The 42,324-nt window shown below is 38.1% G+C and carries 62 protein-coding genes, 1 tRNA gene and 1 pseudogene; 6 read left to right on the top strand and 58 right to left on the bottom strand.

All coding sequences use genetic code 11. The features are described from left to right. Nucleotides 1-225: 225 nt before the first annotated feature. From IV50_RS06005 to IV50_RS05770, 52 genes and pseudogenes are all read right to left on the bottom strand, one after another. The gene (locus IV50_RS06005) at nucleotides 226-1,056 is read right to left on the bottom strand and encodes a DUF3037 domain-containing protein (RefSeq protein WP_057746533.1); all 831 of its coding nucleotides are present in this window, start codon (nucleotides 1,054-1,056) and stop codon (nucleotides 226-228) included. 15 nt (nucleotides 1,057-1,071) lie between these two features. Then, the gene (locus IV50_RS06000; RefSeq protein WP_057746530.1) at nucleotides 1,072-1,875 is read right to left on the bottom strand and encodes a HipA family kinase; all 804 of its coding nucleotides are present in this window, start codon (nucleotides 1,873-1,875) and stop codon (nucleotides 1,072-1,074) included. Between the two features lie 223 nt (nucleotides 1,876-2,098). Beyond that, complete coding sequence (locus IV50_RS05995; protein ID WP_057746527.1) at nucleotides 2,099-3,199, bottom strand: glycoside hydrolase family 25 protein; 1,101 nt, start codon at nucleotides 3,197-3,199, stop codon at nucleotides 2,099-2,101. After that, nucleotides 3,180-3,458, bottom strand: coding sequence for a holin (locus IV50_RS05990; protein WP_057746524.1), 279 nt, complete (start codon nucleotides 3,456-3,458; stop codon nucleotides 3,180-3,182). The genes IV50_RS05995 and IV50_RS05990 overlap by 20 nt, the downstream gene beginning before the upstream one ends. 1 nt (nucleotide 3,459) lies before the next feature. Further along, a complete protein-coding gene (locus IV50_RS05985) occupies nucleotides 3,460-3,669 on the bottom strand; it encodes a hypothetical protein (RefSeq protein WP_057746520.1) in 210 nt (69 codons plus the stop codon). A 45-nt stretch (nucleotides 3,670-3,714) separates the two neighbouring features. Continuing rightward, on the bottom strand, nucleotides 3,715-3,900 hold the full coding sequence (locus tag IV50_RS05980) for a hypothetical protein (protein WP_057746517.1): 186 nt from the start codon (nucleotides 3,898-3,900) through the stop codon (nucleotides 3,715-3,717). Then, a complete protein-coding gene (locus tag IV50_RS05975) occupies nucleotides 3,893-4,294 on the bottom strand; it encodes a hypothetical protein (protein WP_057746514.1) in 402 nt (133 codons plus the stop codon). The genes IV50_RS05980 and IV50_RS05975 overlap by 8 nt, the downstream gene beginning before the upstream one ends. 9 nt (nucleotides 4,295-4,303) lie before the next feature. Next, on the bottom strand, nucleotides 4,304-5,671 hold the full coding sequence (locus IV50_RS05970; protein WP_057746511.1) for a BppU family phage baseplate upper protein: 1,368 nt from the start codon (nucleotides 5,669-5,671) through the stop codon (nucleotides 4,304-4,306). Then, on the bottom strand, nucleotides 5,672-6,046 hold the full coding sequence (locus IV50_RS05965) for a hypothetical protein (protein WP_057746507.1): 375 nt from the start codon (nucleotides 6,044-6,046) through the stop codon (nucleotides 5,672-5,674). Further along, entirely contained in the window at nucleotides 6,043-6,408 is a 366-nt protein-coding gene (locus IV50_RS05960; protein ID WP_057746504.1) for a hypothetical protein, read from the bottom strand. Before IV50_RS05960 ends, IV50_RS05965 begins: the two co-directional genes overlap by 4 nt. Beyond that, nucleotides 6,401-7,498, bottom strand: coding sequence for a prophage endopeptidase tail family protein (locus IV50_RS05955; RefSeq protein ID WP_269079380.1), 1,098 nt, complete (start codon nucleotides 7,496-7,498; stop codon nucleotides 6,401-6,403). The genes IV50_RS05960 and IV50_RS05955 overlap by 8 nt, the downstream gene beginning before the upstream one ends. 8 nt (nucleotides 7,499-7,506) lie before the next feature. Further along, nucleotides 7,507-8,322, bottom strand: a complete 816-nt coding sequence (locus IV50_RS05950; protein ID WP_057746498.1) for a phage tail domain-containing protein — start codon at nucleotides 8,320-8,322, stop codon at nucleotides 7,507-7,509. A gap of 14 nt (nucleotides 8,323-8,336) precedes the next feature. Beyond that, entirely contained in the window at nucleotides 8,337-13,442 is a 5,106-nt protein-coding gene (locus IV50_RS05945; RefSeq protein ID WP_057746495.1) for a phage tail tape measure protein, read from the bottom strand. Nucleotides 13,443-13,444: 2 nt separating this feature from the next. Further along, nucleotides 13,445-13,645, bottom strand: a complete 201-nt coding sequence (locus tag IV50_RS07865) for a hypothetical protein (RefSeq protein ID WP_143696181.1) — start codon at nucleotides 13,643-13,645, stop codon at nucleotides 13,445-13,447. A 38-nt stretch (nucleotides 13,646-13,683) separates the two neighbouring features. Next, nucleotides 13,684-14,253 (bottom strand): hypothetical protein, encoded by a 570-nt coding sequence (locus tag IV50_RS05940; RefSeq protein WP_057746492.1) that lies wholly within the window; start codon nucleotides 14,251-14,253, stop codon nucleotides 13,684-13,686. Nucleotides 14,254-14,340: 87 nt separating this feature from the next. Then, the gene (locus IV50_RS05935; protein WP_057746490.1) at nucleotides 14,341-14,994 is read right to left on the bottom strand and encodes a major tail protein; all 654 of its coding nucleotides are present in this window, start codon (nucleotides 14,992-14,994) and stop codon (nucleotides 14,341-14,343) included. After that, complete coding sequence (locus IV50_RS05930) at nucleotides 14,995-15,363, bottom strand: DUF806 family protein (protein ID WP_057746487.1); 369 nt, start codon at nucleotides 15,361-15,363, stop codon at nucleotides 14,995-14,997. It abuts the gene before it with no gap. Beyond that, on the bottom strand, nucleotides 15,360-15,809 hold the full coding sequence (locus tag IV50_RS05925; RefSeq protein WP_069201677.1) for an HK97-gp10 family putative phage morphogenesis protein: 450 nt from the start codon (nucleotides 15,807-15,809) through the stop codon (nucleotides 15,360-15,362). Before IV50_RS05925 ends, IV50_RS05930 begins: the two co-directional genes overlap by 4 nt. Beyond that, a complete protein-coding gene (locus IV50_RS05920) occupies nucleotides 15,775-16,137 on the bottom strand; it encodes a phage head closure protein (protein ID WP_057746481.1) in 363 nt (120 codons plus the stop codon). Before IV50_RS05920 ends, IV50_RS05925 begins: the two co-directional genes overlap by 35 nt. 1 nt (nucleotide 16,138) lies before the next feature. Next, nucleotides 16,139-16,483 (bottom strand): head-tail connector protein, encoded by a 345-nt coding sequence (locus IV50_RS05915; protein ID WP_057746478.1) that lies wholly within the window; start codon nucleotides 16,481-16,483, stop codon nucleotides 16,139-16,141. 60 nt (nucleotides 16,484-16,543) lie between these two features. Further along, nucleotides 16,544-17,781, bottom strand: a pseudogene (locus IV50_RS05910) (phage major capsid protein). After that, the gene (locus IV50_RS05905) at nucleotides 17,781-18,512 is read right to left on the bottom strand and encodes a head maturation protease, ClpP-related (protein ID WP_057746475.1); all 732 of its coding nucleotides are present in this window, start codon (nucleotides 18,510-18,512) and stop codon (nucleotides 17,781-17,783) included. Before IV50_RS05905 ends, IV50_RS05910 begins: the two are co-directional and overlap by 1 nt. After that, on the bottom strand, nucleotides 18,496-19,692 hold the full coding sequence (locus IV50_RS05900) for a phage portal protein (RefSeq protein ID WP_057746473.1): 1,197 nt from the start codon (nucleotides 19,690-19,692) through the stop codon (nucleotides 18,496-18,498). Before IV50_RS05900 ends, IV50_RS05905 begins: the two co-directional genes overlap by 17 nt. Then, nucleotides 19,692-19,886 (bottom strand): DUF1056 family protein, encoded by a 195-nt coding sequence (locus IV50_RS05895; RefSeq protein ID WP_057746469.1) that lies wholly within the window; start codon nucleotides 19,884-19,886, stop codon nucleotides 19,692-19,694. Before IV50_RS05895 ends, IV50_RS05900 begins: the two co-directional genes overlap by 1 nt. After that, entirely contained in the window at nucleotides 19,876-21,813 is a 1,938-nt protein-coding gene (locus IV50_RS05890) for a terminase large subunit (RefSeq protein ID WP_057746466.1), read from the bottom strand. The genes IV50_RS05895 and IV50_RS05890 overlap by 11 nt, the downstream gene beginning before the upstream one ends. Nucleotides 21,814-21,816: 3 nt before the next feature. Continuing rightward, the gene (locus IV50_RS05885; protein WP_057746463.1) at nucleotides 21,817-22,218 is read right to left on the bottom strand and encodes a phage terminase small subunit P27 family; all 402 of its coding nucleotides are present in this window, start codon (nucleotides 22,216-22,218) and stop codon (nucleotides 21,817-21,819) included. Between the two features lie 170 nt (nucleotides 22,219-22,388). Further along, nucleotides 22,389-22,877 carry an HNH endonuclease gene (locus IV50_RS05880; RefSeq protein ID WP_057746460.1) on the bottom strand — a complete coding sequence of 163 codons (489 nt, stop codon included), beginning with the start codon at nucleotides 22,875-22,877 and terminating at the stop codon, nucleotides 22,389-22,391. Then, entirely contained in the window at nucleotides 22,864-23,232 is a 369-nt protein-coding gene (locus tag IV50_RS05875) for a hypothetical protein (RefSeq protein WP_057746457.1), read from the bottom strand. Before IV50_RS05875 ends, IV50_RS05880 begins: the two co-directional genes overlap by 14 nt. 198 nt (nucleotides 23,233-23,430) lie before the next feature. After that, nucleotides 23,431-24,576 carry a restriction endonuclease subunit S gene (locus IV50_RS05870; protein WP_057746455.1) on the bottom strand — a complete coding sequence of 382 codons (1,146 nt, stop codon included), beginning with the start codon at nucleotides 24,574-24,576 and terminating at the stop codon, nucleotides 23,431-23,433. Between the two features lie 2 nt (nucleotides 24,577-24,578). Continuing rightward, nucleotides 24,579-26,591 (bottom strand): HsdM family class I SAM-dependent methyltransferase, encoded by a 2,013-nt coding sequence (locus IV50_RS05865; RefSeq protein WP_057746453.1) that lies wholly within the window; start codon nucleotides 26,589-26,591, stop codon nucleotides 24,579-24,581. A 73-nt stretch (nucleotides 26,592-26,664) separates the two neighbouring features. After that, nucleotides 26,665-26,737 (bottom strand) — tRNA-Asn (locus IV50_RS05860). 234 nt (nucleotides 26,738-26,971) lie between these two features. Continuing rightward, nucleotides 26,972-27,112 carry a hypothetical protein gene (locus tag IV50_RS07935; protein ID WP_169790320.1) on the bottom strand — a complete coding sequence of 47 codons (141 nt, stop codon included), beginning with the start codon at nucleotides 27,110-27,112 and terminating at the stop codon, nucleotides 26,972-26,974. Between the two features lie 27 nt (nucleotides 27,113-27,139). Next, nucleotides 27,140-27,598 carry an Asp23/Gls24 family envelope stress response protein gene (locus IV50_RS05850; protein WP_057746450.1) on the bottom strand — a complete coding sequence of 153 codons (459 nt, stop codon included), beginning with the start codon at nucleotides 27,596-27,598 and terminating at the stop codon, nucleotides 27,140-27,142. A gap of 340 nt (nucleotides 27,599-27,938) precedes the next feature. Continuing rightward, nucleotides 27,939-28,352, bottom strand: a complete 414-nt coding sequence (locus tag IV50_RS05845; RefSeq protein WP_057746447.1) for an ArpU family phage packaging/lysis transcriptional regulator — start codon at nucleotides 28,350-28,352, stop codon at nucleotides 27,939-27,941. A gap of 219 nt (nucleotides 28,353-28,571) precedes the next feature. Further along, complete coding sequence (locus IV50_RS05840) at nucleotides 28,572-28,796, bottom strand: hypothetical protein (RefSeq protein WP_057746444.1); 225 nt, start codon at nucleotides 28,794-28,796, stop codon at nucleotides 28,572-28,574. 44 nt (nucleotides 28,797-28,840) lie between these two features. Continuing rightward, complete coding sequence (locus IV50_RS05835) at nucleotides 28,841-29,221, bottom strand: hypothetical protein (protein WP_057746440.1); 381 nt, start codon at nucleotides 29,219-29,221, stop codon at nucleotides 28,841-28,843. A 109-nt stretch (nucleotides 29,222-29,330) separates the two neighbouring features. Then, entirely contained in the window at nucleotides 29,331-29,747 is a 417-nt protein-coding gene (locus IV50_RS05830; protein WP_057746437.1) for a hypothetical protein, read from the bottom strand. Continuing rightward, nucleotides 29,747-30,076: a DUF7446 family protein gene (locus IV50_RS05825; RefSeq protein WP_057746434.1), complete on the bottom strand. Its 330-nt coding sequence runs from the start codon at nucleotides 30,074-30,076 to the stop codon at nucleotides 29,747-29,749. The genes IV50_RS05830 and IV50_RS05825 overlap by 1 nt, the downstream gene beginning before the upstream one ends. Next, nucleotides 30,076-30,453 (bottom strand): YopX family protein, encoded by a 378-nt coding sequence (locus tag IV50_RS05820; RefSeq protein ID WP_057746431.1) that lies wholly within the window; start codon nucleotides 30,451-30,453, stop codon nucleotides 30,076-30,078. Before IV50_RS05820 ends, IV50_RS05825 begins: the two co-directional genes overlap by 1 nt. A 2-nt stretch (nucleotides 30,454-30,455) precedes the next feature. Continuing rightward, nucleotides 30,456-30,602: a hypothetical protein gene (locus IV50_RS07860; RefSeq protein WP_156405017.1), complete on the bottom strand. Its 147-nt coding sequence runs from the start codon at nucleotides 30,600-30,602 to the stop codon at nucleotides 30,456-30,458. Nucleotide 30,603: 1 nt separating this feature from the next. Further along, nucleotides 30,604-30,822: a hypothetical protein gene (locus tag IV50_RS05815; protein ID WP_057746428.1), complete on the bottom strand. Its 219-nt coding sequence runs from the start codon at nucleotides 30,820-30,822 to the stop codon at nucleotides 30,604-30,606. Then, on the bottom strand, nucleotides 30,815-31,081 hold the full coding sequence (locus IV50_RS05810) for a hypothetical protein (protein WP_057746425.1): 267 nt from the start codon (nucleotides 31,079-31,081) through the stop codon (nucleotides 30,815-30,817). The genes IV50_RS05815 and IV50_RS05810 overlap by 8 nt, the downstream gene beginning before the upstream one ends. Before the next feature lie 51 nt (nucleotides 31,082-31,132). Then, nucleotides 31,133-31,258 carry a hypothetical protein gene (locus IV50_RS08030; RefSeq protein ID WP_269079379.1) on the bottom strand — a complete coding sequence of 42 codons (126 nt, stop codon included), beginning with the start codon at nucleotides 31,256-31,258 and terminating at the stop codon, nucleotides 31,133-31,135. Further along, complete coding sequence (locus IV50_RS05805; protein WP_057746422.1) at nucleotides 31,246-31,638, bottom strand: RusA family crossover junction endodeoxyribonuclease; 393 nt, start codon at nucleotides 31,636-31,638, stop codon at nucleotides 31,246-31,248. The genes IV50_RS08030 and IV50_RS05805 overlap by 13 nt, the downstream gene beginning before the upstream one ends. A 250-nt stretch (nucleotides 31,639-31,888) precedes the next feature. Further along, on the bottom strand, nucleotides 31,889-33,283 hold the full coding sequence (locus IV50_RS05800; protein WP_057746419.1) for a DUF5906 domain-containing protein: 1,395 nt from the start codon (nucleotides 33,281-33,283) through the stop codon (nucleotides 31,889-31,891). Nucleotides 33,284-33,295: 12 nt separating this feature from the next. Further along, nucleotides 33,296-34,174: a hypothetical protein gene (locus IV50_RS05795; RefSeq protein ID WP_057746416.1), complete on the bottom strand. Its 879-nt coding sequence runs from the start codon at nucleotides 34,172-34,174 to the stop codon at nucleotides 33,296-33,298. Then, entirely contained in the window at nucleotides 34,174-34,731 is a 558-nt protein-coding gene (locus tag IV50_RS05790; RefSeq protein ID WP_057746413.1) for a DUF669 domain-containing protein, read from the bottom strand. The genes IV50_RS05795 and IV50_RS05790 overlap by 1 nt, the downstream gene beginning before the upstream one ends. Nucleotides 34,732-34,733: 2 nt before the next feature. After that, on the bottom strand, nucleotides 34,734-35,429 hold the full coding sequence (locus tag IV50_RS05785) for an AAA family ATPase (protein ID WP_057746410.1): 696 nt from the start codon (nucleotides 35,427-35,429) through the stop codon (nucleotides 34,734-34,736). Nucleotides 35,430-35,433: 4 nt separating this feature from the next. Continuing rightward, nucleotides 35,434-35,604: a hypothetical protein gene (locus IV50_RS07855; protein ID WP_156405016.1), complete on the bottom strand. Its 171-nt coding sequence runs from the start codon at nucleotides 35,602-35,604 to the stop codon at nucleotides 35,434-35,436. Continuing rightward, nucleotides 35,604-35,810 (bottom strand): hypothetical protein, encoded by a 207-nt coding sequence (locus tag IV50_RS05780; protein ID WP_057746407.1) that lies wholly within the window; start codon nucleotides 35,808-35,810, stop codon nucleotides 35,604-35,606. Before IV50_RS05780 ends, IV50_RS07855 begins: the two co-directional genes overlap by 1 nt. 11 nt (nucleotides 35,811-35,821) lie before the next feature. Beyond that, a complete protein-coding gene (locus IV50_RS05775; protein WP_057746405.1) occupies nucleotides 35,822-36,028 on the bottom strand; it encodes a hypothetical protein in 207 nt (68 codons plus the stop codon). Between the two features lie 5 nt (nucleotides 36,029-36,033). Then, nucleotides 36,034-36,240 (bottom strand): hypothetical protein, encoded by a 207-nt coding sequence (locus IV50_RS05770; protein WP_057746402.1) that lies wholly within the window; start codon nucleotides 36,238-36,240, stop codon nucleotides 36,034-36,036. A gap of 43 nt (nucleotides 36,241-36,283) precedes the next feature. On the opposite strand from IV50_RS05770, the gene IV50_RS05765 reads away from it, so the two are divergent. Next, nucleotides 36,284-36,532 carry a hypothetical protein gene (locus IV50_RS05765; RefSeq protein WP_057746399.1) on the top strand — a complete coding sequence of 83 codons (249 nt, stop codon included), beginning with the start codon at nucleotides 36,284-36,286 and terminating at the stop codon, nucleotides 36,530-36,532. 157 nt (nucleotides 36,533-36,689) lie between these two features. Here IV50_RS05765 and IV50_RS05760 read toward each other — a convergent pair whose 3' ends face one another. From IV50_RS05760 to IV50_RS05750, 3 genes are read right to left on the bottom strand one after another with little or no spacing between them, the layout of a single operon-like run. Further along, nucleotides 36,690-36,869, bottom strand: a complete 180-nt coding sequence (locus IV50_RS05760) for a helix-turn-helix domain-containing protein (RefSeq protein WP_057746397.1) — start codon at nucleotides 36,867-36,869, stop codon at nucleotides 36,690-36,692. A 14-nt stretch (nucleotides 36,870-36,883) separates the two neighbouring features. Next, nucleotides 36,884-37,102, bottom strand: a complete 219-nt coding sequence (locus IV50_RS07850) for a hypothetical protein (RefSeq protein ID WP_057746394.1) — start codon at nucleotides 37,100-37,102, stop codon at nucleotides 36,884-36,886. Between the two features lie 16 nt (nucleotides 37,103-37,118). Next, nucleotides 37,119-37,313 carry a hypothetical protein gene (locus tag IV50_RS05750; RefSeq protein WP_057746391.1) on the bottom strand — a complete coding sequence of 65 codons (195 nt, stop codon included), beginning with the start codon at nucleotides 37,311-37,313 and terminating at the stop codon, nucleotides 37,119-37,121. Nucleotides 37,314-37,391: 78 nt separating this feature from the next. Here IV50_RS05750 and IV50_RS05745 point away from each other — a divergent pair, with 78 nt between their 5' ends. Then, a complete protein-coding gene (locus tag IV50_RS05745) occupies nucleotides 37,392-37,775 on the top strand; it encodes a DUF2513 domain-containing protein (RefSeq protein ID WP_057746388.1) in 384 nt (127 codons plus the stop codon). An 8-nt stretch (nucleotides 37,776-37,783) separates the two neighbouring features. Here the strand turns inward: IV50_RS05745 and IV50_RS05740 are convergent, their stop codons facing one another. The 3 genes from IV50_RS05740 to IV50_RS05730 all read right to left on the bottom strand — a co-directional run bounded on the left by IV50_RS05740 (nucleotide 37,784) and on the right by IV50_RS05730 (nucleotide 39,243). Then, nucleotides 37,784-37,996 carry a hypothetical protein gene (locus IV50_RS05740; RefSeq protein WP_057746385.1) on the bottom strand — a complete coding sequence of 71 codons (213 nt, stop codon included), beginning with the start codon at nucleotides 37,994-37,996 and terminating at the stop codon, nucleotides 37,784-37,786. 245 nt (nucleotides 37,997-38,241) lie between these two features. After that, entirely contained in the window at nucleotides 38,242-38,970 is a 729-nt protein-coding gene (locus IV50_RS05735) for a phage antirepressor KilAC domain-containing protein (RefSeq protein ID WP_057746383.1), read from the bottom strand. A gap of 12 nt (nucleotides 38,971-38,982) precedes the next feature. Then, a complete protein-coding gene (locus IV50_RS05730) occupies nucleotides 38,983-39,243 on the bottom strand; it encodes a helix-turn-helix domain-containing protein (RefSeq protein WP_057746380.1) in 261 nt (86 codons plus the stop codon). Between the two features lie 260 nt (nucleotides 39,244-39,503). Between IV50_RS05730 and IV50_RS05725 the strand changes: the two genes are divergently transcribed. The 4 genes from IV50_RS05725 to IV50_RS05710 all read left to right on the top strand — a co-directional run bounded on the left by IV50_RS05725 (nucleotide 39,504) and on the right by IV50_RS05710 (nucleotide 42,201). Further along, nucleotides 39,504-39,857: a helix-turn-helix domain-containing protein gene (locus IV50_RS05725; protein WP_057746377.1), complete on the top strand. Its 354-nt coding sequence runs from the start codon at nucleotides 39,504-39,506 to the stop codon at nucleotides 39,855-39,857. A gap of 3 nt (nucleotides 39,858-39,860) precedes the next feature. Beyond that, nucleotides 39,861-40,271, top strand: a complete 411-nt coding sequence (locus tag IV50_RS05720; protein ID WP_057746375.1) for a hypothetical protein — start codon at nucleotides 39,861-39,863, stop codon at nucleotides 40,269-40,271. 75 nt (nucleotides 40,272-40,346) lie between these two features. Beyond that, nucleotides 40,347-40,928, top strand: a complete 582-nt coding sequence (locus IV50_RS05715) for a DUF4352 domain-containing protein (protein ID WP_057746372.1) — start codon at nucleotides 40,347-40,349, stop codon at nucleotides 40,926-40,928. Between the two features lie 211 nt (nucleotides 40,929-41,139). Continuing rightward, nucleotides 41,140-42,201 carry a site-specific integrase gene (locus IV50_RS05710; protein WP_057746369.1) on the top strand — a complete coding sequence of 354 codons (1,062 nt, stop codon included), beginning with the start codon at nucleotides 41,140-41,142 and terminating at the stop codon, nucleotides 42,199-42,201. Nucleotides 42,202-42,324 lie beyond the last annotated feature (123 nt).

Here is a 42,324-nt window from a genome sequence, read left to right as displayed (position 1 = left end):
ATATCAACGGTTTATTGTTTTATTCTTCATATTCGAATTGGAAATATTCAAACGTTATCATACCAACGCCTAAACAGTTCAATTTCAGAATTTTTTCAGAATAAATCAACCAAACAAGTGAAAGGATCCGAGCTATATCTATCTATCACTTTACTACACTTTCATCTGATTACAAATAAGAAAGCCCTAGCAAGTACCTCAATTAAGAGTTACACACTAGGGCTTTTAATCATTAAATTTCGATACTTTAACAATCTCAACATTCAATTTTTTTTCTTTCGAAATTTGACTTATGTTATTTTCAAATTTTTCATATGTCGGAGAATCAGAAGCTAAATCATCAACTACTATTTTAATATCACTAACATCTTCATTTAAGTTTTCTAAGTCATATAATCGTCTTTTTAATTCCTTAGACAAAAATGCGCCTTGCTTGTACTCAAACCCGATGGTTAGAATATATTTACCATCTATTTTATAGTCAAATATTTTAGTCAATCCAAATTCATCCATCACATCTGGGTCTTTTTTTACATTTTCAAATTTTGATGCCGTAATTTGCTTGCCTAATAGTCTTTTAACTTCGGCAGTTGTAATTCGATCACTTTTAGGCCGGTCATAATACAAATATGTCTTCTGATAATCTTTCTCATAATCCCCAACTTCATTTTCCGGTATATTTACATGTTCAACCGGCTTAAATTGGAATTGATTATTATAATACTTTGTTCTACTTGATAAAAAATTCATTTCTCCAACATCGTCATACTCTTTATTATAATCTTGGTATTCTAATGTAATTTCATCAGTCTTTGGAAAAGTAAATTGATCTTCTATTTGCTCAATTACGAATTTATAAAATTCAACATGTTCATCATCAAATGCTCGAACTCGTTGAAGGTTTTTTGTTTTCACAAATTTAACAGTTTCTTCAGAAGGAATATGAAATGCAATTCCAACATTAATTTTTTCACCACGAATAACACTTGGTATATATTCTAAAACAGAAAAATACAATTCGATGGATTCGCTACTAGTATTTTCTAGATTTGGCATTTCATTCCCTCCTTCCTACATTAAATTAAATTTATTTTTCAACGAATTAATTATATCATCAGAATGCAGCTTCTGAAATTCCAAAAAATCTACAACAGCTTGCTTGTCGTCAGATGTTATATCCCAAGTGGGAGGTATACTTTGCACATAATGATTAAAATCAATATTGGTTAATTTTCGCTGTATATCTAAAAAGCAAGTTCTACTTGAATCAATTTTATCTGCTAGATACTGATACTCTATATCATCCATTGATTCGACTAATTTAGGCGGATTGTCTTTTAAGTGCTGTAATGTAAAACAATTCCATTGTTCAATGCCGCCTAATATTTGTGTGAAATCAAAAGCTCTTAATTGGAAGTTCACATCAAAGAACCAATTCCCCCTATTATAGCCTCTATCTATATTTAAAAGAAACTGATCATAAAATAACAAACTCCCAAAATCTTTTTTATTATTTATTTTTTCTAACGTCTTAGGTGAAATTATAGCTGTTTGTCCGTCTACATATTTTGTGCCATAACAAATTCCAGGTTCAGCGCCTAATCGAATTAACTCATTACTTGTATTAATTACACTTTGTGGTAAATTAAAAAATTCTCCCTGCATAACTGGCAATCCTAGGTCTTTACCTAGCTTAGTTCCTAAATACTCATTAAATAAAATTTTACCTGAAACTTCTTCATTTACTGCATTTTGCATAAATTTTATAACAAAAAGTTCTGGTATATCTGTTGAAACATCGCTTTGCGTAGCGGTCACAAGATAGGGCTTTGTAGTACCTGGTTGTGCTTTTATTATATCGTTTACAACATACATCCCAGCCCTACCTCCTTTTTTACCTACAATACTATAAAATACACTATTTTATCTCACTTTGCAAAAATTCAGATAAATCCATAACTACACATAAAATAAAAAAGCCCTAGTAAGTAACCAGTTATGATTACCTACTAGGGCTTTTGCTTTATTCCGAGGGTAGACGGAATATGAGCATTTCTGTGTGTTTAGAAATATCACAGAAATAAAACTATACCACACTCTATTTAATTTTTACAAACTCACTTTTCAACCAGACTGGTTCCCCACCAATTTCAAGCTTGATGTTGTCACCGTCTTGAGCTAGCACTTTATACTTGCCATTCAAAGTAAAGAACTCCATCTTTCCGTTATTACCTTGGCCAAGTTGATTTTTCAACTTATGACCGTAACGATCTGTCAAAGTAACAGGTCCTGCTGGGATCCAATTATTGTAGTCTTCAATTGGAATACTAAAGTCGTTGTTTGTCACATACCACTTGTTATTCCATTTAATCCACTTATTCACGACATAGACGTTATTAAACGTCGCATATTTTTGAGTAGCTGGCTTTGGTTTTGGCTTTTGTGCCGGTGGAGTCGTCTTAGGCACTGGATTACTTGGCGTGTACTTATGTCCCGTCAAATTTTTCCAGTCTCCATATTGCATGTTACGGTCAAAACCGCCACCATCTCCGTATTGCCACATATCTACAGTTTTAAACCATGGAATTTGTGCAAACTTTTGATTAGCCCAGGCTTGCCCGTAATATTGGGTGTTGTTTGCACTAGGATATAAGGCTAACCACAATTTGGCGTCCTTGATATCTGACCATTCAAAACGGCCGTGCATACCTGTCGCCATTTCAAAGTTCATATACACATTAACCTTCTTACCAGATAAGCGATAAAACGCATCCATAAAGCGCTTTGGTTCATCACCACGGAAGTGGTTACCGTCCCAAGCATTTTCTTCAACGTCCACAAATACTGGAATATCTTTATTCCGAGCATCTTCTGGTCCTAAAATATTGTAGAACTGACGTGCTTGTTGTTCAGGACTTAAATGGCTAGTTAAGTAGTAGTAGAATCCATGTTGAATGCCTTCTCGTCGTGCTTCTGCTTGTTGTGCACCAACATATGGATTCACATAGTTACCTGTTGTACCCTCGCCACCACCGGCTTTAATGATGACACCATTAAATCCATTAGACTTGTAGTTCATGACGCCCTGATAGCTAGATACATCTGTCACGTAACTATCTGCATGACCGTCTGAAACACCTAAACCGGTGCCAAATAAAAAGGCTGCCACCAGGACAGCCTTACTTAAATTTTTGTTCATCTGTTTCTCCCTTAAATGTTTGTTTTACAAATTGATCTAACCATGTTGCATTAGCTCCTCCGAAGGCTCCTAATGTGACATTCATCATTAAGTGTGCTGGGTCTACAAAGTACCCAACAAATAGACCTGTCAATAGACCAATCAATAAACTTAATAGGGGCAACCACCGATTATTCAGTGGCGTTTTACTAATCGCTTGCGTGATAGCCCAAGTTAAAACAGGCGTCATAAGCGATGTGGTTGTAATTAATTGATTCACTTTAAAGACCTCTCCCTTCTTTTTCAAGAAACATTATACGGCGTTCATGATCTTCTAAACGTGCGTCTGTATCATCTTTCATTTTTTCAAATTGTGTTGTTAAGCGATCAAGTGGTTCTTTGACATAAATGTTCAATATCCAGCCTAGCGCCCCAAGACTAGGCACAATAACCGCAAGCCAACCGATTGCATCATGTGGCCAAAAATTCAATATCGTATTCCTCCGTGTTTCATTTAAATTAAAGAGGCTACATCATTAAGATTGTGTCGGTGCCTTAGCTTCTTCAGTAGTCTTAGCTTCTTCGTCAGTCCAAGATTTCCCTGTGATCTTTTCATAATCTAATGGTGTCAAACCAAACGCTGGTAAATATATCACCATATCTTTAATGTCGCTTGCCTTCATTAGACCGTACTTGTACAGATTGTTATATAAATCAAACATGCTGTGCTTCCTCCTTTGCCGCTGTGAGTTGCTTTGCCTCTGTTAGTTGCTTTAATTGTGTTTGTAATTCTGTGACCGAACGTGTCGTCAACGCGAGCTGGGTTGACGCGCTAAGCACGGACTTAGATAGACTTAACAGTTGCTCCGTTACCATTGCTTTGAATTGCTCATCATTATCCGGTAGACGTGTCATCTTCTTTGCTAAGTAGTTCTCCCATTGTTCCGCAGTATAAGAACGCCACATTTGAATACTTTCATCAAAGGCGTAAGTGATTCCCTGACCAACTTCGCCTGGTAAAGGAACTTCCGTATTCCCAAAATTAGAGTCTTGCGTAGGGAAATCACTTTCGTTCACCCAAAATCCAAGTTTTTTATTGTAAATTTGAAATGTCATTATTCTCCCCTAATTTTCTAAACTAAATACGCCACTCATCCCAATATAACCGCCTTCATTAATCGGCACTAGTTGGCCTCCAGATGAATATTTTTGCATCTCCATGTGTTTCCCCGATGTAAATAACGCAAAGGTAGTCAAACCTGAACCGACTTGAATGCGGACTTGCGCATTAGCAAAATCAAAAGGCAAATTGTCAAACATTGTATAGGCTGTCGTAACATCCTTATTAGGCAATGTTTTAGCTGGTGTTAAATCGCCTTTAATATGCACCAAATTACCGTCAATGCGATACATAGGTGCGACATTGCCTACTGTGAACTGCTTATCTAAGTAAGGCACTAACGTACGCCAAGGAGTCCACTTTGCCGTTGTATACCAATTACCAAATACAGGCTGAGAAGTCATAGCTTGAACTGTTCGCGTTTTAGTCTCACCATCAACCAAATTCATATTGGTAATGGTTTGAAAAGCCGTGTCCCTAGTGATTTTTCGGGTTTCAACCGCAAAGTAATTACTACCCATAGGATTATTCAATGTGCCGTTATTTGAATAATAATCAACGGTAGTTGTTGCTTCCGGTAAATTACGCAGCTTATTAATATCATTAACGTCCTGGTTAGGGTCATTTACTGTATAAATTTTATTTGTAATCCCTGTCATAAAACCACTAACTGGATATGTGAAGCTATTATTTTTACCGGTGAACTGATTATCACCATTCAACAAAGCGACTGACTTATCTGCAATATTTTGAGTCCATGTTGCGAGTAATTGCTTTAATGCGTCGGCGTTATTCTTGGCAATTGAAACTTGTGCAATGAGATCACCAAATTTTTGATTTAGCTTGTCAATTTCATCAGCAGTGGCTGCTTCAAGTTTGAGCTTTAATTTATCAAACTCATCAACATACATCTCACTCTCGCCTGTGGTCATGTGGGCATGATTATTATAGACTTCAAAGCCTACTCGAACAGATGAAACTTTTGTATTACCTTGCTTTTCATAAATCTCAAATTCAGCATTTTGGTATGCTCCAACCGCTTGATATAAAGCACGTGGCAAAGTCATTTCCACTAAACCGGCAGTTGCATCAACGATTTTTGTCGCCAAACCCACACTCTTAAAAACGCCCTGGGCATCATGCCCAACTAAACGTACATCACGTCCGGTCATGTTCATTGGGACAAGCGGTGCTTTTGGATCATTACTAGCAGCTCTGGCTTTAATCGCTAAATAAACTGTTCGACCAGCATCTCCCAAATCGCCACTCATTTCGTCAAACCACATTGTATCGTCAGACGTGAGTGTGGTATTTAAAATGCCATAAACCCCCTGCTTAACTAGCGGAATGACTGCTTCTTCTTTAGTTGCCATTTATTCCTCCTTCTGTACACCATAATCGTTGTACATTGCTTGTATCTCGTTTAACTTTTGCTCCATTTTTTGGAAAGTTTGCTGTGCTATTAGGTCATCATCTAAAAATTTAAGCGAGCTTAATTTAATGGGTTGCATCGTCATAAGTCCTAATCCTGTTTGAAAATTCACCCACCCCTGTGACTGTGTGTTTAAAACTAATTCGTTAATTTTACCAATGACAAAATTAAAAGCCTGTTCCATTTCTAGAAAGGCTTTCAAATCATTTTCACTTGTAATTTTAACTTCTGGGTACGCTTCACTATCATTTAGTTGTAAATGGACTACGCGTTTAACAACCTCATTCAACTTTTTATTGTAGTTAACTATGTTCATACTGGTTCTTCCACCTTCTCAGTGCCTAATTCTCCCGTATTGCTAACTTTCAACCGATACTTTTGTCCATTCGGACTACTTAGACACAAACTATTTCCTTTTAAATCGAAAATACTTTCATCATCAATTGTTAGCAGCTGGTTGCTTGTAATGGAGAGCTGATGGGTAACACCTTGATCATCAATAAAATTAATGGCTGGCAAAGATATATCGCTAAAATCTTCTGGCATCAAATGTACGCCATCAGGTTGAACCATATTCCTTTGTACTCCATTAATACGCCCCCACACTCCATAATATGGATCTACTCCAAATTGTGAACCTGATGGTGTCACAGTCATACGACTCGGTATCTTATTCATTTCCCCTCCAGTCCCATGCCAATCCCTGATTGAGCGTGTTTTTAATTTGTTGATTAATTTGTTGACTATCATATGCAACAACTTTCTGCTGCTTACGTTGCACATTAAAGTAGTCCAGAATTGTTTTTCTCAAGCTGTTCAACGTTACCTTGGTCGTTTGACTGGGGTCGTATGGAAAACAGCTAAACCCCACAACTTCAACATCAGTTACATAACCAGACTCAATAATTTCAAACCGCTTTAACTCGTTCAAAGTTGGCTGTTCATGTCCCTTATAATCTACTGTGATATTAAGTGGGGGATCCAGTATAAAATGACTTCTCGCATAATCATCTATCTCCTGCGCATTATGGAAGCGGTCATCAGAAAGTATTCCACCGGGCCATTCACCATATTTAGCAATAGAAGCTTCATCTTTCACCAAATGCGCCGGAAAATAAGGCTTATCTTTATCATTTCGTCCACCCTCTACATAATACGAATTAATCATTTGCGAGATATCTGTGCTTAGTGAAATATTGTCTGAATTATGGCCATAGCTCAATCGGTTACCGCGGTGCTTGACCTTTTGGGAATGCTGATACACAACGATTTTCTTATTATCGTGGTCTATTACTGCATCTGGCCAAGTGCTCACAATCTTAGCCAACCCTTCAAAGGCTGAATTGCCACCTAATCCTTCAATTTGTTTCTTAGGAAAATCACCAACCACTTGAGTAGTAAATCCTAATCGATTACCTGAAAAATAAAAATTCAAAACGTCTTGAACACTGTACGTCTTAACTCCTGAATTTTGTTCATATTTAATGATTCGATTACTGTCTGTATAAATGTGTAGTGCCGTCACACTAACAGTTGCATATCCATTCACATAACCTCGGTTAATTTGCTCAATAATATAATCCTGCCCGTCAAATTCAACTAAGTTATTTTCTTGAATCAAACGATAAGCCAAGCTATGGTCATCACTGGCCACAAAACTAATTTGCCGTTGCGTGTTAACTTGCACATCATACTCAAAAGAATTAAAAATTAAGCAAGACATGGGCTCGATTTGGGTGCCGTTCCGTGCCTTAACTTTTGGTATCATGTTATTCATCAACTCAAATACAAAAATGGAAAACTGAATGTGATTTCATGGATTGTCGCTGCACCCGAAACAACAATATCATTTTCACCTGTCTCTAGTTTGATAAACCCAAAATCAGTGTTTACACTATCCTGTTTACCCTCTTTGTAAGTTACTAGCCCATCAAGGACCACTTTTGTTTTTCCCGACAAATTGCCCTTATACGACCAATGTGTGCCGTTCGTTTTATTCGTTATCGTAATTGATTCATCAATAGCCATGCTGATTTTCAAATCATGGCGCTGATAATATGGGTCAATCTGAATATCACTTGCATTATAGATTGTAAACTCACGCTCATTGTGTGCATAACTGGGTGATATGTCCACTAGATTCATACCAAATGACTCATCAGATATCTGGTCGCTTCGTCGCACGGAGTACATAAAGCCACTTGGCACTTCAAAAGTCACTTGAATCTTAAAATCGTTATTCCCATCTGCCAATGAATCTAACGGAAAATTAACTGGTCGACCATAAAAACACTTATCTGGATCATCGCTTGTCCGTACACGTAACAATGGTCTTTGAGCAAATTGCCGATAAAATTCATGTCGCATGAGTTGATGCTCATGATAATCAGTCGCCGGCATAAAAAAGTTAGCAACGAAAGTGGCTTTACCGAATGCGACTGATGTCAGTTGACTCCCATCAGTTCCTACGTTCTCCTGATAGGTATTCGTGAAATTAGGTGTAAACAAACCATCTAAATAAATTAATGAAGGTAATCGCTGTGTCAGGTCAATTTCTTCCTGACCAACTTGTTTAATGTAAAAATGACTCACAAATAAACTCCTCTCTATGTGAAATTAAGATTTTGACGTTCAAACAACTGCTTATCTGAACTTTGCTTTTGCCATAGTTCATTACGATCAACATAGGTCCTTGAAACAGATTCCTTACCCGTGTTCTCAGCAATTGAACTTAAATAATTTAGCATCTTATCAAACTTGTTATTCAAAGCATTAACTGCTGCATCACTTGAAACGTTTGACATCCCCATTTGGTCTCTAGCTGCAAACATTGTCACTGCTTGACCAAGTAGTTCATAACCACGACTCCCTTTGACCTTTGCCATTGGAATCGTTATTTCAGGTTGATTGTTCTCACTAATCTCAACCATTTGGTGCTTGGTTGTAAGACCACCATTTTCTAAACGGCGATGTCCCGTGGGACCCCAACCACCAGGCATTCGAATATCACTCGCCCAATTAGAGTCATTGAACATGGCCATAAGTTGATCATATCCACTTAAGATATTCGTATGCCCTGACACAGCCCAAGATCTAAAAGTAGGCGGAATATACTGCAATAGTCCTTGTGCAGGATTCCCATTAGCTGTATTAATGTCGTAGATTTGTTGCTTAATGTTTTGTCGACCACCCGACTCTTTATTAATACGCGCCATAATGGCTTGCATATCTCCTGAGCCTAGTGTTACATGGGCTTCTTTAGCAGCTTTCTCAATTTGAGAGCGCCAGTTCCCACCAGCACCAATGTCTTTAGCATTAATTTCTTGTTGTGCCTTGTCAAATATTCCTTTAATCCGTTTCAATAACGCATTTGTAACAGTAGATACACCACCACGCGCAAATCCCAATAAGCCAGAACCAGCTTGACTAAACTGATTAATAAACCCTTTGACGCCAACCTTATCTTCAACCATATCTAATGCCTTTTTGGGTCCTTTATTAAGGATTGACTCAGCGTCTTTAAACATGTTTTTAGCCCAGCTAAAGGCATCACCAATAAATCCACCCACACCATCTTTGTGGGCCGGTAGGCCTTGAGTCATCGCCATAAATTGCTTAGATAAGTCATGCGGCAAAATTGAAGTGCCCGCATCAAGCGGACGAACTTCGGGTCCATTAACGCCTAAAGCAAACAACCCTTTTTGTGGATGGTGAGCTAGTTCGAATCCTTCTTCACCAACCAACGCAATTTCATCAATTGGCAACCCTTGATGACCAAGTGCATGAGCTCCATACGCCTTATTGCGTATCTTAGATGAAACATAATTACCTGGTGTCCATTTAGGAATATGCAACGGATGGTCTTTATCGATCACCTTTAGTAGTCCATTAATACCACCAGTAATCCCGTTGACGACATCAGCTAATCCACTCGACATTTGACTCCAACCATCTAGAACATTTCCTGTTTCATCATCAACAGCGTTTTTATGCTCATGGGCTTGTTTAGTGGCTTGATCAACAACCTTATTATGCTGTTCAGTAGCGTGTCCGATAGACTCGTTCTTCTGTTTTTTGGCAGCATCTACAGAATTGTGATAAGTGTCGTTAGCCTTTCCAACAATATCATCACGTTGCTTTTTAGAAATACTACCATTCTCATAATATTCTTTATCAGCTGCACGAATCGTTTCATCACGCTTCTTTTTTGCACTATCAGTAGATTTTCGGTAAGTTTCATTAGCATCTTTAATGAGCACATTCTTTTGTTTGTTAGACTTCGCAATAGAATCCCTCATTTCCGATTGTGAAATTTTACTTTTTTTCTTCTGCAAGTCGTGAAGAATATCTAACTGTTTCGTATTGGCTGAACGAACAATCTTATTAATGTTTTTCTGGAACTTATCATTATCTTTTACTAAACGATCTTGATAGTTTTTATTAGCTTTTTGCTCCAACTTCCGCTGTTCATCCTTATATCGCTTAGAACTCTTACCGTACTTCTTTTCGATATCCTGAAGCTTTTTATCCTGGCCACTATGAATCTTTTGCAATTGAGCATAATAATTCGTGGTGTCCTTTTTCATACCATTAAGTAAGTCTTTTTTTGCTTTTTGCTCTTTGGTATCGTTCTTTTTACTTCGCTCGTAATATTTATCAGCTTCCTTTTGGCTCATTGCACCATTTTTCACCAAAACTTGTAAATCTTTTCGCGATTGCGCCTCTTTGTTTTGGTAGAACTTATTGATAGCTGACTCCATACGCTTGTATGAATTTAATACACTATTTTCTTGGGTCTTTAAGTCTTTTGTACTAATAGTTGGGTTAAGTTGAGTATTCTTACTTAGGTTCCCAATGAAACTATTGTATTGCTTCTCAAGTCTTTTCATGTTGCTATTTTGGGAATGGAGACTAATCTTTGGCGTTATAGGCTTTTTATTTAAGCTCTTCTGAACTTCATTACCCCACAGCTCTCCAGCTTTTTGGCCAATCGTTCCACCAAGCATAGCGCCCCCTGGACCACCAAAAAAGGCACCAATACCAGTTCCGATACCTGCACCGATTGTGCCGCCCACTTTTTCATGGATTGGCTTTTTACTTGTTGCTTCCATCAGACCTGATATAACACCACCACCTACGCCAGTTGCGGTAGCTCTCAACAATACTTTCCCTAAAGCCGGCGCAGCTTTAGCTGCAACACTTGTAACTGCCTCAGCTTCACTTGCACCAGCCGTTGCTGCCCCAATAGAACTTGCGCCTTTGGTTGCAGTCGTTGCGACTTGGGTCCCTTTAGCGACTTTTCCAATCTTACCAATTGAGCCACCACCAATGAAATCCATAGCCGTACTAACAGCCTTTAATTCAAGTAGAGCCGTCTTCGCGTCCTTGACCAAGATAATAAATTGTCCAACTTTTTTAAGGCCCCACATTGCACCAAGTACTGCACCGAATGCTTCCACTTCATGCGTATGTGATCCTAAAAATCCGACAAAATCAGCTGTTGATTTTGCCAAGAAACCAACACCATGTGCCAATGTTCTTAGCCCCTTTTGTCCCTCTTTAGAATCAAAAGTCTTAACCAGTTGAACAGAAGCCTCACGTAAGACTGGCAACATTTCCTTACCAATCATGATCAAGGCTGCATTACCAGCTTCTTTGAACTGAGCTAACTCGTTTTTAACTGAACCCATGTTCTTTTTAGCTAGGTCTGCTACATATCCCTGCCCTTTAGCGGACTCTTCAACTTTCTTGTTCAACTCGCCCAGGTCTTTGGCATTCGAAGATAGTATGGCTCCAGCCTGTTCTCCAGTAGCACCAAATAATGCATGGAAGAGTTGACCTTTTTGGAACTTAGATAGTTTTTCAGTATGTTGATTTAACATACCGAAAATTTCTGTCATAGACTTCATCTTTCCACTTTTATCTACAAAATCTTTCGTGGAAAGCCCAATACCGTTCAACGCTTCGGTTGCATTCTTGGTTGGAGATTGCAATGATGAAATTGCCTTACGCAATCCTGTACCAGCTTTATCGGCTTCCAAACCGTTGTTTGACAAAACACCGATAGCCGAGGCAGTTTCAGACAAGCTTAAACCAGATTGATGAGCCGTTGCACCGGTATATTCCATAGCAATACCCATGCTCTTAAAATCCGTGGCAGTCGCATCAGCAGCAAATGCCATTTGATTAACCACAACCTTGGTATTCTTAGCCATTCCTGTAACTGAATCCGTCTTCTTTCCAAATGATTCTAACGCTGCAGTTGAATTGTGCACAACGTCTGTAAAGTCATCTCCAGACGCCCTGGCACCTTGTAGCATAGTCTTCATTGACCCAAGTGCTTGCTCAGAAGAATATCCACGTTTAACTAGTTCTTGATACCCGTCTGCAATTTTACTCTGCGCCACTCCGTATTCAACGGACATGCGCTTGCCTTCCGACTGCATCTTATTCACATTTTTCTGTGCTTCAGCAGCCTTTTTTCCACCCGTTACAAGTAGATTAAAGGTCGTTTTGTATTGGTTCTCGAGTTCAGAGGCCATTTGAGCACCCTTAATAGACGCAGCGCCAACGACACCAATTCCAAGTGCTGCATTCATGGCACCATTACGAACGCTTTGGAAGCCACGATGCATTGAATCAAATGTCTTGTTTGATGTTTGGTAGAGTGCGTTCATTCCTTGTCCCATTTTTGAGAACCCGAATGGATTTAAATGGTCCACTTCACGTTGAACCGTCTTGATCTCTTTACCATAACCAGCCAGTTTAGCCTCTGACTTAGCCACTTCTGCCCGTTGCTTAGCCAAAGATTCGTTACTTCTATCTTGCGCTGATTCAAGTCGCTTAAGTTGTTCACGTTGTTCGCTAAGCTCTTTGTTCTGAGTAGCATAAGCGTTTTTAGTTCTTGCCAACTTTGTTTGTAACGAAGCGTTATGACGTCCCTGCAACTCTAAACGATCGGCATTCGCTTTATACAACTCATTATTGTGGGTTAATGCAGTGTTCAACTCTTTTAGCTTTTGTTCACCACCAGCTAGTCCCGATTGATAATACTTCAATTCAGCTCTAGTTTCAGCAAGGCTTTTCTTTGTCTCTTCTACTCGCATAGCTTGCTTATGGTATTCTTCTGATGTCTTACCGCTTTGACTCGCCACTCTATTCAATTCTCTCTCTTGAATTTTCAAGATACCCGAGAGACTTTCCTGAGAGTTTTTCAAACCATCTACATGAGTTTTAGCAGCAGCCTCTTCACGTCCTTGTGCTTGCAGTCGTTGTTCACGGATATGCATTATATCTGTGTTCCGTTGTAACTTTTGAGTCAAACTTGCTAATCCCGACTGATAATATCTATCCGTTTCGCTTGCTCGCTTCAATTGTCCATCATATGACCCCAATTGGCGTTCTGCTTTTTCTAACTCCTTTTGCAAATAGTTATATAAAGAAGTTCCAGCCTTGGTTTCCCGATTAACGCCTTGCAACCCTTGTTGCAAAATCTCAATTTTTTGTTTTTGGTTAGCAATCGTATTCCCCAACCCATTCATTCGAGCTGAAGCTGCTCCCGCTTGATCTCCTGCGGCAGATAATTGGCTAGACATTGATTTCCATTCACGCGTAGTGGCTGTTGATTCACGTTGCAAGTCTCGTAATGCCCCTTGGGCGTGCGATGTATCAAGCGTCACACGAGATACCATCTCACTCGTTAAAATATTCATCACTATCCTCCTTTCTTTTTGAGTTGGTCATTAGCTTGATCAAGATTAATTTGATGGTGTGCCACGTACTCATGTCCACTCATTGGACGATCATTCCGTGATTCAGCAGCCAAAACTTCCATCATACGCTCATACGGTTGTTCTTCGTATTCAGTAGGTGGTATGTGCAGCGTATATAAAGCCTGTTGCTCTGCATAATCCAAGTCTTTTAAGAGGTTATCCCAAAATTGATAGTTATGAACTAGTTGTTTAAACCCGACTTATCGTCCTCTTCTTGTTCCCGGTCTGCTTCTGACTTTTTTGTACCAGTATCATCCTCTTCTTCAATACCCAAAATCAAACCAGCGACGCGACGAGCAAGGTCAATCGTGTCTGTACCGTTTGCTTCATCGATGGTGTCACGTTGCTTTTCTGATAAGAAAGCATCAATCACATCATGTAAATAATTAACGGCTGCGTCCAGTGCGTCAATATCCCGATCAACTGACCGTAAAACATATTCACCATCTGCTGCTGGGTTTTGTTTTGTATCCAAGATACGTTGTAACTCTTCAATTTTTTCAAACTTCTTGTCGTCGTCGAGTGTACTTAGGCGAATATCTTCAATCATATTGGTCAATTGTTCAACGTCAGTCCAATATTTTTGAATTTGTTGTTGTAACTTGACATCTTCTAAGCTTTGTTTCGTCAAATCACGATTGTATTGAACAGTCCGGCGGTACATCTTTTGTGTGGCCACAAAACTTAATTGCTTGCCTTCTTTGAATCCAAAATATTCGTTTGATTCCTTTAGTGTTAATGTCTTCGCCATAAATTAGTTACTCCTTATTGGTATGTACTAGCCGCCCTTGCGTATTGTGCATTTAATGGCGACCCTGTTCCGTCGTATTTAAGATATTTAACCTTGTGGTGCTGGTGAAATATCTTCACCGGTTGTTGTAAATTTGCTGACATCTGCACCAGGGAAGAAGTCCTCAAACATATGTTCTTTTGAATAAGCTGGCATATCTACGTAATACCATGCCCCAAATCCATCATCACCTCGTTCAGCTGCCTTAAACGTCACATCATTTGTTTGACGTTGTTCAGAGGCGTTGTTTGTTTGCATATTTTGTGATGGGTCTTGTCCAATTGCCTTATAGAATCCAACATATAATGGCTCTTCAATATCAAATGTTTCAGCAGATTCAACCAACAAAGCAACATAAGTATTACTTTGTCCAGCGGCCTCGAATCCACCGTTTCCCTTGTCCTTGCGTCCTAACATACGATTCAGTACCATATGTGGGAACGCATTGGCTGTTAGCACACCTTGTGGTGCTGCCTTACCTTGTGAGATATAAACGACTCGGTTAGATCCATAAATATCAGTTTGACTTCCGGCCATGTTGGTTAAGTTAAACCCAACCAAACCCCAAGCACTCTTTACATCGGCTTGAAAAATACCGCTTTTGTCATCGGTACGGCCATTAATGCCATCAATTCCGGTAATAATTTTGTTGGTCTTACTATCAATAAGCGCAATCCATGCGCGGTTAATTCCTAATGACATTTAAAATGCCTCCTTTGTTTTACTTACTAATATTGTGGCTGTTAACTGATGTGTATCTGGGTCAGGTATCGCAGGCTTTGTATCAAGAATGCGCCACCCCTCCTGATTAAACACTTTCAATAATTCAATCAACTTTTCTTCTAAATCAAAAGAAGCATGCAATCCCAAAAAAATTTGGACTTGGATGCTCCCCTGATAAGTATGAAATTGATTACTACCGTAATCCGTCGGACTACTCGTGCTATTTCGTATTAAAATCGAAGTTTCATTTGAATCAAGCTGCTTGACATCAACCACATTCAAATAAACCGTTTTTGCCCAATTTGCATTGGCTCGAACTAAGTTTTTAGCTTCTTTCAATAAACTCATCGTGCTTTACGCTCCTGAATTTTCGCCAGTTTTTCTGCCATTGCCGCTTGCGCGGGCCCAACTGCTATCTCGCGTGCATGATCATAAAATGAATCACCCGGGCGTTTAATCGTTCCGTCGTTTAAAAAGCGTGCGATACGCGCATGATTGACGTCATCATGGTCAAATCCATAACTCGTTGAACCATCTGAACGTGTCTTTTCTTCACGCCCTACAACCACCGAATCAGCCAAGTGCGCCATCTTTGATGTATCGCGTCCAGACTCAAAGTGTTTTTTGCGCGTTTCTTCAACAATAACCACTTTCGCAGCTTCTGCGCCAGCTCGTGTAACTTTACGTTGGTCTTCCACTGTCAGGTTAACGCTCCGTGCAATTTGCTGTGCCCATTGTTCCAGTTGGCGTTCTAAATCATCATTCCCCAATCTTGGCACCTCTTTTCGCAACATCTTGCAGCGTCAAAATATCATAGGTGTTTAATCCATTCCCATTTCGTTCATCTGAACTAATTTTTAGAACCTGAAATAAATTCTCTTTAATTTGTCCATACATCCCCTCTACTACCTTAGAATTATGACGAATAGCAATGAGTTTCGTATGCCTAACATTCAGACCCTCTAATGTATATTGTTGATTCAAGGTTTGCTGACGATAGCCAAACCAAACTTTGAAATCTGGTTTAAATTCATTTGTCGCCTGGCCATTCTCATCTTCATCACCCTGATCTAGATAACCAAAACTAATACGCTCTGTAAATTGATAAGGATTAATTTTCATCTCAACCCTCCATCCGTTCTAGGTACGTCGCATATCGTCCTCTTAATTGACCAACGATTGAATTTACCGACATGTTCACGGGTGACATTGGAATATTAGACAAGGATGTTCGAGCTGTATAGTATCCTGTTGCCTGAGCAATGAGCGCGGTTCTAAATAACGCCTTAACCGATTCTAATTGCCAAAACTTAGATGTTTCGTCGCCGACAGCGCCTTGAATATATGCAGTAGCCGTATCGAGATACAACTGCAACAAGTCATCATCTTCATCCATATCCAGACGTAAGGATAGTTTCAGTTGCTTCAAAGGCTCCTTTTGACCATCTTTTGAACTCTCTTCAGTCATGCATTCTCCTAACCGCCGCCCTTACGAACTGTTTATTTATTGGCGACAAATTCTGTTACGTTAAGCCGTCGGTTCCGTAGCGGTTCCAGTCGGTGTCTGGTCCGCGATGGTCTTGAACGATGCTGCAACCAAGGCTTCTGAATCGGTTGCTTCAACGTCGAAGCGGTCAATCACACGAACCTTAGTTAAATCACGTTCAAATGCCCCACCACCAATGTTGGTTGAAAGCAGTGACATGTGCTCACGGTCAAATAACGTAATCGCTTGCTTTGGATCACCAAAGTACAAAGGCATGGTGTCCTTAGCTGGATTTGGTAACCATCGGTCTGCCACGACAACAACTTGCTTCCCACCAATTTGCTTAATTTCAGGATTAGACACAACTGGTTGAATGAGATAATCACCTCGAGCATCCTTAACCTTTGCCAACGCTGCAAAACCAGATTGGTTAGTAATGAACATTGACGTTGAAAGTAGGGCTGGATCCAATGACTTATTTTGTAAATCTTTAATGTCATCAAACTTTGTAAATCTTTAATGTCATCAAACTTAGTCAACGTTGGTTTAGTTGGTACTGCATTAAATTTCTCAATAATCGCTTGATTACGTGTAACAACAACTTTGCGTGCAATCCAAGTATTCAACCACGCCAAAATATTTTCGGCGGTGTCTTTTAACAATGAGTTTGTCACTGTGTTAATACCGGCGTAACGCTTAATCGTATACTTGATAATCGTAAGCTTTGGATCATCATTATCACCAATTTGCGCACTTTCATCATCCAAGTTAGCCAATGGTGTAATATCGGAAAACTTTTCATACACACGGCTTCCTGATGTTGTAGCCACCGATTCGTGAGTAACATATTGTTCCAAAGAATCATATTGGCGGACTAGTTGACGAATTGCCGTCTTAACGTCAGTTGGAATAGTCAACCCAGCCGCATTCCCATCTGCGTCAGTTTTTGAATTAAGTTCATTAACAATTGTCGGGTTGTTTTGCATCATTCCTGTAAAATCGCTAATAAACTTATCTTCAATCTTCTTTTCATCCGCGTTCAACGGATCAATATCTTCACCTGTAAGTTGGTTAACTTCGTTGGCACGCGCATCAACCAAGTTATCATGAGCTAAATTACGTTTTTCTTTTGCCACCGCAAGTTCATTCTTTACCTTAGTAATGTCTTCTGTCGTCACATCATCTTGGTCAATCATCGCAATTGACTTTGCTTGTAAGTCAGCTACCTTTTGACCAGCTTGAACCCACGCATCGTTTAATTCGTTTAGTGTTTGTGTCATTAATTCAATTCCTCCAATAAAATAGCCGCCTTAGCACTACGTTGTGCTTGGCGACTTTCTGTAGTATTTGTATCGGGCACTTCCTGTGCCTTTTCGTTTTTGACCTGCTCTTTGACTGAAATTAATGTTCCAATCTTGTTAATGACGTCATCCGGAAACATCCCTGTTTCAAGACTATTCGTCACTTTATTCTGCGTACCAGTACCAGTAAACATAATCTGATCCGCAAACCCATACTCAACAGCTTCTTGGGCCGTTAAAAAGGTTTCATCCGCCATCATTTTAACAATCTTGTCGACAGGTAACCCAGTTCTATCAACATATGCTTGCACTATTGATTGGTCTGTTTTATCCAAAATATTTGATAAATGCGTTAAATCATCTTTATTTCCACTCACATCGCGTAAACTGGCTTGGTGAATCATCATTTGTGCTGTCGGTGAAATATTGACCGTATCTCCGGCCATGGCAATAATCGATGCTGCACTTGCCGCCATACCCGTAATATTAATAGACACAGTTGTATTCATTTGACGTAAAGCAGTATAAATTTCACTAGCTGCAGTTACTTCACCACCACCAGAAGACAGGTTGATTACAAGTTGTTCTGATGCATCACCGATGGACTCCATCACATTTTTAGGGCTAATACAATCTATTCCTAAATAGTCATAAATCCAACTTGAGTCATTCCCGACAATTGGTCCGGTTAAATTAAGTGTCGTTGTCAATATTAGTTCCTCCTTCCTTAATAAATCGTGGGTTTGTTTCTGGAATATTAGGGAAATCCTGACTTAAATAGCCACGTTCTTTTAAGAGGTATTTGGCTTCTCCAGATGTCAAAGCGCCTTCCTTCATCAGCGCCGCTACTTCACGTGCCGTATTTGAACCTAAAATATCATAAACTGGTCGTAAATCTAGTTTCACAGTGCCGTGTAACTTATTGCTTAATTCAGCTTCAATCGTCACTGCGAACCGACGTAGACTTTTGATGTACTGTTCCATTTGCATTTGAATGGAAGATTGTTGATCCCCCTTACCATTCAGTTGGCTATCATCAACTCCATAGACTTTCGCAATATTATTACGGGTCCAGTCAGTTGAGGCTAATAACTTAGAAATGTCGTTCTTCACTTCAAATGGTGTGAACTCCTCCAGTTCATCTAACACAATTGGTCCACCATTTGACGCATTCAAACGTGTCATAAAGGAACGGGATAAAGCCGTCTTCTCAACTGCACCTTGTAAGCCCCCCTTCTCAACGCCAACTTTAAGCACCCCGGGTGTAAAAACAGATTTTGCAAGTGATGCCAACGACAAACGATTAGCCTCACGCTTAATTTTAAACTCATCGCTTAAGGAAGAAAGCGGACTAATCCCCGTTTTACCGCCATTTGAACTCATCAAACGGAAATGCAACATATCTGCACTCGGAATGGCTTGCACGAAACCAGTACTTGGTTCATCAAATGTTGCATTATAGATGAGCCCAGAGCCGTCTGCTAAGCGCATTGTTTGTACTTGGCTTGGTCGTAAATATTCCAGTGATCTTACTTGTGCGTTCTTATTTCGCCAAATGTAGGCGAAAGCCTCACCTCCTAACAATAGTTGTGCAAAGATTGACTGCCAAAAAGCCAACTGATTAGTCATAGGTGTCGGATTCTTCAAAATCGCATCTGCTTTCTGACTTGTTGAAGTCATATCAGCAGAAACTAAATCAAAACTCAATCTTGAAATAATAGCATACACATCCGAATCATGTAGGGCATCATCTGCACTAACATAATCACCATTCAAACCCAGTTGATTTAAAATATCTCCGTTATCAATTGACAGCCCACCGGTTGAAACATTCAACACTTGCTTTTCACCACCATTGTTAAAGAACTTCGGTGGTCCAAAGATGGGCATTAGGCATCACCTCCTTTATTCATTGAAATCTGTTCGACTAATAGGCCAGCAATGATAAAAGTAATGGTTAGCGTCCCATAACCCCAAATTTGACCTAAATAAAAGCCACCACAATTAAACGTAATTGCAGCAGCTAAGAACAAGAACACATCTAAGAGTGCCCAAATATTCGCAAATAATTTTTTAAAAAGCATTACCATTCTCCAATTCTTCTAGTTCTTTTTGTAACCTAGCCAACTCTTCCTCAGTCATAATGCCGCCATCCGCTGAAAAAATCCAGTCCGCTTTGGCATCATTAGACATATTCTCAACGCGTTTCTTAGGATCATTAATATCAGCGTAATCTTCGAAATGGTACATACCTTGATACAAGGCATCTATAATGGCATCGACTACGTCAATTTTTAATGTTGCCTTATCTTTATCAACCTGAATACCAATCTTATCTTCTTTAATAACAGCATTTAACAGCGCCTTTTCCATGACTTGATCATCTAATCGTGTAATTGAATTTTCAACAAAAGCCGTTTGTAGAAACTTAGTTGGATGCATAAGATAAGGTGTTGTTTGTTTTACAGGCATGAATTGCCAATCGACATTGATTTCTAGTTGTTTGGCCCACTTGGTCAATCCAAATGGGTCATATTCGAACAGTTGTACGTCTAACATATGTTCATCGACATAGTTCATCAACCACCGATAAATTTGATCGTCATTCACCAAGCCTTGTGGATGTGATGTAATTGTACAAAATCCCTTATCTGCTAATTGACGATACATAATACCATCTTGCTTTTCCTTAGCTTCAATTGACCCCGCTTTTTCCCAAGGAATAAAGGAATGTTGCTCAATATGCCATTTCGGCTGCCCCTCTTCCATATAGGGGTAAACAAACGCAATCGCCGTATTATCACTCATCATGGAATAGTCAAAGCCAATGTAGACTTTACGGCGGTCAATCTCAAACTCAGGGACAATAGCGCGGTCAACGTCTGATAGACGCAGGTAGGCTCTGTTTGAATCTTGAAGATAGATGTTCATCGATTTATTTTGAAACTCTGCCAGTTTACCTTGCGTAATCATATTCTCGCGCAACTTCATCAATGAATCGATAGTTGAATCGTGTCGACTGGGCATCCCAATTAGCGGTGTAGACTTTTCCCAAGTTTCGGGTTGATAAACTTCATTTTCATCGTCTTGAGCCCAGACTAACCACAATTCATAGTCATATTCACGGTTCCAATCTTGTTCCATAACTTCTTGGCCACGCTTCAAACCATTGTGAAATTCCGTTCCTAAAAACTCATATGCAGTTGATATCTTAATAAATTGATGATACCGGACATCTTGTTGTCCCGTTGTGATACGCGACGTATACTTACCGGCTTTTTCGTCTCCTGCTTCATCATAGACAGCCGTCGTAAAGTGATACCCATCGTATTTACCAGATTCATTGGAAACCTTAACAAGTCTGTTACGTACCTTTTTGGCGATGATTTGCTTTTCTTGAACAATAACCCCCGTTCGCTTTGCATATTCACGATATAGTGGTTGCTTTTCAATCAGTAGACCAATCATGTCACTCACATAACCATATAATTTAGCTGTTTGATCAGACGTGTTAGCAGCGGCTAGAAAATCTTGGTTATGCATACCAATACTCTCTAATAAGAATGAATAAGCTAAAATTATAGCCGCAAAATATGTTTTACCTTGTTTACGTGCCACACTGACACTGGCTAATGTAAAACGTTTATCGTCGCGTCCTGACGTCCGCCAACCAATCAATTGGCATAAAATAAATTTTTGCCATGGCATCAATGGTAATGGTTTACCTGCATCTGGATCAGGACACAAAGCTGCAAAGGTTAAAATACTCGTTACTTTCTCACTACTATAAACGTATGAAAATTCTGGATCGCATTCTTCAACGCGCATCAAATCCCGAACGTGGCGTAAACAAGCTAGTTGTAGCTGATACCCGGCAGTTTGTTTACCTTCTAAGACCCGAAAAGCGTATTGCGTTGCTTCGTCAGTATATTTTTGTTTAATGGCTGATGAATCAAAAGTAAAAAATGACCCTGAGACATCTTTCGACTTCGTTAAATCTATTTTTTTCAAAAGTTATCCTCCCGCCATTTTTCTCAATTCTTCCATAAAGTCTGTATCATCATCTGACGTATCATCCATTAGCGCCATAATTTCCGAACGTGTTTTAGGTGTCATCCCCAACGCCTCACAACCAGCTTTAATATTTTTGCTGGCGCGATCAATATCGGCAATGGCTGGATTTGACTTCAACATGCCACTTTCTGACCAATAATGAATACCAACGCCATCTTCGTCATTGATTTCCGCATAACTTCGTCGTAGAATATCGTAATTAATACAGATACTCTCAATAAGCGTCTTATCCAGAAGCTGAATATCGAAATTCTCTTTCAATACTGGTACCAACCGTTGCCATAAATTACGAGCTTCGCCTTTTAAATAACGCGGTGGCATATTTGAAATTCCCTTAGTCATAAATCAACTCCTTTCTAAATTACTCTAGTGCACTTTTCTCTCATATTTCTACTACAAACGCCCGCGTTGGGCTTTTTTTGCTTGAAAAAAAGTTTTCAAAATCGGGAATTTTTACAAGAACACGAACTGTGTGCGCTCCTTTGCATCTGCAACCATAGGGGGGGCCTAATTTATTTCTCGATAAGTTTAGCAATCGCCGCCACTGATTTTATTTCGGGGACACTATGTTTTGTTTGTTGCGTCCCCGTTCCGTAATAGCTTTGTTCCCATGCCGTCTTTTTAGAATGACAACGTCCACAGATGATTGCTAGGTTCTCCACATCTGCCTTTCTATCTACGTCATATTCTATTGGCACAATATGATCGACTACCTTAGCTGGTGTCACTCGTCCTTGTGCTGCACAGTACTGACACAAGTAACTATCACGATTCAACACAACCTTACGCAACTCAACCCATTGCTTAGTTCGATAGAATGATGTCTGTTCTTGCTTGGTCTCATTCCTATTACGTGTCTGCTTATTGTATCGTTGTGCCATATACTTATCATGTCTATTCTTGTCTGCTTCTTCCAAGTCTCGATGGTCATCACAGTATGCTCTTCCGTTTGTTGCTAATTGATGACACCCAACCTTACGACACTGCTTAACTCTTGGCATTGTCTTCTGCCCATGAGATATCTACTGCCATATGATTAACATCTTGACGACCAAACATTCTAAGTTCTGTACATGTTGATGCTGCATAACCATATTGTTTTAGCTCTTCAACAATGGCACTGATGACATATTCATTACTGTTATATTTGATGAATGAGATTAGTGATTGCTCTTCTCTTTGCTTCTGTTCCTCATTCATTTCATTGTTAATAACAACTTGAGCCTTTTTCTTTCCACATTTGATTGCTGATTCAATCACATCATTAATCTTTGGCATTAAGTCCTTAACTGCCTGCTCCTTAATGTTAACAATGGTTGCATTCGTCATTGTGCGTGCCTCTACTACATTAATCATTATTATCATCCTCCTTTAGTATCTAACCACTTGTGTCTTTGCTTTAGGCTTACACGGCTTTGGTTTACTCTTATGTACTTCCTTGGTTTGGTCCTTATGTTGATTATCAATCTTGCCGATAATCTGATCTTCTAGTTTGCGCTTCATTGTCACATCTAGTTACCTCCTAATTTTGCGTACAAAAAAAGAGCAACCAACTTAATGATTACTCTGGCTATTAATTATTTCTTGATAGGCATTTGACCGTTTGTTAAATTTTGTAACTAAGCTAGCAACTGTCTTTTTTTCAATTACTTTTATGTAATCCTCCATGAGTTGCGTGTCAGGCCGGCCAGTAGCTACATCGATAGGTATCGTAACTTTGTCGCCCGCAATTTTCTTCTTAGAAATCGAGTTCCCCCACGTATATTTCTGGTGCATACTTTTTTGCAATGCAGATACAAAGTATAAATTCATTTCTTTAGTTAAATTACCGTTCAGCTTCCAATATAGAGCTAAGTTATGACTGTCGTTTGAGAAAAAATTATTATACTGATACGTAATAACTAACGTCTTACCACCTATCAATATACAATCCCCATTCTCCATCAAATTAGATTCGTACTCGATATATGCGGTAACGGCATTGTTTGCTTCTGTTGCTGTAACATAAGGAACTTTACCACTTCCAAACACAACATCCTCTTTCAATATGCTGTGCGTATTTATAACCTCAAACAATTCGTTTATAAAAAAATCAGCAAACTCAGCGTTTTCATGCCGGTATAGTACTTCCCTGTCAGTCTCTGTCAGTCTCACAGATTCTACATCAGAATACCCCAAGGTTTGCAAATATGCCTCAATCTTTTTGACGTAGTCGGCCTCAATCTTTTTGACGTAGTCGGACATGTATTGCCAGTCAGGAAATCCTTCCGTAGTTACTGGTAATGTGATTTTCATATTTTTGTAAATCTTTAGACCAGGTTTATTCCCATAAGAAAAATCAACTAGATGTTTACTAATAGCAGTTACAATATAATTTCCTGTATATCTATTTAATTTAGGACTCTTAATAGTTATGACTTGACTAGCACCAAATTCCTCAGGTTGAAAAGAAACAGCCGGTAAAGTGACCCCTAAAGCAATTCTATTTCCAGATACCGGTGGTTCATTATGTTCAATCAACCATGCCTTATTAACTCGCCTTGAAAACATATTATTTTGGTTAGATTGAACAATATACGGGACCGATGTATTTAAATTTTCATCATTTGGGATATCACCTTGTGACTTTGCTTGTTTTATTGCCTCAAAATCTTCATCCCCAAACAATTCACCAACTCGAAACTCTTTAAATTCAGGCATAGTTATTCACCTGCCTTTAACAACTGGCTAACTTCCCAACTTAGATAATCACCGACTGTTTTCATAAAGTCTTCCTCTGTTGGTGTGTAATCTATCACTTGGTGCTGTTCAAAATTCCAATCATTTCCTGCATCAGTAATTTGGTCATCAAACACTTGCTTATTCAAATCCCACAAGTCAGAATATGCTCCCAATTTAGCATGAGTCCCCGCTTTGAACACTTTAACTAAAGTTTCATACATCGCAACAGGGTTGCCTGTTTCTGTCAATCCACGACCTGTTCGCTTATAACCATCATCTCTAAAATCAATAAAACGAACCGTTTTATCAAAGTCATGCGGTACACCCGCTTCAAATATATAAATAGAGGTTTGAACACCAGCAGAAGGTTGAAATAAATCTGTAGGCATTTTTATACTAGCAATTAGACTATTATGCTTAAGAATCATCTTATTAGTTTCAACCGCTTTACCTGATCCAGCTGAATCCTGAATAATAATAGCTGCCTTTCCCCCCTTTTCTAGGTAACGAAGTCCATATTCAATAAAAGGCATACCATTTTCTTTAAAACTAAATGGCGGATTTAATAATAAACGATTTGGTGCAAATTCTTCATACAAATTAGGATCGTCTAAATTAAAAGAATCTCCCTTCTCAATGTGACTAGAACCGTCACCACGCAAAATCATATTAGTTGCGGCTAAGGTAAACATTTGCGCATTTAATTCAACACCAAGCAATTGTTTTTCTTTAATATCCTTAATTTTTTCAGTGGCTTTAGTCGTTCCTCGCCCATACGTCGAGTTTGCATCATCAATCATTTGTGCCATTGATGCTATTAAAAATCCAGCACTTCCCGTCGCCAAATCCATAACACGAGAGTTCATATCAACATCTAAGATTTGTGTCATCAATTTAGTAACATAAGGTGGCGTTAAAACAATTCCAATACCTTTTCCATCACCCAGAGCATATTTCAAAAATTCTGAATACATCTCACCCATGATATCTAAATGTCCCGATGTCCCATCGATTGATTTAAATATGTTTTCATAGATGAAAGTAAATATTTGCTTATTGACCGATGCTTTTTCTGGTAAGAGCTTAGCTACAGTTTTATCTAAATCAATAACGCGATCTCTATCAGTATCATTTTGAATTGCATTATCAAATGAACTCATCATCAAGTTCAACTTTCGATCCGGTATCGCGCGGGCATCAAGATAATTAGCAATTTGACTTACAATTAATTCCCCATCTCTTCGAGTTTTCATTTGAGAACCTTGTAAATCCTCAGGCATAAGACCTCTACCCCTGAAGTCCCCCTCACGAGTTACAACATCCTGCATGGCCAACAAAGCGCCTGACACATACACAACTCTTTGTGCTGCGGGAATATTATGATTATTCATCAAAACATTTAATGTTTTAGCTTGTTTTTGCAACTGTGCTTGCGTGGTAATTAAAATTTTATGCTTTTCAGAGTCACTAAGCCTTGCATCATTTAAAAAGTCGTCAAACGTACTTTTGTTCTCTAAAAAATCGAGCGTAGTATACTTATCCATTAATTTTGGATGTGTCGAAGATCCAAATACATAATAAACTTTTAATTCAACATTTTCAGCATTGTCTCCAGCAACTCCAACGAATATTGCTTCCTCATACTTTCCTGATGCAATCATATTTTGAGCGTAAAATAGCCCGCCATTTACTGCATAAGAACTAACTGATTTTTCATCTAATTTAATGCCATCTTTGGTTTCATTAATAAGTTTTTTTACGTGTAATTTATCCTCAAAAATAACCGGGATGTCATACTGTTCAATTTGGAAATCCGGTTTTCCAAAATTAGTTTTTCTTTCTGTTTTAGCTGAACCCGCTAAAGCGTTTTTCATATATTCGGACATGCCCGATTCAACAGTATACGTTTTATTCTTCACAAGACCGATCGACTCTAATTGATGTTTTACCCAGTCATTAACATCATCTTCTAAAACCCATTTTGTATTAGACATGTTTATACTCCTGTTAATTTAGCTTTCTTTCAAAAGAAACAGCCCATCATTTCTGACAGACTGTTTTAAGTAGATGCTCTAGCTGAACTCTAACCAGCGGCCTTCGCATTAATAATGAAACGTTCCACCAACTGAACTATAGAACACCCACACCTTAACAAAGAATAGACTACACACCATTACATGTCAATGCTCCCAGTAGGATTCGAACCTACGACCCAAGGATCAAAAGTCCTCTGCTCAAGCAACAATAACGAATTACTTATCCATCTAGAATCGGGTGTACTAACTATACTGAATTATGCCCGCACAAAAAAACAGGCACAACAATCCATGTGCCCGTTCTATATACTTCTCTTCAAAAAGTTTGAGTAGCAAACTTAGTCTGCCTTCTTGTAATCTGGCGCTTCTGGGCGCCCCTTAACTTCTTTTTGAGGACTAAGAGATGTCTCATTCTTATTATTTGTTGCTTCAGACTTATTATTTGTTGCTTCAGACTTATTATTTGTTTCTTCAGACATATTATATTCTCCTTGTAAAATTAATGTTTAGTTATTATTTACCGCATTTTTAGCATTGTTGGCTGCATCTACCGTTGCATTCTTAACACTATCAGTTGCATTTGATGCCTTATCTTGAAGTGTTTCAGAATCATCTGCATGTTGCTCCGCCGTTTTAATATCTACCGCTTTAACATTAAACTCAGACAGATCAAGGCCTGTCATCTTTTTTAATTCTCTTGAAACACTCTTCTTCATGTTTTCAAAAATTTCGGGAATTGGCTTTCCAAATTCTGTGATAGCTTCAATGTTGAGTTCAACATGATCATCATCAATTTGTGTATCGATTCCCTTCGTTAAATCTGTAGAGTTTGAGACTTTGTCACTTAAATTTGGAAAGAAGCCACCATTGACGTCCAATAAGCCTTCAACATTCTTAATAGCATCGCCAACAATCTTTTGAATTACCTTATCATCAAAAGTTAGTTGAGATTTAAAATCAGTCATAGCAAATCCTCCATTTTTAATTAGAAATATGTTACAAGCTAATTGTATTTCTAATGTTATATATTGTCAAATAATCGTCGAACTATGTGTCTAGATTTGCAGAACTAGAAAAGATTGGTTATTGACTTATTGCTATAATACTTTGCCTAATTATTCAACAATATCATAATAACACCTACCCCACGCACCTTGTGCGCACATAATCGGCATAACATGCGAAAATATTTTAAGTCTGTTTTCTTAATGCCAGTCACGGTTTCCATACCTTCGGGCATTGGATCAACACTTTAAACAAAAAAACCGCTATTTATCAACTTTTTGCTGACTTATAGCGGTTCTTTTATTTAAAAACTCGATAATCATAGACGTCCGAAAATGCTTCAGCAAACTGTAATAACGAATCATTAATCAATTGTTGCCCACGTCTTGTTGAATAATCTAAGCGATCTGTGACTTGCAACCAACTCAGGCCTTTAAAATATCGATATTCCAACACAGCTCTGTATATTTCAGGCATATGCTCACAAGCTCTAGTAACGTCATCTAGCGTTTTTCTTGCGTATGAGTAGTTGGTTAGTTTGTCGGCAGTAGAATTGCTCACAGAGCTTCCTGTTGGCATTCCTGATATAATGGGCGACTTAATACTGACATAAGAGATATGCGCCATGTTCTGCAACCGTTTAAAATCATGTTCAAAGAAATCCCGTACATTTGCAATCGTCTTTTCTTCATCAATCTCTGGTAATAATGCCACTCCCTAAGCCCTCCATGGTATAATTGAATTACCAAAATTCATTTGAAAGGCGCCCATTTAAGGTTGGGCGTTTTTTTAGTGATATAATATATATTTGCATGAGGTTCTCCTTAATATCTAAAACTTTGGTATAAGCATTAGCGAGATTCATGTTCATCTTCTTTAAAACTTTAGTTGTCAATAAACCTCATGCAGCGTCACTGGAAACAGTGGCGTTTTTTATTTGTCTTTTTCTAACCAGTCCACAATCTTATCGTGTGTATCAATCGAGAACTCGTTATTAGTCTTGAGCGCCTTCGCTAGCGTTGTTGCTGATATGTGAATCTTTCTTGCTATCATGGCTTTTGACAACGTTCTGTTATGGTCGTCTCCATGACGTTGAAGATAAGCAACGCGCTTTCTAAGCTCTTTTCGCTCATCGGGTTCAAGTTTAATTAGGATCATCTCCAACTACCTCTTACGTATCTTAATTCAAATTTTTATTTCTTCTAAATTATCTGACACCAATTAATCTGGCTAATATCTACTCTTTTGTTACCAATGACGGCAACATTCTCGTCGTTACCTTTAACCTTGCCCTTTTTGATAGGTGGATAATGCCCTAGTACGTCAACACCTTTGAGTTGGTACTCAATCGTTTCAAGCTTGCGATAAGCATCAAATAGCACTTCCGAAATTTCTTCCAGTGTCATGCTAGGCATTTGCTCTTGTTGCTCAACCTGTTCACGTTCATTTGCATACTTTTCTACATCTTCAACATGATCTGACAAGAAGAATCCCTGCCACTTGACCATGCCCCTATCTTTGTATTCCTTTTCAAAGAAATCTTTCGCTCTTTGGAATGCTCTTGTATTTGCTTTACTATCCATCACAGTCACCTTTTGTAAGTTTAAGTTGTTATTCATCGTTAAATAATTAGTTTAAACTTAATTATATCGTGAGTTGATATTCTTTCAATACCTATTCATGGGTTTACGGTTATTCTTCCACCTCCACCACTTCCATAAGTGGATTAGTCCACTTTTCAGCTTCTTCGCGTGTATCGAATTTTTCGGCTTTATAAAAATTATCAACATATTCGTTTACGGTATATGTGACCCCGTAAGCTTCTTGAAAAATCAGATAACGAAAATCACCTCCGGTATCTGCTTCTTTACTTCGCACAACATACTTCTTAGTTTTTTCTGCTTCAAAATGTGGTTCGCCATTGATGTGCTTGATAATTTTTAAATAAGTCTCATCGCTAAAATCGTTGTATTTTAAATATGATTTTAAATACCAATAATCAAAATCAATACACTTACATTTTTTGTCATCATACATACTGTCTAAAATTTCGTTTAAACTGTGAGCGTTTTTTAACTCTTCCATCATTCTTTTACTTACTTGTTCCATTATTGCTCTTCTCCGTGTAAAAACTCATGAATATCATTGCCTACTTCATCAGGGATGATACGGTTGGTGTCACTTGATGCTGGGAGTAATATGCTTTTTATTTGCTTTATTTTTTCTGGATCATCTGAATAAAACATCGCTCTTGTTACTTTTCCTGTGTTAACGTCTGTATTCTTTATTCCGTGATATCCCGAATAGCGAAACCAATTCATCATAATATCGCCAGTCTCTTTGGTATAATCACGTCTACCATTAAGGGACATTGTTCCACCATTTTTTGTGTTTCCTAAATAAATAGTATTCGTAATTGCACTTAACATAAGTTCCATTATTTTTCCTCCAATAAATCTGCGTTCTCGTGAATGTTGCCAATTACTTCTATCGTATGTTTGCCCCCGTTTGACCAGTATTCCTGACGTGCCATACGATTAGATGCAAAGTAAATAGAATATCCGTATTCTGGTGAGTATTTAATCTCACCCATCTTGTCATCTGGTGATAATATTACAACGTGTAGTTTGACAATATCGCCCTCATAAATTTCAACGCCGTTTTTGTCTTTGAGGCCTGTGTATTGTTCAAGTGAAACTGCACCATTATAGTTATCTTCTATCAAATCATAGTAGTTATTGAATTTAATGCTGTCTTCCCATGAAAAATATTCATTTAGAATGTTATCCCACGCTCTAAACTTAATCTCTCGCATAATTATTTACCTACCTTTTCCACCCATGCGTGGACACCTTCCATAGCTTTCTGAATTGCAAAGTTTGCAGCTTGGTCATGATCCATAAAACTTTGTAGCACTTCATTTTCGCCAGTGGCCTTGTTCCGTGCGATAACTTGATATTTCATGTTAATACCGTCCTTTAGCCTGATTAGCCAACGCCTTATTCGTTTGTTCCAATCGACTAATATCGCGTTGTTGCTTATCAATCTTGTTTTGTTGCTTTTGTGTTTGTATATACAATGCTGACGCTTGGCTACTCTTGTCGATTGTCATACATGCAAATACAGCAAACCCGACAAAAGTGACTAATACATACACAGGTTTCAGTAATTGCTTATCAGTCATGCTGTTGTTCCTTCTTCAGTGCTTCAATCTTCTCTGCTTGCCATAAGATGTGCTTATTTTGCGACTTGACTGTTGCAATTAACACGTCAGTATAAGTCCCTAAGTAAATGTAAATTACCCCAATCATGATCATGCAGACTTTGAGGCCTAAAGGTGCTTTTACCCATTCATCAAAATACATACCGGACACAAATGTCTGTGTAAAAATAGCCACTAAGCTATATGCGTTCTCTTGTAGATACTGTTTAATCTTTGTCATACTTTCTCCTAATACCCACCACTGACCCACTTGAGCTATCCTGTTATTCAATTAGTCATCACTTTCCAAACTTTGCTTTAATTCATTTGCATAATTCTTCCCGTAATCATATTCAAGATCACTCCAGTTTTCATATCCACGAGCCTTTGCCTCTTTGTCTAAATCTAAGCTTTCCATAGTTCAATCCTTAACGCCCTTGTAAAGTGGCTTTGCTTCTGACTCACCTTTTTAACGATCTGCGAATCATCAAAACCCAAGGCAACCTGCATGGCATCTAATGTTGGTTTTTCCATATTGTCCAAGTCTTTAGTTGCACGAGTTGTTTGGTTGATGTTCGTCTGATAGAAAGTTAGATTCACAGCCAACTCATCACCTTTATCAATTTGAACTTTAAACTTGTCATTCAATTCGTCTAAAGCTTCAATCAGTTCATCTTTGTAAGCATGATACTTTGCACCACGATAAACCGTGTTAGTTTTTGTATTATGTTGTAAATCATTCCCACTTCCAAAATCGTTAGCCAGTTCAATCAGAGCTTCAAATATCTTCTGACTCATCTTTTCTCCAAAATCTGTGAACGTTTTGTGAACGATATGTGAACGTTATTTTTCATCAAAAACGCACTCATATCAGTACTTGTGCATGATGTGAACGATATAGCACCCTCTATTTCTTCTTTATTATTTTTTATACTAATTTCTATAAATAAATAAAATAAAGAAAAAACGTTCACATCGTTCACAACCGTTGGTATGACGGGCTTAAATCGTTCACAGTATCGTTCACATATCCTTCACATCGTTCACACTATGTGACCAAATATTCTATTCCATCTCTGCTCTTCTTTTTTTCATACCAGTTAACCATCTTACGTCCCCATGCTTGTTTACTCATCGGCTTATCTGTATCTGATAAATGTAAGCTCATGTAAAACTGTTCATACTCAGCGTATAAATCACCTGCCTTACCAAGTTGTGGTACAAGCGTTTGACGCCACTGCTCAAATGGATCTAAAGCCACAATGTCGTCTGCAATGTTTCCAAAAATTTGCCAATCTTCTTTTACTGCTTGCTGATACTGTTCAATCGCATAAGTTGCTAACATTGGTGTTTCTCGTTCCAATTCTGAACTAGGAAATAGCACATCACGTTTGCTAATCTCAGTAGCAGTTGCCACCGGTGCAATGGTCTTAATAATATGCAATCGCCTTTTTATTGCCCCGCTGTCATTGAATATGGGCATTTCGTTTACATTGACAATCATCTTAGCGGTAATACGATAGTCCGTCCCGTCAATCCCCTTCCGTTCGACTGGGGAAAGGCCGCCACCGGTCACCGATTTAAAAGTATCATCTTCCTTAAATCGAACTTTCGTTGCGTCATCATCAACCATTAGTGACTTTCCTACAAATCGTGCAGTTTCAAATCGTGCATTATTACCTTGCAAGTTTTTCAACTTGAATGCACCTACTCGGCTACTTCCAAACATGGCTTGCGTTACTTTGGTTACGAAATGTGTTTTACCAGTTCCACCAATTGGATCAAGCAAGAATAGTGCGCCTTGTTTCCAACTCATATTGGCTTGAAAGGCGTAACCTAACCACGCCCATAAAAATCGTGCATTCTTACCGAACATATAATCTGCGTAAGCAACCCAAGTTTTAGGAACCTCGTTTGGAACTGGTTCAAAATCAAATCCATCAATAATGGCCATCTCTTTTTTGGGGTGAAAAAAGTTGTTTTCATTCACGTTTAAAGTCCAATTTTTAAAACCAATATAATTTGTTTTTAGCGAATCATCGAATCCACGCGAATACTCAATCAAGAATGGCTTCACATCTTTTTGTAATTCACGTTTCTTGTTTGAACTAACCTTTAGCCGGTCTGTGATAACTGAAATAGAAACGTCAATCATGTTCGTTACTTGCTTTACTGGCACTCTGTCCCAAAACGAACCATTCCAAATGTAACCCCAATCATTTTTGATGATGATGCTGTCGTACTGAATTAACCAAGTTGCAAAATCGACAACAGAACTAATTAAATATTTATATTTTCCGTTCTTCTGGATATCCAACCTCAACCACTGCAATTGGTTCACAAAATCAGTACTCATGCCGCCTTCTGTTTCATCAATTTCAGAAAACGGAATCCGTAATTGATTAAAATTGATAACCGACTTCAATTTGATCTCATTCGCCATTATTCCTCCTTTCTATTTCAGTAAGCGCCTAGCTTTGACTGAGATGTCTTTTTCAGGATTATCTAAAGCTTGAGCAATTCCTGCTTCATAAAAAGCACCGATTAAATCATCTTGATCAATATCATCAAATGCTTTTTTCAAAGCACCAAGCATTCGCGTCAATGAGTTATCTCGCTCACCAACATTAAAAGTTACCCGATGTTTCCCGGCATATCGCTCCATAAAACTAGCCATATTTTCTACTGTTGGTTCATCATTTAATGCGCCAATGAATTCCCCTTCAGATGTTGATTGAAAAGTAGACCTATCTAATTCAGCTTGGATTTTGTACCGTTTCCGATTTTCAATATCCCAAGGAACGATTGTATCTTTCTTCTGCAACGGCAAACCCATTAATCGGCCAACCGTTTTAGAAGCTTGTAAATCAGCTCCATAACTAAGTAAATTGAACCCACCAAGAATAAATAATTTAGTCAACTCATCTACTGCTTTTGGCAATAGTTCAGGTTCAATTGATTTACCTAATGGCACAAACAGTCTTGACCCATTTTCATGCCCTCCCGATGCAATTGCTGACGGCGTTTTCCAAAGATACATTTCAATTTCACTTTTCGTCATCATAGTATAAAAATCGTACATAAGCTCCGACCAGTCATAGACCTTATCTAAATCAAACGTGATGCCCTGAATATCGGCAATATTTTCACGACTACGTGCAAGCCCACTTTTTAAATTTGATGGTGTAAAGTATTGCGCTGATACTTTTTTAAATTCAGAAACATCTTCAATTGGATCATGGTAGACAGGTAATGACTCAGTGTAAGTGACCACATCTAGTTCATCAATGACATCATAGTCACCGTATATGCCGGATTTTTTAAAGGCATACATTAAAATCCTCCGCCGAATGGGTCTCCTTGTGGTGCAACTGGTGGTGGCGTCATACCTTGTTCGGCTGGATTAAATCCGCCATTTGATGGTTGGGTGTTAGTGTTATTTGATGGACGCGGATTGCTTTTATCTGTTTTTGACCCACCAGTCATGAACTTGCCAAAATCTTCAATACGCGGATTGTAGTAGATACGACCGTCATTTGTTGACTTTTCGAACTTTTTAACTTGGACTGCTAGTTGTTGGTTCACAATCTGTGGCATAAGCGTTTGCAAGGTCATCTCGCCACTTCCTTGATAATTCATTCCAGCAAGCATGGCGTTGATTTCACGATAACGGAAGGGACGTTCTGTCTCTGCATCATCCATGAAGACATGTGTAATTTGTGCACCCTTTTGGTCGCCATCTACGACTTCAAATCGTACTGTTGCGTAGTCGTTACCATTTTTTGTCTTCCCTTTAAAATCAGCGGAAGTAACCTTCACGTTATAATCTCCTCCAAATTCGAGTCCAGTAGATGTCATACGAATATCGTTTGCGTCAAATGTAAAAGCCATAATTAAATTTCCTCATCTTTCGTTTCTTCAGTATTGTTATTTAGTAGTTCACTTGCTTCGATAGTTTTACGACTATCCAGTCGATTAGCGCCTTTGTTCCCATTCTCTGGGTCCATATCAATCATGTTTTTTCCATCATGTTTGTAAATGTGCCCCACAACATCGAATGTAGAAGCAAAGGCATTGAATGTTTTTTCGTTCATGTCAGGCTTAAACAGTCCCGGAACATCACCAGACATTTCATGAACTGTAGCTAATATTGGTAAATCTGTCTTCCGTAACAAGAAACTTAAATCTCTGAACCATTTTTGTGTTAAATTCCAGTTTTGTCGTCCATCTTTTGAACCATTCTCGATATTATCAATGACCCAGTTTTGAAGTGCGGTGACATTGTCTAGAACGATTGTGCCAATTTCTGGGTTGATAATTGTTTGTCCCTGTTCATTTGTTTTATAAACTTGCTGATAAAAATCTTTCATGAATTGGTGTTGAATTTGTTTTGCGTCTCCTTGATTATATGCAATCACTCGAATATCATCAGTTCCCGAAATTGCATTTGTCGACCCATCAAAGTTGAACATCAATTTCAATCCCGGAAACTCTTTTGACAGACTAGTCTTTCCCGTCCCTTTTCCACCATAGATGAGATACATATTTCCAACATCCGGAATATGGCCTTCCTTAAAATACTTTGGCATATCTCTACTCCTGTATCTTCTTGACTGATTCCATAGCTTGCATGACTGCAACTTGTACTGTATCTAATGCATTTTCAACTACTACTGGCGCCTCGCCTCTAACAGCCTGAAAATGAATATCCGCAATTTGCTTAATGGCATACTCCACTTTCTTTTCCATGCTTGAACCTGCCATCACAATTCCACCTTTCTTAATTTCAACGCTTTAGCCATTTCTTTTTGCGCTTTAGTTAATGCACTAATTAGAAAGAAACCATCTTCAGCCTTGTATACTTCATCATGCTCAATTAATGCGTTTCCTAATAAATCAACTCCCATCGATTTAGGTTCATCTAGTGGATTAAAGAAATGGTCATGCATATATTGTTTTTTTGATGTCATTGCTTATTCTCCTATTCCGGATTACTTCCATCATCTGAATTGATAATTGTTGAATTTTCAAGCGCAAAATTAAACATCTTATCTGCTAAAGATCGCATAGGGATACCCGTTGACTTTGATAACTGTTTTAACTTTTGATGCGTGTCACTTGAAATAAATACAGGGTTGTATTCCTTATCTTTCTTATTTTCAGCTCGTAAAATTAACTTTTCTGTCATGATTGTTATTCTCCTAATTCAATTAATTCTGCGCCCATATAACGCAAGTAACGTTCAAAATATGGTGTCACTAATTCTTCATCAATATAATTCCCATCTGCGTCCTGCCACACAGTATCGCCTGCATATAACTCTTGTTTTTCAAAGTCTTCAGCAATACAAGGTGGGTCATCCGGTGGATCAATTTGTTTATCTGGTACTTCGTATTTCATATTATTTTCCTTTAATATATACTTAGCCTAAAGGAGGCTTATCATGAAATTTTTTAAGCTTGTTAAGCAAGGACTAATTAAAAATGAGTATTCCGATGTCGCTCGAGACATCGCCAACAATGTTGTTTCAATGCGTATAAAAGAAGCTGAACAAAATAATCAACGTCTAGAAACCACAGACATAGTTAACTACTACTTCACTGCCTATCAAGAAACTTTAGATTTTTTAGGTGATTCTTCAAAATATAAAACAGCCTATTATAAAGAGCACCAAAATAATCGACATAGTTAATACAGATAACTTCAACTTGAGGTTTATGTCGCTATTTATTTTTTTTAATAGTTCTTCTACTTCATTCATTTGCCTGACCTCATTTCTTTATGCTATATTTGGGGAGTTAAAAACTGTGCTAAGTTCATTAACTCCTAAGCGTTATCGGTTGCATCCGTTAGCGCTTTTTTTGTGTCCATTTTTCATCTGATAAACCTAGTAAATAATCAGCCGACACATTAAACAGTTTGGCTATTTTCTTCAATGTTGAAACCGTTGGCTCTTTCTCGCCACGCTCATAACTTGAATACATGTTCTGACTTAGCCCTAATTCGAAAGAAACCTGCCGTGCTGACATCTGTTGTGATTCTCTTAATTCTTTGAGTCGATTACCCATCGCTTGTGGCCCTTTCGATTACGAATACTTTCAGCTGCTTCTCGACCATTACAAGCCCATACAATTGGATAGACAACCATTCGCCCCAAACCTAGACAAAAGTTCACTACAGGCTCTGCTATGTGCATGACAACCTGGTATGAACCAATTGCCAACACAATAAATATAACTACTGATACAACTGTTCCTGCCATCTTTTCTCCCTCTCATTTACATCAATGCGCCCTCATTAAATCTCTCAACTGAACGCTTATTGAACCAATTTGGGTCAGTCTCCTTTACAACCCTACGAAAGCGCTGCGCTCTTTTGGAATCACCGCGCCGCCAAGTAGAAAAATACTTTGGCGAATAACCGATGATTTCCGCAGTTTCTTTCGCATTAATAGTTAAATTTTTCTCTGCCATTTCTATAACTCCTATTTTTTCGTTTTATAATGTTTTTACTGGCTCATTTACCTAGTCCCTAATGAAAAGAGAAAACAAATGTACCTTAATCAAGACTGTGTTCGTGATTGTTTAAAGTTTATTGAATCTGATTTAGCATTTGGTCATTTTCTGCATCTTTCAGATTTTCTTGAATCCGACAACTTAAATGGTTATTCAGAGCAAGACATTAAGTACACTTTAATGAAATTATCTGAAACAAATTTTTTACACTCGACACCCACAATTATCGAAAATAACTTAATTGCTTTCAGTACCGGTATGTTAACCTGGAATGGTCATAAATTTCTCGATACGATTCGCGATCCAGAGGTCTGGTCTAAAACTAAAAAAGTGACTAACCATTTAGAAAGTGTCTCTATTTCGCTACTCTCAGAAATTGGTTCTAAAGTCATAACCAATATGATTGATAAAAATTTATAAAATCATTTTCAATATTTTTTTAACCCACGCTTCCAAGCTAAGAAGATGAATAAAGTGATAACAAATAGTAATGTACTTACTCCAAATAAGAACATTGCTATTTTTGTTTGCCAAATTAAATAAGCCAACAACATAATGACTTCTAAAACAGTTGCGCCTGATAGCCACCCTAACGCCACCATCCCTTTCATCTTTTCTTTTTCCTTTTCAAAATTGTTCATATCTATACCTCCTCGTTAATATATTTGTTAATGAAATATTGTTGCCCTTTACCGGTTACTAGAGTAGTCAATGACACCCCTGTTTCACCGTTTGGCTTAAAATAGTGAATATAAAGAACACAAACACAGAATTGAGGTGCTCACGATTAAAAAGTAATCTGACAAATCTAACGAATTCAGGAACCACTTCAATTTATAAAACTTGCCAGGCTTATATTCTGGATTCTTGTTTTGTTCATCCATCTCTATGCCTCCATATCTAATTCTGTTTGTTCAGGATTAACGAACTTCTTATAAAAATACTCACGTCCATATGGTGTAATTCGCATTCGTGGCGTGAACTCAATACCATTTTCACCAACTCCACCACTCTTAAGGACGAACAGCTTAGGCACATATTTCTTATATGGCTGTAACTTTCCGTTACGTCCTTGTTCTCGGTAAATGTATTTATTGTTCATCAAAATATCGACTAGATCAGTTTGCTTGATTCCCATTTCTTTTGATGCTTCACGTACACCAATTGACTCACCAGTAGCAATGAACTTATCGTGCAACTCAGCTTTTGGTGTAAGTTCAGCAATCTTACTTTCGTATCCGATGAGCTTGTTGTTCGCATACTGCAATGAACGTGCCATCATCAGTTCTGGTGAGTTCCATTGCTTTTCTATTTGAATGAAGTAGTCTCGAATTTGATTACCACGTTCAGTCTTGGTCATCATTGAGATGTGCTTGGCCATATCGACTGAAAGTGAATAGTCATCAAGTACACGAACCTGTACACCACCGTTGTTCTGGACCTCTTCACTTTTAGGGGAAGTGGTCCAATCAGTGCCCTCAATAAACATTTCTGAATATTGTTTCCACCAATCAGTAAATTTCTTCTTCAATCCAAGTATCCTATGCAACTCACGAGCACTCACTCGTTGTTCACCTTGTTCATTCGTTTGAATATTAATTAATTCGTTATCCATCGTTATGACTCCTTATCGTCCTTCATAAAAGTTATCGCCGTTGAATTGCGTGTATTCCATTAGCTTTTGCAAATTAATTTGTGCAGCTACACCTTTTTCAGTGCCTGCCAACAACTTATTGATATACTGTGGTGTTTTGCCAATGACAGTTGCGAGTTCTTCCCGTGGAATATGGTTCGTTTTAACGTAAGTGGCAAATTCATTGCGTGCGTAATTAATTCGAGCCCAAGCTTCTGGGATAGTTAGCTTTTCTTTAATTGATGAATCGACCATATTTAAATCTCCTTTCTTGAATAGTAAATAAACAAGTAATTTTTATTGACACAAATAATACATACGTGTAAAATTTAGACATAGTTAAAAACCGCAACAAACAGCTGTATTTATCACATCTACCTCGCCAAAAGTACGTTTGATATTTACTTGCTTTTTGAGTTGCTTTATTACTTGATGTATTAAGAATAACACGTATCGATTATTTTACAACCCTAAAAGTGTAAAAAGTGTTATTTCTTTTTAGAATGGGAGTTTTTATGACTTTTTTTGAAAGAACACGAGACCTCGCAAAACAGCGTGGTATGAACTTAAAACAGGTCGCCCAGAAGGCTGGCCTTAGTGAAAACGCTTTATATAGATATAATCAAGGAATTAATCCGAAGTATCCAACAGTCAAAGCAATCGCCGACGTCTTAGGTGTATCAGTAGACTACCTATTAGGTAATACTGATGAAATGTACCCCACTAAGTTATCAACAAAAGAACCGGTTGATTTAGATGAAATATTAAATGAAGAAGGAATGGCTATGTTCGAGGGGCAGCCTTTATCGGAAGAGTATAAAAAAGCACTCCTCGCTATGCTTAAAGCCAATAAGAATAGTGGGAACTAAAATATGGAGGAACAATTACATGACACCCTATTCGCTTTGTTATTAACAATAGCCGATAGGTCTGATATAAAAATAGAAACGATAAATGGGACTCAAACTGATCCAGATGTTGCTTTTTGTCAAGATAAAACAATCAATCTAAATACAAACTATGAATCAAAAATAAGTGTAGTTTTTAGATTAGCTCATGAAATATGCCATATTGAATTTTCACAGCCATCATTCTTATATACGTTTTCACCATATATAAGGAATAAAGAAGAACGGATAACAAACCAACACGCCATTCAGATGCTTGCCCGGTTGCTCTATATCGATACACCAAATGAATATCGTAACTGGTCAGATTTTATGAATGAGTTCAATTTACCTTCGTGGTTCGAACCATTAGTAAAAGAAATTATTTATGATTAAATAAAAAAGCCACCCGAAGGTGGCATACATATGTGCAATAAGCTGATTCACACTAAAAGCTGAAGGAGTAAGGAAATGGCAAAACATATTAAAGATGAGAACGGGAATACGTACGTTCAAAAGAAACCATTTTATAAAAAAATTTGGTTTTGGATTCTAGCTATTATTGTAGTTATCATTATTGGTGGAGCTTTGGGAGGGTCAGAAGATAAAGCTGAAAAGTCTGATTCAACTTCTAAAAAGACTTCAAGTTCCGATATTGATGGTAAGACATTCAAGGTCGGTGACACAGTAAAATACAAAGGTATTGAATTTAAGGTTAACTCATTTCAATTTGCAGACGATGATCCCGAATTCCCTGCATTAAAGGACGGAAATAAGTATGCTATCGTTAACATCACAATTACTAATAAGAGTGATGATACCATCAGTTACAATCCATTCGATTTCAAGCTTGATAATGATGGAAACTTAACCGATTTTACTGAAATACGTGTAGATGGTAATAATGAATTAAATTCTGGTGATTTAAAACCAGGTGCCTCTGTCACAGGAGATTTGACAGGACAAGCAAAACCTTCTGATAAATTGAAATTAATCTACACAGGGAATATGTTTGAAAACAAAGAATCATTTTCTGTTAATTTGAATAAATAGTATTTATTATTAGCCACTCCTTGTGGCATACATATCAGTCCAAGCGTGATGACTTTTAAAAGCTGCCAAATAAAAAAACGCATATCCCCTACTCCGCTAAAAGTTAGGATATGCGCTCCCCCAGGATTACTCCCATTTAATTATTATATCAGACCTGAGTACGTCTTTAAACTACTCAATTTTTAAAACGAAAGGTTAGGTTTAAACTAATATGACTGTCAAAAAAAGAGGGAAAACGTGGCAGGTTCGAATCAACTATAGTTCCAATGGCAAATATAAACAAAAGTCCAAGAGCGGATTCAAGACAAAAGCGGAAGCCCTGGCATTTGAAGCAAATTATCTATCCGACATAAATACAAATCAGTATGTTCTTAATGATGACAAATTATTCACTGAATACTACGATACGTGGCTAGACACCCACCTAAAAACTGATCTAGCTGCGCGCACAATTAAAAACCATGAAGGAACTCAAAAAATCGTTCATGAGTATTTTGACGGAATTACTCTTAAAGACCTAAACCGGTTACTCATGCAAGATTTCGTCAATGATTTTGGAAAAACTAGAAAGCCAGCCACTGTGCGTCAGCATTTTAATAGAATAAAAATGCCAATTCAAACGGCATTTGCTGATGGATTGATTCGATCAGATCCCACATTCAATGTCCGACTCCCCAAAGCTTCAAAGCAAGATAAGACTGTTAAATATCTAGAAAAGGCTCAAATGTATGTCCTACTCAATGAGATTGAAGCTAATCCTTTAACACCCCGACGATTTGCCATTTATATATCTTTATTATCTGGGCTGCGTCTGGGAGAAGTCTTAGCATTAACCCTCGACGACGTAGACACCAATCCAAAAGAATTGACAGTTAACAAAAGCAAGTCTGAACTTCCACCTTTTGGATACGGTAAAACGAAAACAGAAAGTTCTAATAGAACGATCACCATGCCAGATAGATTTTTCGAACAGCTAAAGCGATATCAAAAAGAAAATCCACAAATTGACAAACATTTCTTAGGCGAAAAATTGAATCAGGGTATGGTGAACTACGAGTTGGAGAAAACTTTACAGAGCCTTGATATTCCGCGCGTCTCATTTCACGCATTGAGACACACTCATGCAAGTTTTTTGATTAATGAAGGCATTGATATTGCTTATGTCAGTTCACGCTTAGGACACGCAAATGTGAGCATGACAGAAGACGTCTATTTTCATCTTATGCAAGAAAAGAAAAATCACGAAAACGAAAAAGCAATGGCTTTATTTTGAGCCAAAAAGTGTACCGAATTATTTCAGAAATTACCGAATTGTACCGAATTTTTCGGGTTTTTTCTGGATAAATCGGGAGAAAAAAGGAGTCTTAAAAACAGGGGAAACCGTTGATATATGGCG

Source organism: Weissella viridescens (assembly GCF_001437355.1).
GTDB lineage: Bacteria > Bacillota > Bacilli > Lactobacillales > Lactobacillaceae > Weissella > Weissella viridescens.
Note: the sequence above shows the minus strand (reverse complement) of the source record. Positions and strands in the feature narration are given on the sequence as shown.

Coding starts and splice junctions, on each gene's coding strand:
- IV50_RS06005 (WP_057746533.1), bottom strand. CDS start 1,056: ATGCCAAATCTAGAAAATACTAGTAGCGAATCCATCGAATTGTATTTT.
- IV50_RS06000 (WP_057746530.1), bottom strand. CDS start 1,875: ATGTATGTTGTAAACGATATAATAAAAGCACAACCAGGTACTACAAAG.
- IV50_RS05995 (WP_057746527.1), bottom strand. CDS start 3,199: ATGAACAAAAATTTAAGTAAGGCTGTCCTGGTGGCAGCCTTTTTATTT.
- IV50_RS05980 (WP_057746517.1), bottom strand. CDS start 3,900: ATGTTTGATTTATATAACAATCTGTACAAGTACGGTCTAATGAAGGCA.
- IV50_RS05975 (WP_057746514.1), bottom strand. CDS start 4,294: ATGACATTTCAAATTTACAATAAAAAACTTGGATTTTGGGTGAACGAA.
- IV50_RS05970 (WP_057746511.1), bottom strand. CDS start 5,671: ATGGCAACTAAAGAAGAAGCAGTCATTCCGCTAGTTAAGCAGGGGGTT.
- IV50_RS05965 (WP_057746507.1), bottom strand. CDS start 6,046: ATGAACATAGTTAACTACAATAAAAAGTTGAATGAGGTTGTTAAACGC.
- IV50_RS05960 (WP_057746504.1), bottom strand. CDS start 6,408: ATGAATAAGATACCGAGTCGTATGACTGTGACACCATCAGGTTCACAA.
- IV50_RS05955 (WP_269079380.1), bottom strand. CDS start 7,498: ATGATACCAAAAGTTAAGGCACGGAACGGCACCCAAATCGAGCCCATG.
- IV50_RS05945 (WP_057746495.1), bottom strand. CDS start 13,442: ATGAATATTTTAACGAGTGAGATGGTATCTCGTGTGACGCTTGATACA.
- IV50_RS05940 (WP_057746492.1), bottom strand. CDS start 14,253: ATGGCGAAGACATTAACACTAAAGGAATCAAACGAATATTTTGGATTC.
- IV50_RS05935 (WP_057746490.1), bottom strand. CDS start 14,994: ATGTCATTAGGAATTAACCGCGCATGGATTGCGCTTATTGATAGTAAG.
- IV50_RS05930 (WP_057746487.1), bottom strand. CDS start 15,363: ATGAGTTTATTGAAAGAAGCTAAAAACTTAGTTCGAGCCAATGCAAAT.
- IV50_RS05925 (WP_069201677.1), bottom strand. CDS start 15,809: ATGTTGCGAAAAGAGGTGCCAAGATTGGGGAATGATGATTTAGAACGC.
- IV50_RS05920 (WP_057746481.1), bottom strand. CDS start 16,137: ATGAAAATTAATCCTTATCAATTTACAGAGCGTATTAGTTTTGGTTAT.
- IV50_RS05915 (WP_057746478.1), bottom strand. CDS start 16,483: ATGACTGAAGAGAGTTCAAAAGATGGTCAAAAGGAGCCTTTGAAGCAA.
- IV50_RS05900 (WP_057746473.1), bottom strand. CDS start 19,692: ATGCCCATCTTTGGACCACCGAAGTTCTTTAACAATGGTGGTGAAAAG.
- IV50_RS05895 (WP_057746469.1), bottom strand. CDS start 19,886: ATGCTTTTTAAAAAATTATTTGCGAATATTTGGGCACTCTTAGATGTG.
- IV50_RS05885 (WP_057746463.1), bottom strand. CDS start 22,218: ATGACTAAGGGAATTTCAAATATGCCACCGCGTTATTTAAAAGGCGAA.
- IV50_RS05880 (WP_057746460.1), bottom strand. CDS start 22,877: ATGCCAAGAGTTAAGCAGTGTCGTAAGGTTGGGTGTCATCAATTAGCA.
- IV50_RS05875 (WP_057746457.1), bottom strand. CDS start 23,232: ATGATTAATGTAGTAGAGGCACGCACAATGACGAATGCAACCATTGTT.
- IV50_RS05870 (WP_057746455.1), bottom strand. CDS start 24,576: ATGCCTGAATTTAAAGAGTTTCGAGTTGGTGAATTGTTTGGGGATGAA.
- IV50_RS05865 (WP_057746453.1), bottom strand. CDS start 26,591: ATGTCTAATACAAAATGGGTTTTAGAAGATGATGTTAATGACTGGGTA.
- IV50_RS07935 (WP_169790320.1), bottom strand. CDS start 27,112: ATGTCTGAAGAAACAAATAATAAGTCTGAAGCAACAAATAATAAGTCT.
- IV50_RS05850 (WP_057746450.1), bottom strand. CDS start 27,598: ATGACTGATTTTAAATCTCAACTAACTTTTGATGATAAGGTAATTCAA.
- IV50_RS05840 (WP_057746444.1), bottom strand. CDS start 28,796: ATGATCCTAATTAAACTTGAACCCGATGAGCGAAAAGAGCTTAGAAAG.
- IV50_RS05835 (WP_057746440.1), bottom strand. CDS start 29,221: ATGGATAGTAAAGCAAATACAAGAGCATTCCAAAGAGCGAAAGATTTC.
- IV50_RS05830 (WP_057746437.1), bottom strand. CDS start 29,747: ATGGAACAAGTAAGTAAAAGAATGATGGAAGAGTTAAAAAACGCTCAC.
- IV50_RS05825 (WP_057746434.1), bottom strand. CDS start 30,076: ATGGAACTTATGTTAAGTGCAATTACGAATACTATTTATTTAGGAAAC.
- IV50_RS05820 (WP_057746431.1), bottom strand. CDS start 30,453: ATGCGAGAGATTAAGTTTAGAGCGTGGGATAACATTCTAAATGAATAT.
- IV50_RS07860 (WP_156405017.1), bottom strand. CDS start 30,602: ATGAAATATCAAGTTATCGCACGGAACAAGGCCACTGGCGAAAATGAA.
- IV50_RS05815 (WP_057746428.1), bottom strand. CDS start 30,822: ATGACTGATAAGCAATTACTGAAACCTGTGTATGTATTAGTCACTTTT.
- IV50_RS05810 (WP_057746425.1), bottom strand. CDS start 31,081: ATGACAAAGATTAAACAGTATCTACAAGAGAACGCATATAGCTTAGTG.
- IV50_RS08030 (WP_269079379.1), bottom strand. CDS start 31,258: ATGGAAAGCTTAGATTTAGACAAAGAGGCAAAGGCTCGTGGATATGAA.
- IV50_RS05805 (WP_057746422.1), bottom strand. CDS start 31,638: ATGAGTCAGAAGATATTTGAAGCTCTGATTGAACTGGCTAACGATTTT.
- IV50_RS05800 (WP_057746419.1), bottom strand. CDS start 33,283: ATGGCGAATGAGATCAAATTGAAGTCGGTTATCAATTTTAATCAATTA.
- IV50_RS05795 (WP_057746416.1), bottom strand. CDS start 34,174: ATGTATGCCTTTAAAAAATCCGGCATATACGGTGACTATGATGTCATT.
- IV50_RS05790 (WP_057746413.1), bottom strand. CDS start 34,731: ATGGCTTTTACATTTGACGCAAACGATATTCGTATGACATCTACTGGA.
- IV50_RS05785 (WP_057746410.1), bottom strand. CDS start 35,429: ATGCCAAAGTATTTTAAGGAAGGCCATATTCCGGATGTTGGAAATATG.
- IV50_RS07855 (WP_156405016.1), bottom strand. CDS start 35,604: ATGGCAGGTTCAAGCATGGAAAAGAAAGTGGAGTATGCCATTAAGCAA.
- IV50_RS05780 (WP_057746407.1), bottom strand. CDS start 35,810: ATGACATCAAAAAAACAATATATGCATGACCATTTCTTTAATCCACTA.
- IV50_RS05775 (WP_057746405.1), bottom strand. CDS start 36,028: ATGACAGAAAAGTTAATTTTACGAGCTGAAAATAAGAAAGATAAGGAA.
- IV50_RS05770 (WP_057746402.1), bottom strand. CDS start 36,240: ATGAAATACGAAGTACCAGATAAACAAATTGATCCACCGGATGACCCA.
- IV50_RS05765 (WP_057746399.1), top strand. CDS start 36,284: ATGAAATTTTTTAAGCTTGTTAAGCAAGGACTAATTAAAAATGAGTAT.
- IV50_RS05760 (WP_057746397.1), bottom strand. CDS start 36,869: ATGTCAGCACGGCAGGTTTCTTTCGAATTAGGGCTAAGTCAGAACATG.
- IV50_RS07850 (WP_057746394.1), bottom strand. CDS start 37,102: ATGGCAGGAACAGTTGTATCAGTAGTTATATTTATTGTGTTGGCAATT.
- IV50_RS05750 (WP_057746391.1), bottom strand. CDS start 37,313: ATGGCAGAGAAAAATTTAACTATTAATGCGAAAGAAACTGCGGAAATC.
- IV50_RS05745 (WP_057746388.1), top strand. CDS start 37,392: ATGTACCTTAATCAAGACTGTGTTCGTGATTGTTTAAAGTTTATTGAA.
- IV50_RS05740 (WP_057746385.1), bottom strand. CDS start 37,996: ATGAACAATTTTGAAAAGGAAAAAGAAAAGATGAAAGGGATGGTGGCG.
- IV50_RS05735 (WP_057746383.1), bottom strand. CDS start 38,970: ATGGATAACGAATTAATTAATATTCAAACGAATGAACAAGGTGAACAA.
- IV50_RS05730 (WP_057746380.1), bottom strand. CDS start 39,243: ATGGTCGATTCATCAATTAAAGAAAAGCTAACTATCCCAGAAGCTTGG.
- IV50_RS05725 (WP_057746377.1), top strand. CDS start 39,504: ATGACTTTTTTTGAAAGAACACGAGACCTCGCAAAACAGCGTGGTATG.
- IV50_RS05720 (WP_057746375.1), top strand. CDS start 39,861: ATGGAGGAACAATTACATGACACCCTATTCGCTTTGTTATTAACAATA.
- IV50_RS05715 (WP_057746372.1), top strand. CDS start 40,347: ATGGCAAAACATATTAAAGATGAGAACGGGAATACGTACGTTCAAAAG.
- IV50_RS05710 (WP_057746369.1), top strand. CDS start 41,140: ATGACTGTCAAAAAAAGAGGGAAAACGTGGCAGGTTCGAATCAACTAT.